Here is a 48,021-nt window from a genome sequence, read left to right as displayed (position 1 = left end):
ACCCAGTACCTGGAGGAAGCCGAACAACTGGCGGACCGTATCGCTATCCTGCATGGCGGAAAAATTATCACGACTGGTACCCTTACTGAACTCAAAGAGATGTTCCCGCCAGCAAAAGTGGAGTACATCGAGAAGCAGCCGACATTGGAGGAAATTTTCCTCGCGATTATCGGCAAAAAGGAGGAGATGTAAATGAAAAGCAAAACAGGGGTATTACTAGGGCGTTTAATGCGGAACATCATGCGCAGCCCGGATACGATTATCACGGTGGCGATTACGCCGATTATGATGCTGCTGCTGTTTGTCTACGTATTTGGCGGCGCCATAGAGACAGGCACGGACAACTACGTCAATTATTTATTGCCGGGAATCTTGCTGATGGCTATCGCATCCGGTGTCGCTTACACTTCACTGCGGCTGTTTACGGATGTAAAGAGTGGGCTGATGGCGCGTTTCATTACCATGCCCATCAAGCGCTCGTCGGTATTGTGGGCTCACGTGTTGACCTCACTTGTTTCCAATGCGCTTACTATTGTGGTGGTTATCCTCGTCGCCCTCTTGATGGGCTTCCGTTCCAGCGCTGATATCCTGGATTGGCTCGCGGTAGCTGGGATACTCGGGCTGTTTACGCTGGCGCTGACATGGCTGGCGGTCATTCCCGGATTGACAGCGAAGTCTATGGAAGGGGCGACAGCCTACTCGTACCCGCTGATTTTCCTGCCGTTTATCAGTTCGGCCTTTGTTCCCACTGAAACCATGCCTAAAATTGTCCGTGCGTTCGCTGAGAACCAGCCCGTGACTTCAATAGTGAATACGATTCGTGCCCTCTTGTATGAAGGGTCTGTTGGCAACGGTATCTGGATCGCGCTTGCCTGGTGTGTCGGCATCATGGTCATTGCTTACTTCTTCGCCAGTAAAGTATTTAAACGTCAGTTAGGGTAAGTACACCATTATGGGATTAGTCATATCAATAGTCAGCCACTGCGATGAATACATTTGCTATCACACTGATCATTTATAAACAACTTCTGATTTCGAAAATTATATAAAAGCTAGCATGAGTCTAGCTTTTTCTTTTTTGCCCATGATGCTCTAATCTCTTTATTTGTTATGTTTTGAATGTGTACTTTTGTTAGTGGTTTTGGAGGGGATGGGGGAATTGAAATAGAGTCAATAAAATCAAGGTAATGAATGTAAACTAATATTCAAAAGTTTATATTCATTTTGTATCAGTACATGAATGCGAAATGCTTAGAATAATAATGAGAATCCAACAAAACCTTCTCTTTTCGTTAGAATGAGAAGGTTTTTAAATTTCAATTTAATGGTTTGGGAAAATTTAATTCATGATGTTAAAACATGGGGGCAAGTATAGGTAGAACAATTTGGTTCTTGGTGATGGTAATCTACTAAATTATATAAAAGGTGGAAAGATTGAATGGGGAAAACAAAAAAAGAAGATTTAGGGTTATTTAAAATAACTGATAGAAATCGATTAAGTCCTGATAGTGCGGTAGGTCCAGTTCTTTTTAAATGTACACAACTTGAAGATGAGAATAAACTAACAGCGGGCATCATCGCGATGCCATTAAACGACCAAAGTGTCTTCAATATTAAATACATAAGCAACGAACCAGCTTTAGGAAAGGATGAAGTATACTATTGTGTAAAAGGAAATACAACTAAACTTAAAATGCTAAGAGTAACGAACGAGGTGACGGTATGAAATTGAAAAAGAAAGCTAAGGTGATGATTGTTATGACGATAGTTGCGAGTTTATTTAGTGGATGTAGTTTTTGGGAAACGAAAATAGAGTATGAACCATTTGTAAAGGCTTTGGATGAAGGGGATATGAAGACGGTTATGTCTGCGAGTGATGATGGGTATGCGCATGTGACACAAAGAGGTATATACAGTAGGTACGAAGAAAAAGAAGATGGGGAGCACAAGAAAACAATTTATCAAACTACGGAAGGTGTATATAATACGAAAGATAAAAGTTTATATGGAGAGACAACACAAGAAATCACCACTGACATAAAAAATGAGAAAAACATTGGTGATAATACAAATTATAAAGAGGAAGTTGTTTATAATACAAATATTAAGTATGAAAATGGACAGGTACAAAGGCCAGATTCTACTCTTGATGTTTCATACGTGAATTTAATTGTAGATCGTCTAAAAGGAATAGGGAAACTAAAGATGAAGCCAGGTGATGATATAAAAAAATTTGATCAGCCTAATACAGTTGTATATAGCTTAACTGAATCAGAATTTCAAAATATTATTAATGACAAGCTAAATATACAATATGATGAATATGGCGGGGCGTCAATTGTGCTTCATCTTGACTCCGCAAATGGTCCAATGCAGATATGGGAAGTAAGTATTGTTATGAATTATAAGAAGAATGATGAAGGAAAGTTAATAGAATATCTATCGCAGATACACACATATTTTGAGAGCAAAAAAAGTAATAATCAAGATGCAAAAAAAGAATATGTAGATTATAAAGCACAGTACAAAAAATAATAAATAATTAAGAAAGGAGCTAATCTGGTATGAAGAATAATGCCGGACAGGAACATGATAAAAACTTAAAGGCAGCCTCTGATTGGGGGGAATTGGAGCTGGCTGGTAAGGATATCTATGATTTTAAAGCGGGGAGATATCCGTATAGTAAAACAATCGAAGAAAATAAAGATAGATTACAAGCAAATTTTAATGCAGAGCTTATAGATCATGAAGTAGATGAAAATACAGGATTTGCATCATAAAAAAGAACGCCTTGTCCCAGTCTTTTACGCTTATTACCAGAGCAGATAACAAGTCTAGGAACTGGGTGCATGGCAAGGTGTTCTACTCTCGATATAAGAAAAAAGTAGCTGTACCTGTTTTGTTTTCCTCGGAAGATCGAATAGGTCGTCTTAGGGACACTACAGAACTTCTATATCGTTGTATCCTCTTTGTTGAACGAGAGGAACTGTTTTTGTCCTAGCAGAAACAGGAGAATCCCCTACCTCAAGTTCGTGTAGAGGTAGGGGGGAGTTCAATGAAATAGTTGGGGAAATTGCTTTATTATTCCTTCAGTAAGTGCATCCGCCATTTCTAAAGCTTCCTTCTCAATTTTGTCATACAATTGAACACCTGCTTGATAATCTTTACTTAGAATGGCTACTGCTTCAGATTTAGTCAATGCTAGGTGTTCATAAAACATTTTCCTAAATTCTTCTTTGGGTATATACGGATTTATACTACTTAAAAATTCAACAATGTCGTCTGCATTAGCGTACCATTTTTTCTCTGCAATTGATGCGGCGTTTTGATTACCAGCTTTTGCTGCTTTGACAAGATCGGCAGCAATCACTAAGTGATCTTTTATCAAATTACTGTATTTTTTTGCTGCATTGTCACCGTAGAAAGGTTTAAGAGAATTCCCCATATCTGGAGCGTTTTGAAGGAGACGTGTAATCGCAAAGTTAACATCAGGTAAATTAAAAATAATGCTAATGATAGCCATTCTTGTCCAAGCAACATGTTGTTCCCATAGTGAACGCATATAACTTTTTAAATCAACTTCATTTTTACTGACACGGTAATTCCGTACGGGTGAAAATGTAGCTGTTGAATTCCAATCTAAATAAGGGGTATCGTGTGTGAAATAATAGGATTGCCAATAAGGGTACATAATGAATACACTCCTTTTTTGAACACATATATATCACGGTATGAGAACATCTATTACTATGTGCTCATGTCCAAAGTATTTTTTTATACGTTTAGGGGAATTGTTAAGTTTTATATTCAAATTTTGAATATAAAATGAGGTTTGACTCAGATGAAAATCATCAATTGAGAGTCAGCACTTTTTTGTTTTAACCAATATTTTCTTAAAAAAGACTTCCGAAAGAACATAAGTTCGTATATAATAAGAACGAACGTTCTATCATAAAGGACGATTATCTTGTATGATTATTCTCTTTTACCTAATCGAATTATTTTGTGTGTAAATCTTCGTAGCTTTTATGCAAGTGTATCATGTATCAAAATGGGTCTGGCCCCTTTGCGTACGAAGCTAGCGGTAGTAGGGGACGTAAATCGTAATGGTTCAATTGTTCTGGCAGCGACGCCACTACTTAAGAAATTTCTCTTTTTGATAATGTAATACAGCGCGAAAAAGAAATGAAACTAACAAAAGTGATGGATGAAATACGCACTCGTTTCGGTAAAAATAGTATTTTGCGTGGCGTATCTTATACAAGTATCGCGACAGCAAGATATAGAAACACTTTATTAGGGGGACATAAATCATGAATAACGCAAACATGTCAAAAGAAAGAGGGATGGTAAAGTGGACACCATTTGCATCTATGCCGGAACAATTTGCTGGTATACGAAAGATTATTGAAGAAAAAACGAAAGTACCACGACCAATACTGACTCAAGATACGAAAGAAATGAACGAGAATAAGTTATTATTCTCGTTGTTATCCGAAGAGGAAATATTAATTACATATTATGAAGACGGTTATGTCCTTACTAGTTATATGACGGTTATTGATATCGATCCTAAAAGAAAGAATGTAATATGTACGGATGCATTTTATCACGAGAGCACTTTTAATTTTATCGATATAATTGCTGTTGAATAGAATGGAATAACAGGATAAATTTCATTATGTAGTCCAATTGGTGAGAGCTAATAATCAGTGGGGATCCCACTGATTAAAGTTTCACTTTATTAATAAATATCCAAATTTACCGATACATCGTCCACGTTCCAATGTCCTTAAAACCTAAGCGCTTATAAATCCGCCCAGCAGCTGGGTTATTATAAAATAAGCAAAGCGTTCTTCCTTCTTGAGTAAAATCCCAAATCATTTTTTGTAATATGAGTGAAGCGTATCCTCTGCCGCGATGGCTTGGATGAGTACATACTCCAACAACCATTGCAGATAAGGAATTTTCAGCTGATGTGGAAGCGGAAGCGATGATTTCTCCATTTTCTTCAATGTAGTAAGTGCGTCCTGTATTTGTTTCGAGTGATTGCCGCAAAATCTTTTCTGATTGTCCTGTTTGAGGGAATTCTTCAATGTTGCTTCGGAGCTTCATAATTCGCTCAACATCATCTATGGTTGCTAGTTTGATTGCAGTATGAAGCATTGTTTTAGGTAGTGCAGTATCATCTTTACATTCACAAAAGTACATTTTATTTTTTGTGCCAAGTTGTATGTCTTGTATGTCTTCAAATTTTTCTACAATGTCTGATTTACCCGAGATTTTTAATGGCTGATAAGTAGCAAGAATTGCCTCATAGTCAGCAGCAGAAAAATCATCTTTTCCATATGATATAAATGAATCATGAAAGCGTAGTAATACGGATTGTAATGCTCCGTTTTCTGTGGAAATGCCCCATAATTCTTGAAAGTCTGCATCGTATCCAAATGCTTCAATATCGCCAATGATAAATAGGTTAAGCGCTGCTTCTTCTTTTAGAAATGTAAGCACTTGTTCATGATCACTCTTTGTTAGTTTCCGTATCATTATAATCCCCTCTTTAGTTTGTTTTTTCTAAATATTATTACTTATCATTTTTGAAATCAATATAAAATTTTATGTTTAGTTCATAAGGTTTCGGAAAAACTAGGAAAGATATGACAAAGGAGGTTATGAACGGTGGATCATCCAATTCAAGGATTAATGAAAGCAGCAATGGAAAATTTAAAGGAAATGGTAGATGTTAATACGATTGTTGGAGAGCCTGTTCAGACGGCTGACGGCGGTGTAGTGTTAACTGTTTCCAAAGTAGCGTTTGGATTTGGAGCAGGTGGATCGGATTTTCAAACAAATGATGGTCAAAGAGCACAAGGTAATCCGGCATTTGGCGGAGGGAGCGCAGGTGGTGTTTCCATTACTCCAGTAGCTTTTCTTGTAGTGAATAAAGATGGAGTAAATATTCTTCACTTACAAAATGCCACACACCTAGCTGAAAAAATGATTGAGTTAGCGCCACAAACAATTGATAAGATTCAATCCATTTTTCAAAAAAACGAAAAGCATACTGAAAATCATCATCCGCAAAATCCAGACGAAATCGCGTAAAAAAGCCTGTTTTTCAACAGGCTTTTTTTCTTGTAATCAGTATGTAATAAAACTCATGAAATTGTAAATAGTTTTTGAAGTTTTTTCTATGTTTCTAAAATTTTTCATGTTAAAATATGCTATAGAATTGAAACATATAAAACGAAGGTGGCTAGGTGCTTTGTCTGGAGGATCTGACCAAGTAAAGAATATGATATATATTAATGGTAATCGTCGGGGTCATTGTTTTATTACATCTGGAATTACATTTGAAGAGTTTGCAAGTAATATCCCATCACCGCTTCATCAAGTGTTGCTTTTGAAACATAATTTTGAGTGGACTGATTTTCACTATCATACTTTATTTGAATATGTTGAAGAAGAAAACATACATAAATTAATTAAAGCAGAGATTGATGAATTTGATGAGTTCTGTTGGGTGGATTTTGATGACGCAAGCGATTTAGATGAATTGGAGCCAAAGGAAATTGCAGAATTGTTATATTTGGCTCACAAAAAAGAACCACTTGGGAGAGCGTTTTTCCCACTTTTGAAAAATAGATTTGTCTATTTTTCACATGATGACGGTTGGTACAACAAAGTGTATTACCGTAGAATCGCTGATTTTGTAGGAATGCTTAGCAAAGTAATTCCGTACAAACTCGGTTCATTTGGAAAAAAACGATTCTCTTTCTTTCAAAAATCAAAAATATTTCCAGCAATTTCAAAAGAAGTTATTCTTGGGCTTGTTCCATTAATGGAAGACGGGCTGTATATTGATTTAGCGGGGAAAATTGAGTCAAGAAGAGGTTTAGAGATTCCTGTATATGTAGTTGGTTCGTATGAAAGTACGGATGAAGTACTAGATAACATAGAGGAATTAAAAGAAGGTGCAACCGAAACTGGCTGGCTTATTTTTGATAAGAAAGAACAAGAGTGGCAATGGGTTGTGGACTAAGAGAACTTGACGAATTAGGTCAAGTTTTCTTGTTTTTTGAAAGGAGAAAAAATGAAGAAATATTATACAGCAGTAGGTATTGTCAGCATTATCCTTGTTGCAGTACTACTTTTAACTTGTCCGAAAGAGTCTGATTTCAGGTCTTACTTAGAGGATAAGTATGCAATGATTTGTAATCAAGATAGCTTTGAATGTACACAAAATGTAGGTAAGAAAGAACAAAAAATGAAGTTTGTAAGTACGAATACACGAAACGGTGTATTTTTTATAACAGTGAAACAAACTTTTGAAATGGAAAATGGTAAACAGAAAGAGTATAGCGGACTGGGTATATTTGGTGCATTTCTTTTTGTTACGGAAAAGACTTTCTAATTATAGAAGGTCTTTTTTTTATGCATATGTTCATATAGATGAAGTAAGACAAGCATAGGAGGGATGAGAATGAAAAAAATATGTGTAGTTTGTGGTGGAGAAGAATTTTTTTCATCTACATTATATGCACGTACGAAACAAGACTGGGCATATGCCCCTAACATGTATCGTTTTGAAAAGGTATTTATTGAACAGCGGGATGAAGAGAATTATCCAGTGTTTCAAGAAATTACAGCAAAACATTGTTGTGGATGCGGACATATTATGCTGTATCATGAGTGAACACACCAAGTAATACTTGGTGTGTTTTTATAATGCTGATAAAGCAAGTGGATACAATAACGTAAATAAAACAGAAAAGCTACCAAATCCAATGGCTGTATATCCGAGTGTTTTTGCTCCAAAATTAACAGCCAATAAGCCAATTAAAATGGAAAGGGAACCAAGGGTAACTGGATAAAAGGCAATTGAGAATAAAGAAAGAAATAGTGCTACATAACCGATAAGTGTACCAGCGTTTGTACCTTCTATTTCATGTGCAATTTCTTTACGTCTATGTCTAATTGGAAGATGCCCTGGCGAGATTTCAGCTGCATATTCTTCGTTTTTTTCACCACTCTTAAAATGATGTGTTCGCTTTTTCGGCATGTACATCCCTCTCTTTCAATTGGGTGTATCTTTATTATTTTTCATAAAGAAGAGAATATGAGTATGAGTTATATCCAAGTTAAGCAAAATTTGGAGAATGTATGAGTCTGTTGCTATCTTATCCATCTCTCCATGAGAATAAACAGGAATATAGGAAAATGATGTAGAATGGAATGAATGAAAACAAGTGAAAGTAGGGGGAAACATGACAAAGTTTAATTGGCATAAATCAGCAGAAAAAAAGTGGGACAACAATGCGGAATCTTGGAATCAAAATAGTCAAGAAATGTGGGATCATGGGAGTCGGAGTACAATCATTCCGTTTTTTGAAAAGTATGTAGAAAATGGTGTGGCAGTTTTAGATGTCGGATGTGGTGATGGATATGGTACATATAAATTAAGTCTCGCAGGATATAAGGCGTGTGGTATAGATTTATCCGAACAAATGATTCAAAAGGGAAAGAAACGCGGGGAAGGGCCTAATTTGTCATTTGTAAAGGGAGATCTTTCTTCATTGCCCTTTGAAAATGAGCAATTTCCAGCCATATTAGCAGTGAACTCGTTAGAATGGACAGAGCAGCCGCTACAGGCGTTACATGAGATAAAGCGTGTTTTGAGGTCTGACGGATATGCGTGTATTGCTATTTTAGGACCAACAGCAAAACCACGTGAAAATAGTTATCCTCGTTTATATGGAAAAGATGTCGTATGTAATACGATGATGCCTTGGGAATTTGAAAAGCTTGCAGAGGAGCAAGGGTTTCAAGTTGTGGATGGTATAGGCGTATATAAACGAGGGGTAAATGAAAAAATGCTTGGACAATTATCGGTAGAATTGCAACAAGCATTAACATTTTTGTGGGTATTTATGTTGAAAAAATAATGCCTGAAGAAATGCGCAAAATTTAGGAGGGAAATAAGTGCAGAAAATACAAAAAACTGATACAATATCAACAGAACCAATTAAAGGGGGACTAGGGTATATGACAACTACTACAACAGTTAAATCCGATATTGAAATTGCACAAGAAGCAAGTATGAAGAAAATTCAAGAGATTGCAGCGGAGTTAAACATTTTAGAAGAAGAACTAGAGCCTTATGGTCATTATAAAGGGAAGTTATCTCTTGATATTTTTAAGCGCTTACAAACCGAAAAGGACGGAAAAGTTGTTTTAGTAACAGCGATTAACCCGACTCCAGCAGGAGAAGGTAAATCAACAGTAACAGTTGGTTTAGGTCAAGCTTTTAATAAAATTGGTAAAAAAGCAGTAATTGCACTTCGTGAGCCATCACTTGGACCAACAATGGGACTAAAGGGCGGTGCAGCAGGTGGAGGTTATTCACAAGTTGTACCAATGGAAGATATCAATCTTCACTTTACTGGTGATATTCATGCCATTACAACTGCAAATAACGCATTAGCAGCGTTTATCGATAACCATATTCAACAAGGAAATACACTTAAAATTGATACGCGAAAAATCGTATGGAAGCGTTGTGTCGATTTAAATGACCGTGCACTGCGTAATGTGGTAATTGGTCTTGGTGGGCCAGTTCAAGGTGTACCGCGTGAAGACGGTTTTGATATTACAGTAGCATCTGAAATTATGGCTGTATTCTGCCTTGCGACAGATATTCAAGATTTAAAAGCACGTTTATCTCGCATTGTCGTTGCTTATAATATGGACAACGAGCCTGTAACAGTTAAAGATTTAGGCGTAGAAGGAGCGTTAACACTTTTATTAAAAGATGCGTTAAAACCAAACTTAGTACAAACATTAGAAAATACACCAGCAATCATTCATGGTGGACCATTCGCTAATATCGCTCACGGTTGTAACAGTGTTATCGCTACAACAATGGCAGCAAAATTAGGTGATTATGTAATCACGGAAGCTGGTTTCGGTGCGGACTTAGGTGCTGAAAAATTCTTAGATATTAAAGCGCGTGCAGCTGGTATTAAACCAGAAGCAGTCGTTATCGTTGCGACAATTCGTGCGCTTAAAATGCACGGCGGTGTGGCGAGAGATCAGCTGAAAGAAGAAAATGTAGATGCGCTAGCAAAAGGAATGGAAAACTTACAAAAACATGTTGAAACAATTCAAGCGTTCGGTGTTCCATTCGTAATCGCAATTAATAAATTCATTACAGATACAGATGCAGAAGTTGCATACTTACAAGAATGGTGCAACGAGCGTGGCTACGAAGTATCCTTAACAGAAGTTTGGGAAAAAGGTGGCCAAGGTGGTGTAGACCTTGCTGAGAAAGTATTAAAAGTAATTGAAAAAGGTGACAACAAATACGCACCACTTTATGATTTAGAATTACCATTAGAAGAAAAAATTCGTACAATTGCTCAAAAAGTATACGGCGCAAAAGATATTGAATTTGCTCCGAAAGCACGTAAGCAATTGGCTCAATTTACAGGGGAAGGTTGGAGTAACCTACCAGTATGTATGGCGAAAACACAATACTCTCTTTCTGACGATGCAACAAAATTAGGTCGACCATCTGACTTTATTGTTACAATTCGTGAACTGAAACCATCTATCGGTGCAGGATTTATTGTAGCGTTAACTGGAACAATGTTAACAATGCCAGGTCTTCCAAAACAACCAGCTGCTCTTCAAATGGACGTAAATGAAGATGGAAAAGCAGTAGGTTTATTCTAAAAGGTTGTAATTCATCTCGTTTATCTGTAAACTATATATACATCAAGTGGCGCCTTTCCATCGAAAGGCGCCTGTTTTTTGGAGGAAATTATGTTTGATCCAACTGCTTTTGACAACTTAAAAGTGATCGTTGAAGGAGCTGTCTATGATTTTGATTTACATGGCGATATTCTTGTAACGGATCGAAAAGATATGATGGACCTTGCATCGCTAAGCCGTATATATCATATTTCATTTCAATTAAATGAACAGTTTGAACAGCTAGTAGAAGCGACATTCTCACTGTCTGTAGATGCGAAGAATCTATCAGGTGAGATATTAGAGGTACCACAGTTTATACCAGGCTGTGAAATGAAATTACGCTTCGCGTTCCCGTTACAGCAACCAGAAGCAGAGTGTCAAGATATCGAAAACTTGTTACAATCTATCTGGGGAAAAGAGCGAATGATTACGCAACAAATTTCATACGAATATAATAAGCAAGCGATTTCATATCATAATAAGGTAGAAGTTCTATTTCAAAAAGCGATTACAGAAGACCATGTTGATGATTTAATAGCTGTTATTTCTCACATGATAGAAACAGTGCGAGCAATACAACATTTTCTTCAAAAATAGAGATAAAGGAGAAAAACAAATGATAAAAGACATGCAACCATTTTTGCAACAAGCTTGGGAGAAGGCTGGTTTTAAAGAATTTACTGAAATTCAAAAACAAGCAATTCCAATGATTTTAGAAGGACAAGACGTTATAGCTGAATCTCCAACTGGAACAGGAAAAACATTAGCGTACTTATTACCACTTTTACATAAAATTAATCCTGAAGTGAAACAACCACAGGTTGTCATTTTAGCTCCAACACGTGAACTTGTTATGCAAATTCATGAAGAAGTTCAAAAGTTTACAGCAGGAACTGATATTTCAGGTGCATCTTTAATTGGTGGTGCGGATATTAAGCGCCAAGTGGAAAGATTGAAGAAACATCCGAAGGTAATCGTTGGTTCACCAGGACGTATTTTAGAATTAATTCGCATGAAAAAATTAAAAATGCACGAAGTGAAAACAATTGTATTTGATGAATTTGATCAAATTGTAAAACAAAAGATGATGGAAGCTGTGTTTGATGTAATTAAATCCACAATGCGTGATCGTCAACTAGTATTCTTCTCTGCAACAATGACAAAAGACGCAGAAGAAGTAGCACGCGATTTTGCGGTTGAACCAGAATTAGTTCGCATTAAACGTACGGAAACAAAAAGTTTAGTTGAGCATACGTATATCGTTTGTGAGCGTCGTGAAAAAAATGATTACATTAGAAGAGTTATGCATACTGGCAATGTAAAAGCGGTAGCCTTTTTAAATGATCCATATCGTTTAGACGAGATTGCTGAAAAATTAAAGTATCGCAAAATGAAAGCAGCCGCACTTCATGCAGAAGCAAATAAACAAGAACGTGAAGCAACGATGCGCGCATTCCGTCAAGGGAAAATAGAAATCCTACTTGCCACTGATATTGCAGCGCGTGGGTTAGATATTGATGATTTAACGCACGTGATTCACTTAGAATTACCTGATACTTTAGACCAATATATTCACCGTTCAGGTCGTACCGGACGTATGGGGAAAGAGGGGACAGTTGTTTCCCTTGTTACTCCGCAAGAAGAGCGTAAACTACTCCAATTTGCGAAGAAATTAGGCATTCAGTTTAAGAAACAAGAAATGTTTAAAGGGACATTTGTAGAGTCTAAACCGAAAGCACCAAAGAAAAAGAAACCTGCATTTACTGGGAAGAAGAAGCCTAGATAAATAATGAAAAGACAGATGTAACTATGGATAGAACATAGTTACGTCTTTTTATTTTTTCAGAAGGAACAGCATAGAGAATGTCGAATGTTACTGTTAAATGGACTATATTGAAATAGCGATGCGATATAGTGGAATTACTAAGTAAATAAAATAGTAGAAGAAATGATAAAAAGCCCTCATATTAAAGAAATGAAGGCTTTAAAATTATTAAAAAATATTTGTAGTAGATCTATTGTTAGAGAGCTGTTCTAGATAGAATACTCCTTTCTCAATAGCAGTCTCTACATAACCGACGATTTGATCAAATGTGAATACTTGTAAGTTTGTATGCAAATCTTGCTTGGAATACAGCATATCATCAAAAATAAGCTTTTTAAAAGCTAGCACATTTTCTTCTGAAACTTCTTCAATATTTGCTATGGTTGCTTTTTGATTAAGGAAAGGAAATAATTGCTGATCTTTATCGTAGAGATGTAACAATTTTCCGTTTAATAATTTGAAATCATTATGGTACATAGATAAAATTGTTTGATCGTGCTCGATTCTATTTTTGAGCCAAGGAAGAAAAAAACCGTTGAGCCAATTATCATCAGCAATAAGGTGTGTATAATACCCTAAAATGAAAGAGGAATCCATGTACTTTTTATATTTTTGAAGAAATGTACCGTAATCAATTCTTCTGGTATAGTTTTTTGTTGTACCAGCATAAAAATGTGATACGTTTTTTTCCTCTTTTGAATGAACTGCATCAGGAGCTACTCCCCCAAGCAAGAAAGATGTTTTATCAGGGATGGATAATTTCTCTGCAATACCATTTGCGATAATCAAATGCATAATTCGTGACCCCATGAATGACACCTCTATTTAACAGTCAGAATGATTTTTCCTGTACTCTGTCTACTTTCGACCCATTCATGTGCTTTCCCTGCATCTCGAAGTGTAAAGCATTTACCAATTGCAATTTGTAGGCTTCCATCACGTAAATACTGAAAAACTTGGTTAGCGGTATGACAAAGTAAGTGAGGACGTTTCTTACGAGTTGTTCCAAAGCTAAAGCCAAGAATAGAACGACAGCTTGCATGTAAATCCTTTGTCCGAAATGTGCCAATTTCCCCGCTAGCATTACCAAAATGGACAAGGCGACCATAGTAAGCCAAACACTCCAAGCTATTTTCTGATACTGCCCCGGAAATGGAATCCAAAATAACATCGGCACCTTTACCACCCGTAAGTTCATTTGCCTTTTTACTAAAATCCTCATCTTGATAACAAATAACATGATCAGCCCCAGCTTCTAAAGCAACTTTCTTTTTCGCTTTATTTCCGACTGTTCCAATAATTTTTCCAGCCCCTAGTATTTTTGCTAATTGAATCGATGTTGTTCCGATACCACCAGCCGCAGCATGAATAAGAACGGTTTCACCTTGCTGTAATCTTGCTATATTCGCAAGCAGGTTGTAGCTCGTAAAAGATACAACAGGACAAGCAGCGGCGGTTGTGAAGTCAACTTCATCAGGTAACACAAACGTAAGGTTTTCATTGGCGACAACATATTCAGCATACGATCCATTAAGAGGAAAGGCGATTACACGCTGTCCTACGCGGATGTTTTTTACACTAGAACCTACCTGTTCTACAATACCTGCGGCGTCTATGCCAGGAATAAATGGGAGTTTTCGATTTCCCTTTTTACCGTAGCGAGATTTAATATCGGCAAAATTGACGCTTGTAGCAATAACGCGAATTAACACCTGCTTTTCATTAAAAGTCGGCATATCTACTTCTGTATACTTCATTGTTTCAGGTCCACCGAATGCAGTTACAACAATAGCTTTCATTTGTATATCCTCCTAAAAATACCTTCTACATATTATTTTAAATACCAATCATAAAATGGGAAATTATATAATTGTTATAAGAGGTCATAAGCTACCGTTATAAAGTAATAAGTTTTAAATCATTATATTAATTTATATCGAAAATAATTTTAAAAAAACGAACGAAATGTTTTTTACTTGCCAATATATAGTGTAAGACAAAGGAGGGAAGAGGCATGGATCAGGAAACAGACTATCACAATCTCATCGAGCGGACTTTATCAGGAAGTCAAGAGGCATACAGTGAACTGTATGATAAAACAATCCAAGATATCTATAGGACAGCACATTTCTTGATAGAGGAGAAAGTGGATGTAGACGATGTCGTTCAGGAAATATATATACAGCTTTATCAATCCCTTAGCAAGTATGATAGAGAACGACCTTTTCGGCCATGGTTAATGGGACTTGCGGTAAGGTAAATTCACTCATATAGGAGAAATAGGTGGATGCGTCTACGTATTGTAAAGAAAGCAGAAGAACAGAAGAAACCAATTGAATTTGACTTTTCTAGTGATGTTGTGAATAGAGTTTCACTTTATGCGGGACTATGTTGATTTTCTTGTCGTATGAAACTATCTAATAATGAGTAACCAGCTATTATATTTATTATTACGGGAAATGTTGTATTTAAAAGAGTTAGGGTAGCTAAGTAAGCTAAGTAAGGGGAAAATTGTGCGATAGGTGAGAATAATAGAATAGGTGAAAAGCCAATCAATGTTGAAGGTAACGCAATGCCTATAAATTTATCTAGTTGAAATTTCCATACATGTTGGTTCTTTTTGTTACTGATAAGTTGAAAGAAACGTAATACACCACCGATGAAAAAGGGGAAAAGCATAAAGAAAAATATTCGATGGTACATATGAAAGGATAGCTCAGCTTGTTTATCTAAATGAAATTGAATTTTCCCTCCACAAAATAGCAATATAACAATGAATAAAGTGAAGCATAAGTATTGAGTAACTTTTTTCATTGTGTCACTCCTTTTGTATGCATAGTATTAAAAAAGCATATTCAAAAAAAGAGGATATATGCTTGAAACAGAGCGTCATATCCTCGGATGTTTTTTCATTTAGTTAGTAGTTGTTTTGGCCTTTTCTTGCTTTGTAAGATAATCAATAATTCCCATCGCACTGATTTCCATATCTAGTTTTATCACATCGTAAACAGAATGAGTTGCTGGTACACCTTGCTGTGAAAGATGAGAAGAGACTTTTTCAAGTAATAAAGTATACAATTCATGGCTTGCTGCTTCAAAATCCTGGTTTTTTTCAAATACTTGTTTTCCTGCTTCAACAAAGATAGGGAGCCAGTCTTCAAGCTGTTTATACACTTCAGAAACATGGGAAGATGCACCGTAATGCCCGAAATAGATGAGGTCAACGTTCATATTTCGAATGCGGTCTTTTGCTGCCATCATCGCGTCGGGTTGAAACTGTGATGGAGATGTGGTTGGTAAATATAGTTCAACGCCAAGTTCAGTTAGTTCTCGATAATAAATACCAATCGTGTCACCTGTGAAAATGCCATTTGTTAAAGAATCATGGATACTAATATGGTGCTTGGCGTGCCCTGGTGTATCGTAAAATGAAAGCATCCGATTTTCTGAAATTTGTAGTATGTCACCATCTTGTACAATATGGACACGTTTTTCTGGAATAGGAAGGATCGGATTAAAGAGTTCATCAAAAGCATCGCCATAGACAGCTTTGGCACCTTGGATTAATTTTGTAGGATCAATCATATGGCGTGCGCCACGTGAATGGACAAATAAAGTAGCATTTGGACATTTTTCCATCATTAAACCAGCTCCGCCAGCATGATCAAGATGAACATGGGTAACGATAATGTTTTTAACATCTGCTAAGTCAATGCGTAATTGTTGTAAGCCATTTAGAATGTGCGGAAGAGAAGGGGCTGCACACGTTTCGATTAAAGTAATATCATCACCGAGTAATACGTATGTACCTGTACGCTCGTTATGTTGTAAATCGTAATCATCAATGAGATATAACTGAGAGGATAACTGTTCAACTTTTTTCATATGAGTCACTCCTTATAGTCTTATGTTCTTTTATTATAAAATAAAAGGCAGAAAACGAAAAATCGTTTTCTGCCTTTATGTAATGTTATTATTTTGTTTGTTCTTTACTAATTGACATAATAAAGAATCCGACAAGACCACCAACTAGTGGAAGAGAAATCATTCCTGCAAGTGTAAAGTACTTGCTTAAAAATAGTCCATTCACATCCATAAACCAACCGGCAACAAATAGTAACATCATGTATAATACGAAGTAAAACTCGCGATTTGAAATCATTTCACGTTGTGCAGTTTTCATTATCAACACCATCCTTTATTCATTATAATGGAATTGAAAATGTCACAATTTAGAAGGTAAACTGTCACATTTTGTTCACAATTTAATTGTAAAACTTTCCAAGCTATTTGTCTAGTAGTTTGTGTCGAATTTTTGAACAAAAATAAAGCGCTCTCATTAGACGGAGAAGTTAAATACATATATGATGAGAATAAGTATGAAATAATAGAGAGGGGCAGATATATATGACAGTTTATGATTTTTCTGCAAAAACAATTACAGGGGAAGAAAAATCGTTACGAGAGTATGAAGGTAAAGTTCTTCTCATTGTAAATGTTGCAAGTAAATGTGGATTTACACCGCAATATAAAGGATTACAAGCCATTTATGAAAAGTATAAAGAGCAAGGATTCGAAATCTTAGGTTTCCCATGTAACCAATTTGGAGGACAAGAACCAGGTACAGAAGAGGAGATTACAAGTTTTTGTGAATTAAATTACGGTGTATCCTTTCCGATGTTCACTAAAGTTGATGTAAAAGGTGATAACGTGCATCCACTATATACATATATGACGGATCAGGCACCGGGCATACTTGGTATGAAGGCAGTAAAGTGGAATTTTACGAAGTTTTTAATAGGGCGTGATGGGAAAGTGATTGATCGATTTGCGCCTCAGAAGAAGCCGGAAGAATTAGAGAAGGAGATTGAAAAGATATTATAAACTACTATTTTCTATAAAGAGTGGGAAGGAGTTTGTTCGAAAATAGCATGTTTTGTTTTTTCACCTTCCTAGAAAAAGTATTTGAAATAAAGAAAAACGTTGGGTGACAGATATAAATGACTCTGTCACCCAACGTTTTTAAATATGAAAAAAAGCTTACTTTTTTGATTTTACATAACCAGCTGCTTTGGCATCAACTTCTGAACAGAACCACACGATATTATCTTTTGTAGAATCATAATATTGACCTCCAGGAACATGATATTTTTTAGAATTGGCATTTCCTTTAATTTGACCTTTACAAGAAGTGTTTGTTTCTTTATCATCACTAGGATCGTTTTGGAAAGGTTGACCATTAGATCCACCATGATTGCTAGTAGCTGAGGACGCTACAGTACTTTTCTTTTGTGAAGCTTGTTCCTCAGCTTGACGTTTTTGCTCTTCTTGTTGCTTTTGTGCCTGTTCTTCAGCTTGACGTTTTTGCCCTTCTTGTTGTTTTTGAGCTTGTTCCTCAGCTTGACGTTTTTGCTCTTCTTGTTGTTTTTGAGCTTGTTCCTCCGCTTGACGTTTTTGCTCTTCTTGTTGTTTTTGAGCCTTTTCGTCGGCCTCTTTCTTTTTAGCATCTTTTTTATCTTCTAGTTCTTTTTTTCAGTTGCAACTTTTTTATCTTTTGCTGTTATTTTTTCAGCAGAAGGAGTTGCGACACTGGTTAATAGCCCGAAAGCTATAAATAAAACAGCTGTAATTAAAAACTGTTTCTTCGCCATACCAGTTTTCTTAATGATAGATAAGATTGCTAAGACAAGGAAGAAAATAAATAGGATTAAACATACATTAGCGAAAAAGTTAACAATAGGGTGCTTCGTTTCCGCGGTGCTTGTTGCTGATATTAAAAATGAAATAATAAAACAAATAACCGTAGGTCTACCATATCTCATTGCTTTACCATTTTTCTTAAAGAATGAAATGATACATAAGATGAGTAAAATAAGAGCTATTAAAAATAAAAATGTGCCAATATTACTCCAAAGTGCCATGTTGATACCTCCGTTTGTAAGATTTTCTCTATTGATTATATAGGAATATACTAGAAATTACATGGTTTCTAACCGAAATAAGAAAATTATATTTCTTTTTATTACATTTTTACAATGAATAATTCATAGATTATGAATGACTCGTCTGAAAAAGATGGTTGGTTAAATCTTGGGGGGGAATCAGTGGATTAAATACAATCCTTCTTACATCAAGTTTAAGAAGAAAGAGCCAGTTAATCCGATTGCAGGAAAACGTGTTGTGTCCAAAGTGGGCAACCTACGATTCTATGATTCTCCTTCTTGGCAGGATAAAGATGTTGCCGGAACTGTGGATGCAGGATTAGGATTTACAATCGATGCAAAAGTAACTGTCAATGGATCACCACAATACAAAATTCACAATAGCAAAGGCAAAGCATACTATGTTACTGCAAATGAAGCCTTTGTATATGTGAAGTATGAATTGTAAAAGAGCATTTTCTAATTAGAAAATGCTCTTTTTTATCTCCCATCATTTATTGTATATGCTAATGGGAGGTTATTATAAGGGGTCTCTCTTTTCATAAAACTACGTTATCGAACTGTAATCATTCAGATGAAACGAAAGTAATTACAATACTCCTATAAAAATCCCTTCAATTTATTAACATCACTAGTAAACTCTGCAATCTCATCTTTTAACTCTATTCTATGAACTTCCATCTTTTTGTTGTCAAGTAATTCATTTAAACGAGTTTTTATAAAATCAATATTTTTATTTTTTTCAATAAGTAACAATGCAAAGCTAACGTAGATACAGCATTCTTCCGTTTCAGTATATTCTTCTGAATGTTCATAATCATTTAGTAACGCATAAAAAGTATCCTTTATTTCATATTCTGCTCTAATATGAAGGCTACTATATGTATCAATAACATCTTCTTTAATCTCATCATACCTTAAATTCATTCTGTCTCCTCCAAATTTTAATTTTTTGTGTGTATATTAAGGTGAATATTAGGATATCTCTTCCTAAATTCTAAAATAATATTACTACAACTTTGACAAGCAGGTAGTTCTGTATATAAATCAATTTTTCCAGAAATATTTGGATTCTTAATTTGAGAAGCTATATCTTCTAGAATTTTTGCTTCTGTATCATGAAATTTATCAAATTTAGTCGCATCTGGTTTAGAAGCAGATGGCTCATAGCTTTTGAAAATACGTTCTGATTCCGGTTTCAACATTGAAAACTCTTCAACATCTGCACCTTTATCAAATTTTGAATTAATTTTACTATGGGCATTAAACTTATCTTTTAATCCAGGTATTTTTACATCTGCTGTAGCCATATTACCACGCTTTTTAAGAGTATTATTTGGCATACTATTACGTATGTTATCAATTCTATTTTGAAAACTTTTAACTTTATTAGTTTCACTAACACGCCCACCAGAAGACTCGAATTTTTGAAGAGTATCCTGAGCATTTTGAATTGATTTATTCAAAACAAACCCACCATGTCCAACAGCACCAAGCCCCGCCGCTATAGCAACTGCATCTAATGGAAGAACAATTGGTGATGCTAACCCACCACTTCCTACTTCTGCGACGAAGGTTAAGAAATTAGCCCCGCCTATGACTGAAATACCTTCGAAAATTTCTACAATAGATCCTACCGTTGATAAAACATGTCCAGTAAACCTTCCAGCTTGATAAGTTGCATTGCTTTCTAATTTATCATTATCAGGTGGTGTTAGTCCAATATAGTCTTCTGCTACTGCACTGCCAGCGCCTTGTATAAAGTCCGAAGCACTTTCATAAATATCTTCGACACCATGTTTAAACTTATCCAGTAAAGATTCATCTTTTTTCTCACTATTTAATGGACCACACATTGCTCCTTCTTCAATTGAACTACCATTTCTTAGCGGTCTTCAAGTTAGAACATCTAATACAAACAATTATGTGGGTTTAGATAATCAGTTTATACGTCTCATAGAAAGTGGTGTCGTTCGTCTGTATGTCGGTTATCATAGACGATCGGATGGAGATGTATAACCAACTATTGTTCTAGGAGGAGACAATACTCTTAGCGGTGTTCTAGGTGCTTTGCAAGTGACTCAAATGAGAGCAGGATTCTCTGATGCTAGTACAAATATCAGACTAGTAGATGAGGTAATAAATGGAGTAACCTATAAATCTGTATTTTTGGAAATGCAAAGAAGTGGAATCAGTGTATTACATGCTAACGATTTCCAAGTTCTCTACTCTGGAAATGGAAAATGGCATTTCAGACGCGGTAAAACTAGTTCATACAGTTCATCATTAACAATATCTGATAATGGTTCGGATGCTGATTTAGTAATGCCGAACGTAACAATGCGAAACAGTAGAGTTACGGGCTATACAGGAGTTGTTCAGTTTTTAACTCCGAATATTGTTGGTGATGGATGGGGAGGAGTGCAAGCTCATATAATAGCTCTATCTTTACGAGAATACAAATCAAATATTCGCGATGTACCGTTTTCTGCTTTAGAGAAAGTTAGAAATGCTAAGATTAGGGAGTTTAATTATAAGGGTGATACGAATTTACTTTATGAAATGAGGGAGAACAAAGATCCTAATGATCCTCCTTTAACAACGAAAGACATCAAACAATATTACGGTCTTATTGTTGATGAATCGGATGATGTCTTTGTTGATAAAGATAAAACAGGTACTCACTTGTATTCTATGACATCATTAACGATGAGAGCAGTTCAAGAACTAGATGAAAAACATGATCAAGATATAGCAGTATTAAAAGGACAATTAGAAGCAAAAGATGTAGAGATAGCAGCAATGAATAATCGAGTAGCATCTTTAGAAGCTTTAGTTCAAAGTTTAATCGATAAAGGAAGCCAAATAGAAGCGTCACCGACAACAGAGCAGCAATAGCTGGTCTTTTTTATTTTGTAAAGGAGTGAAACGATGCAAGAAATTATCGAGTTAAAGCAACAAATCCAACAAATTAAATCAGATCAAAAAGATATGCAACGTGATATCCGCAGCTTAGAAACTCGTACTACTGTCAATGAGAACGACATCGTGAATATAAACAAGCAGCTTGAAAAAATCAGTGCCAATACAACCTGGATTCTCCGCATCATAATCGGTGCGATTGTAACAGCACTTATTGGATTACTCTTGAAAGGAGGTGTATAAGATATGCCACTTACAAAAGAAAATATTTTAAAACGTTTGCGCAACTGGAAAACATGGGTTGCGCTTTTTTCATGCTTTGGATTAATTTTATCAGTCTTTGGAATGACCGGATTCGAAGGTAATTTGGATAAGGTTGAAAAGGCTGTTTATTTATTTGGGATTGCTTTGGGTATTTGGACAGACCACGAAGAAAAAGGAGAAGATGCTTAATGAAAAAATCAATTAAACTAGCTTCCTCTGTATTTATGACTCTATTGCTCCTGTTGAGTTTTGCTACAGGGGCTTTTGCTGATAGAACGCTTATTATTCCCGATTTACCGAAACAGCCGTACCGTTATGGAGTAGGGGCTTACGAGGGCGTTGTGGCGCATAGCACAGCGACTCCAGAAGCTCCGGCTATTAATATTCAAAAATATGAAACTCGTACATGGAGAAATGCCTTCGTACACTATGCAGTCGATTGGAACGAAACAATCCAAATTGCCGATACAAAATACATTGCTTATGGCGGTGGACCTGGTGCGAATAAACGTTTTGTACACGTAGAGTTATGCGAGACGGCAGATTATGATAAATTCAAACGCTCATATGATAAATATGTGAAGTTACTAGCTAAGATTTTACGTGACCGCGGTTTATCTGTAGAAAAAGGATTATGGACTCACTATGATGTGACGAAGTATTTGGGTGGTACTGACCACGAAGATACGCTTGATTACTTGCGCAGTCATGGTGTATCAGAAGCTCAATTCCGTGCAGATGTGAAGCGTGCATACAATAATGCTAATGTTGAAGTTTCTGTTCCTGAGCAACCATCTAAACCAGCAGAAGTACCAACTGCAAATGTTGAAGGAGTTGTATACATTCAAGGTAATAATATAAATCTGCGTAAAGGCCCAGATGCAAGCTATTCCGTTATTCGTCAACTAAACAAACCGGAAGCATACCAAGTTTGGGGCGAGAAAGATGGATGGCTAAACCTCGGTGGGAATCAATGGGTTTATAACAATCCTTCTTACATCAAATTTGAGAAGAAAGAGCTAGTTAATCCGGTTGTAGGTAAGCGCGTTGTCGCTAAAGTGGACAACCTACGTTTCTATGATTCTGCTTCATGGGCAGATAAAGATGTTGCTGGTACCTTAGATGCAGGATTAGGATTTGCAATTGATGCCAAAGTAACTGTAAATGGTTCAACTCAGTACAAAGTACACAACAGCAAAGGTAAAACATACTATATAACAGCAAATGAAGCTTATGTATATGTAAAGTAATATGAAAAGCCGGTCCCTATTAAAGGAGCCGGCTTATATATTTGTTCATTTCATTATGCTTCATATGCCATGCTATCAGGAAAGTCTTCGTTTTTTTAAGACAACGCACAATCCTAGTACATGCACAATTAAAATAATGTTCTCTCATTGTTTCTGAATCTACTAGAGCCTGCTCTAGGTCATAAAACATTCGTTCTTTTTTATTATAATACATTGGTATATGTAAAATAATAAATAGGACCGCTCTCAAATAGAGGCGGCCTTATTTACTTTCGTATTTTAAACTGTTGTTATTCCCCACATACTAAATTCATAATAATATTCCGTTCTCTCAATACATACACCGAATTCTAAATCATCACCAACTAATACAAAATCAGCATACCCAGTTAGAAATCTTGAAATGGTTGATAACTCTTCTAAATTATCAAATACTTCAGAGATGTTCAGCTTAACTGCTTCAATTTTACCACCTCTAGAGAAAAAGAGTCTTCCTTGATTAACTGGAAATTTAATACTTTTAGCTGTTTCTTTTAACAGTGCTATTGATAGTTTCCCATTTTCTTTATAATCAGTACTACCAAAATTTTTTATATTTGAATTTTGTTCTAGCTTATTAAATAATTCTTTACAAAGTAAATCATTAGATTCTGCATCCATAAATGAGTCCATAGAAACGGTAATAATATTAGAAAGTTCGTTTATAAGTTCCTTTCTACTAGCGTTTCTTTTTGCTTTCATTTTCAAAATTTCCATTCGACTTTTATTCGCATTACTCAAAACTTTTCACACCTTTAGTTTCTTATTTTTTGCCTTTTTTCTTGTAACCCTCAATATCTTCTGGATAATGTCCGGGATGTTGATTATATCTTCCTTTTTCCAGAGGACTCCCTTTTTCAGCGTCTGCAGTATGGAAATGGGGACCTCTTCCCATTTTATCTTCTCTATGTTCAATAATATATACTTTTTCATTTTTAATATTGGTGTATTCTTCTACCAATCTATGTTCACTAGTTCCATCATAAACAGGAGTAGGTTTTTGGCGTGGAGTAGAGTTGGGGATTCCAGCCTCACGTCTTGCCTTACGATATGCACCATTACTAGTTAACAATTTGTCTTGTCTCTCAAGATGATCTTTATAATTTTCGGCGGCTTTAGCAGCTTTTTTAGCAGCTTGGGCTGCATCTGCAGTCATTTTAACACCTTTCACCATTTTAGCAAGTTTTCCAACTGGTGTAACACCCAGAACCATCATTCCGCCAGCTGATACTCGATCCAACCATAAAAGTTTATCGCCTGTTGATGGATCTATACCTTCCCAAGCACGCCTTATATCATATTCCCCGGTCATCTCCCCATTTAATTTAAATTCACCATTCAATAATTTTAGGGGAGTAAAAACGTCCACCAACTTTGAAATTCGAATTTTTATGTATTATTTTATTAGATATAATAATCAGGATTTCCGTCCATTTTTATATAGTTTTTCTGATTTTATTTGATTTTTTTATGATAACCATTGAGTTCATGGTGCTTATATTTCAATTAAAGTAAATTAGGGCTTATAATAATTAATTAAACCAATAATCTATGTTATGTTTAATAAAAAGCAGCTGTATATGCTTCTAAGTGCATGATATAGCTGCTTTTTTTAAATACGACATCTATATATGTCGCAATATGAGATTGAATCTATTCATCTAAATTCGATTGTATTTAAAATATCATTTTTTCTACAACTTCAACAGATGGTCTTATTGTAGAGTTCGGAAATTTTTGTACTAAACGTTTTAAACACTCCACGTATTCTTTAGTTTTTTCGTCAAAATCTACATCCTCAAATACTTCACTAAGCCATTCTACTTCTTCTTCTGAAGCGGTATCTAAAAATTTAATAGTTTGTTCAATATCTTCGCTTAATAATTCTGCGAGTTCTTCCCAATATTTCTCAATTAAAAAAATATTTTCAGGATGAATTGCCTTTCGCTCCTCTATAATTTTTCTTACTTGTTCTTCAAACATAATTAATTCTCCTTTATTTGCATTTTTAAGGTTGTTTTGTTCCATCTGGGAATACAGTTCCAATCTTACCGTTTGTTTTTATTACTCCAACCCTTACGCCTTTATATTCACCAAATATCATATTTCCGTCTTTTACATTTATATTTTCTTGAAGGTTAGCAACATCACCAATGGGAACGCGATCAATATATGTCTCTTTACTAAGAGGCTTAAACCCTTGACACATAACGTGTTGAGGGTTTTTCTTCGTAAAGGGGCAGGTGCAAGTTACTCTGTTATTCGTCAGTTAAATAAACCAGAATCATACCAAGTATGGGGAGAAAAAGATGGTTGATTAAATCTTGGAGGAAATCAATGGGTATATAACAATCCTTCTTACATCAAGTTTGAGAAGAAAGGGCCAGTTAATCCGATTGCAGGAAAGCGTATTGTGTCCAAAGTGGACAACCTACGTTTCTATGATTCTCCATCTTGGCAGGATAAAGATGTTGCTGGTATATTAGATGCTGGATTAGGGTTTGCAATTGATGCGAAGATTATGGTGAATGGATCACCTCAGTATAAAGTGCAAAACGGCAGAGGTAATGTATATTACATTACAGCTAGTCCGTATTATGTACAAGTAAAATAAAAAAGCCGATTCCTATGTGAAATGCACTTCCAATTGTTAATTGTGTCTAACAATTGGGGGGCACTTCCCTATGAGTCGGCCTTTTTTATTTATGAAGCTTTATTCTCATTTAACATAGTTCCATACTGTACAGCTTTATTTGCATTCACTCTACCATTCTTCCAATAGGTTCCTGTTCCGGAGATTTTATCAGATGTGGCTTCAATAATTTGACGAATTTGTACGTTAGTGTAGCCTTGATTTGCTAATAATCCTGCAACTCCTGCCACCTGTGGGGTTGCCATAGATGTACCACTTAATGATCGGTACGTGCTGCCTTTATACGTAGAGTAGATACTCGAACCAGGAGCTGCTACATCCACCCAGCTTCCATAATTTGAGAAATAAGATTTTTGGTCATTTTGATCTGTAGATGCAACTGCAATTACTTCATTGTAATAAGCAGGATAATTTGGTCTTGTATTTCCATCATTTCCTGCAGCTGCAACTATCACAGCGCCTTTATTCCAAGCGTATTGAATGGCTTGTTGCAATGCAGTTCCTCCACTAGAAGCTCCTAAACTTAAGCTAATGACTTTTGCTCCAGCATCGGCAGATTCTCTGATACCTTTTGCTACAGCATCAAGAGTCCCACTTCCTTGACTATCAAGTACTCGGACTGCATATATAGAGGATTGTGGAGCAACTCCTGCAATTCCAATATTATTGTTTGTAAGAGCACCTGCAATACCCGCACAGTGTGTACCATGACCATTTCCATCATCTGATTGACTATCATTATCTACATAATCGTGGCCGTATATAACTTTAGAGGATAAATCAGGATGATTACCTTGTACACCGGTATCGACAATAGCGATTTTGACAGCAGGAGCACTTCTCTGTGCATCCCATGCCTGAGGTGCTTGGATTTTTAGTAGCCCATATTGATTACTAAAATAGGGATCATTAGGAGTCCAAAATGCATGAAAATAATAGTTTGGCTCTGCATATTCTACATCAGGATTATTCTTATAAATTTTTATTTTATCTTTGACAGTACCTTTAGTAAATTTAATAACTTCAAACTTCAAGACATCATCTTTTGATACAACGTCAGCTCCTACTGATTTATGAAATTCTTGAGTTTTACTAAGAGACGTATTGTCTTTAAATTTTACAATAATTTGGTTCGGAACATATTCCTTGGATAAGGAGTCTGCATTCGATACAGAGGGGTTATAAAGGATGCAACCAAAAACCAAAGATAACACAAGTAAAAAAACACCAATTTTACTTTTCAATAGAAAATTCCTCCCTATTATTTTATCTTTGTTGATGCACATTTCTTTTCAACTATATAGTTAGGTCAAGCGATGTATGATTAGTTTTGAAATTTCAGAAAATTCCCTCTAATAAAGCGAGCTATTAATGCAGAAGTTGTCCAAAGGATATTTCAATTACCAAGATGGTATTTTAAAGATAAATTTTAAAAGAAATCATGGTTTGGAATTATTTTCATTTCAAAAAGGTGTTTGGAAAAGTAAAGAAAGAATAAGAAAGTAACAGTGAACGGTTCGCCACAATACAAAGTACACAATAGCAAAGGACAGACATACTATGTAACTGCAAACGAAGCCTTTGTATATGTGAAGTAGGAGTTACAAAAGAGCACTCACTAATTCAGGTGTGCTCTTTTGTATAATATATTTTTTACTGCTTGCTCAATCACTTTACACAAGTTGCTATACTCATCTATTCAGAAAGTTTGAAAAACATTCAGCTAATCAAGGCTTAAATTCCTAATACTAATATTAATTTACAAATTAATTTTTTAAAGAGTCAATTAGGTCTGTGTTGCAGCGCTTAAAGTGAATTTCATAACATTCTTCTTCAGAAAATATTTGTGCAATTTGCCCTGTACTCTTATCAGCAATTATAAATTCATTAGTTTCAGAAATGTCCCAAAGTTCCTCGATAGATTTTGTGAAATTCAATATTCTAACATTTGCCCATACCGGCTCTAAACAATTAGGAACTAATATAAAATATTCTGTTTTATGATTTGAAAAACTTAAAGAACCTAAAGAACTTTCAATCCATAAAATATACTTACTTTTAACATCACCAATAGGAATGTGAAATGTTGGATTAGAGTCTATATTACGAAACTGTTTCAATGCTGTGTCGAACAGTTTTATCCATTCAGAATCCGGATTTTCAAATTCAATAAGTTCTAAATTTGAAAATTGGCTAAAGACTTTTTTGGCACTGATTAATGCTTTTTTTCTACGAATCTTCTCATTTTGATATATCATAATTTTCCTGCCTCTCATTTGTTATAATAAATGAAACATCACTTTTTGAAAACCTTAATAAATCAACGTTTTCAGTTTAATTTAAAACACGATGAATTCAGAGGATATGTTTCGCACACAAGTTCACAAATGGGAACGGCAATCCATATTTATTAAAGGGATTGTAATACAAAATTATTGCGGAAATTTATGTTAAATGAATTGTTTTTAAAATAAAAATTTATCTAATACAGTTTAATTAAAAGGCTATTTTTTGCTCACATTTTGCTCACAAATGATATAAAAACGTGTGAAAAAATATGAAATTCACTTTTGAAATAAAATAAAATATAACAAATAAAAAGTGCCATAAAAGCTTGTATAACAGGCTTTTATGGCACTTTTATAGTACTTGTATTACACAAAATGAACAAGCTTAAAACTGTTCATTCTTCTCCCAAGATTCCACAATATAATGAGCAATTGTCGGATTAAATCCTTTTCCAACTAAGAACATAATTGCAGCAACCTCTGTCATTGCGTGTTGTTGAGAGGTATGTTTTGCTTCATTCATACCGTACTCTACCCATGGTTTTACGAAATCTAATACAGGTTTCTTTAACGACAAATAGTGTGTACCAACAACTTGTTGAATTTGTTGTTGTGTTGGTTCAGTGGGAATAGCTGTAGTAGGCCCTGGTGGCAAGATATGTGGTTGAGTGGAATCTAATGTTGGTGCAGGTGGTGAAACACGTGTATCCTGGTATGGTTGATACATTTGTGGTTGCTGATATGGAGCTTGTTGAGCTACGTAAGGATTCTGTTGGTACTGAGTTTCCTGACCTGGTTGTGTTACGTAAGGATTTTGATGGTGTTGAGTTTCATGAGGTTGCTGAGCTGTATATGGATTTTGATGGTATTGAGCTTCTTGAGTTTGTTGTGCTAAGTATGAATTCTGTTGATATTGAAATTCTTGTTGCTCTGGTTCTTGTTCTTCAAACTGCTGCTCTGGATATCGTTGTTCTTGATTTTGAGGATAGTATGGTTGCTCTGGATAAGGGTATTTATTATTGTAGAACATTTTTATTTCCTCCTTCATGATCGTACGTACAAAACAGTCTATGGGCGGACAAGAAAATATGTGATGAAAAAATGAGAGCGTGTTACAATAAGAAATTGGGTGAAGATAAATGAAAAAACAAGAAAAAATACAAAAAACAGTTGCTTTTGTAAGGAATATTTTGGAAACAGATGCTAGTGGGCATGATTGGTATCATATTGAACGTGTACATAAATTGGCGCTTTCTTTGTCTGAAAAAGAAGGTGGGGATCGTTTTGTAATTGAGATGGCAGCTTTACTTCATGATGTAGCGGATGAGAAGTTAAATGAAAGTGAAGAAGCTGGTATGAAAAAAGTTTCTGATTGGCTAGAAGGATTGAATGTTACTGAAGAAGAAACTGAACATATCCTTCATATTATAATGAATATGTCATATAAAGGTGGGCATGGTGGCAAGGTAAGCACATTAGAAGGGAAAATCGTTCAAGATGCAGATCGTTTAGATGCACTTGGTGCAATTGGTATTGCCCGAACGTTTGCTTACGGCGGTGCAAAAGGACGTTTAATGTATGATCCGAACATTCCACCTCGAGAAGAGATGACAAAAGAAGAATATCGAAAAAATGATGATCCATCGTTAAATCATTTCTACGAAAAGCTTTTGAAGTTGAAAGATTTAATGAATACGGATGCTGCAAAACGAGAGGCTGAAATTCGCCATCGTTATATGGAAGAGTTTATAGAACAATTTATGAAAGAGTGGAATGCACAAATATGAAAATGCTAACAGTGGAAAACGTATCGAAATCATATGGAGATAAACCATTATTTGATGGACTATCATTTAGTATTGCAGAGGGTCAACGTGCAGGGATTATTGGAGTAAACGGTACAGGGAAATCTACATTATTAAAAATTATTGCAGGGGTAGAGATTCCAGATACAGGTGATATGACACATACGCGTGGTTATACAATTAGCTATTTATCACAGCAACCGGATTTTAATGAAAATTTAACAGTGCTTGAGCAAGTATTCCACGGTGATACGCCGCTAATTCGCCTTCTTCGTGAATACGAACAAGCGTTATTAAACATAGAAAAAGACCCGAGTAATGAAAAAGTGCAAGAACAATTATTTGCAGTGCAGCAACGTATGGATGCGATGAATGCATGGGAAGCAAATGCGAATGCAAAGTCGCTTTTAACGAAACTCGGAATTACAGATTTCACTGCAACTGTGGGGAACTTATCTGGTGGACAAAAAAAACGTATTGCAATGGCACAGTGCTTTATTGAAACACCTGATTTATTAATTTTAGATGAGCCAACAAACCATCTTGATCATGAAACAGTGGAATGGTTAGAAGAATATTTAGCACGGTATACTGGAGCAGTTTTACTTGTAACACATGATCGTTATTTTTTAGACCGTGTTACAAATCGTATTTTTGAGCTAGATAATGGTAATTTGTATAGCTATGAAGGAAACTATAGTACATTTTTAGAAGCGAAGGCACTTCGTGAGGAACAAGAGTTAGCACAAGAATCAAAGCGCCAAAATCTATATCGCCGTGAACTTGCTTGGATTCGCCGCGGTGCGAAAGCTCGTTCTACAAAACAAAAAGCACGTATTCAGCGGTTCGAAGAGTTGAAAGAACAAGAAGGTCCAGCAGCGAAGCAATCTGTTGATATTTCACTCAGCGGGAGTCGCTTAGGAAAGAAAGTGCTTGAGTTAAAAGATGTAACGAAGAAATTTGGTGAAAAAACGGTATTACATAATTTTAATCATATTGTGAAACCAGGCGATCGAATCGGTATTATTGGGGCTAATGGTAGCGGGAAATCATCTTTATTAAATATGCTTGCAGGCAAATTATCACCTGACAGTGGTGAAATTGAAGTTGGACAAACTGTGAAAGTTGCTTATTATACGCAAGAAAATGAAGAGATGAATTTAAATCAACGTATGATTGAATATATTAAAGAAATTGCAGAAGTCATTCATACAACAGACGGTAAAGTCATTGGAGTATCCCAAATGCTTGAGCGTTTCTTATTCCAACCGCATTCACATGGAACACCACTTGGTAAACTATCTGGTGGTGAAAGAAGACGTCTGTATTTATTACGTCTTTTAATGGGAGAGCCGAATGTACTTCTATTAGATGAGCCGACAAACGATTTAGATACACAAACGTTAACAGTACTAGAAGACTATTTAGAAGATTTCCCGGGTGTCGTTCTTACGGTATCGCATGATCGCTACTTCTTAGATAAAGTAGTAGATGAATTATTTATCTTTACTGGTGGCGGAGAAGTTCGTGAATTCCTAGGAAGCTATAGTGATTACCTAGATATACAAAAGGCCCAAGAACTATTAGAAAAAGTAGAAGTACAGAAAGAAAAGAAAGTGGAAGAAGCTCCAAAGCAACAACGTAAACGTAAACTTTCCTATCACGAACAACGTGAATGGGAAACCATTGAAGATACGATTGCTGGGCTTGAAGAGAAGCTTGAAACGATTGGAGAAGAACTTGCGAATGTAGGTTCTGATTTTACAAAAGCACAGGAGCTTTCTGAGGCGCAGCAGCAAACAGAAGAAGAACTGGAAAAAGCAATGGAACGCTGGAGCGAACTGTCTGACATCGTTGAAGGTTTAAAATAAAAACAAGCTGCATATATTGAAATGTAAAGAGAAAAACTTTACACTATTGGTAGAACATATTTTAGGAGGGAAAAAATGAGAACATCTAATCCAATGTTGAAAAAAGAAACCTTTCGTAAACAGGGAGCAAGTACGTCTGCGATGACAATTGGCGGAGCTGTAGGCAAAACATTAATTATGCTTGTCTTGCTTCTTGCAACGTCTGTCTATTCATACATACAGATGTATACGGGGAAAATGCAAATGCCAGTTTTAATTGGAGCATTAATTGTGGCTGCAATTATCGCATTTGCGGCTATCTTCTTCCCGAAAATGGCGCCTATTACAGCACCTATTTATGCAGCTGTTGAAGGGATTGTCTTAGGAAGCATTTCAGCGGTATATGCGATTCGTTTTGACAACTCTATTATTTTAAATGCTGTATTACTAACAATTTCAATTTTATTTGCAATGTTAGTTTTATATGCAACTCGTGTTGTAAAGGTAACGGATAAGTTCCGTACAGGTATAATGGCCGCAACGCTTGGGATTTTGGTTATGTACTTGATCGTTTTTCTATTAAACATGTTTGGTGTTACTGTTCCGTATATTCACCAAGGTGGAACAATTGGCATTATCATTAGTGCAGTTGTGATTATCGTTGCTGCATTAAATCTATTACTAGACTTCGATTTAATCGAAAATGGCGCACGTAGTGGAGCTCCAAAATATATGGAGTGGTACAGTGCGATGGGTCTAATGATGACATTAGTATGGTTGTACTTAGAAATTCTTCGTTTCGTTTCTTACTTTGCGAAAAATGACTAATTGAAAGAAATCCTGCATGATTGAAATATGCAGGATTTCTTTTTGTATTTTTTTAGATTTAAAGTGATGATTTCTTTTTAGAAATATATTATTTTGCATTTTTTACCTATCTTCTATTTTTTTCTACAATAAAGAAAAAATGTGAGGTGGTATAAATATGATGAATCGAGTTGTATTAATCGGAAGATTGACAAAAGATCCAGAACTATACTACACAAAGCAAGGAATTGCTTATGCACGTATATGCGTTGCGGTAAATAGAGGGTTTCGAAATAGCCTAGGAGAGCAGCAAGCAGATTACATTTACTGCGTCATAATATCTCCATGATCTCTAATGTACATAATTGTATTTTTTATCCCATCTATTAGCAGTATTAACGTTGAACTGAAATAGGTAGCTGTACAAAATTAATAACATGTACAAAAAGTACATGCCATCATGATATATAATTGCACATAATAAAATGAATCTATATATAATAAAGTGAATATATTTAAAGTAATGTAATTTGTGGTTTTATAAAAAAGAATGTTAATAGACCATTTGATATGTTTAAAAGTTTACTCCATCATACGAAAAGCAATAACAAAACAAAGCAATCCATTTTTAAAGTGAAGGAAAACAAAACTACTTTTCATCTTGTATCCAATGAAAATGTGCAAATAATATTAGATCATTTACCTACTTGAAGAGATAAACAAATCTTTAAAATCATGTGTCTAACAGGTGCAAGGATAGGAGAAGTCTTAGAACTGTAAATAGAAGACATTCCATATCCTGATTCATCTAAAGAACTTGGAGTGTTAGAAAATATTAAGTCAAAAGGTAAGACTAGAAATTTATACATTCCGATGTCATTACTTGATGAAATAGATGATTTTATTATGGAAGATAGAAATAAAATTGATACAGAACATGGAAATTTATTTGTATCACAGCAAAAATAAAATTTAGGGAAACCGTTAACGTATTTAGGGATATATTCCGTTTTTAATGTGGTGAAAAAGAAAGTTGGCATCGAGTTTAATTTCCATGATTTAAGACATACCTATATCACACAATTAATAGAGAATGGCATGGATATAAGTGTGGTTAGAATTATTGCGGGTCATGAATACGTTACTACCACCCAACAATATACGCATATTTCGAATCAACATCTTGAGAATAGTTTAAATAGATATTGGAGCAAGAGTGCTTTGATGTAGATTTGAAATAAAAACGTACCGTTTATAATAAAGATGTACTATTTAAAATAAAGTTATACTGGTTGTATAAAAATATCAAAAATGTCTAATGTTGAAGAAGTCCCCCCATAACCGGCGTCAAAACTTGTTCTTCTATCAGAATCTGTTCTAATACTTTTGAAATCGTAGGAATTAGATAAGTTACTACGGAATTAGAGGGAAAAAGATATAGGGTTCGTTCCCCTGATGATGGAGTAATACTTGTTGAAAAATTCATTGGTAAAATCGTTTAATTGTAATATCGTTAATCCACAATAAATATTTATATCATCAACTCTAAATAATAGTGAATCAATAATCGTGGCTCAAATAGGCAAGCATTATTTTGGGCGAAATGAAATTTTATTGCGAACTAGAGCTTTTTTTAATTTCGCCCAAAATTCTTTAGCAAAATTAAAAAGTATACATTTGTATACCATTCAATTAAACTTTAATATTAAATTCTTTGATTAATTCATTTAAAATAAAGTCTATTGATTGTATTTGTCCAATTAGATTTTCTCTTACACATGCTAATTCATTTTGTGTTAATTGCCTAATTAGAATATCTTTTCTTAATTTTAACCTGTAAATATAGTCCTCAATTTTACCACGTCGGAATGTCTCGGCCATTTTAATTACCCCTAATCTTATATGTATACGAATGTATACATATATTCCTTAAATTACTTTTATTGTGTTTTAATAATTATTAATTAAAATTTTTTATATTTCACCAATTTTCGATATTACAATTATATAGTGTGAAAAAACAATTAAAAAATAAGAAGTACTTTGGATAAAATTTTTCAAAATGCTTCTTTTTCAGGTGTTTTAGGAAAAATTTATTATAAAAATAAACTGCCTCTTTAGCTCAATATCAACATCTTATACTTTTATGTATGCTTTTATTCATTTTCATTTTAAACTTTATTTAAATTCAGTTTTTTAATAAAAAAGTCGTATCTTAAGAAATTAGATACGACTTTTTTGTTTTTCTAAGATATTTTGCGATTACTTAATGGTAAAATAAGAACGATTAATTAATTAATTAAATAAAGGAGCTTAACAATGGGAGCAGAATTAAACCAACGACTATTTAGTGCTGCAGACAATCTTCGTAGCAAAATGGACGCATCAGAATACAAAAACTATCTACTAGGATTGATTTTCTACAAATACTTATCCGATAAGTTACTAGAAAAAGTAGTTGAATTAGCAGATGAGTCATGTGAAGAATACAACACACCAAATAAACAAACTGAGTTGTACATGGAACTATTAGCAGATGATGATACAAAAAAAGATTTGATTGAAACGTTGATTGATACCTTAGGATACGATATTGAACCAGAGTATCTTTTCAACATTCTAACCATTCAAGCCAAACAAAATACATTTCAATTGAATGATTTGAATAAGGGTTTTATTCAATTATCAACAAAATATGATCAATTTAGTGGGTTGTTTGATGATGTCGATTTACAATCGAAAAAATTAGGAGCCGATGATCAACAACGTAATGTAACTATTACCGAAGTTTTGAAGAAGTTGGATGATGTAGATGTAATCGGTCATGATGGAGATGTGATTGGCGATGCCTACGAATTTCTTATTAGCCAATTCGCTTCAGAAGCTGGGAAAAAGGCTGGAGAATTCTATACTCCTCACATGGTATCAGACATGATGGCTCAAATTGTTGCTATTGGTCAAGAAGACAAGAAACTATTTAGCGTGTTTGATCCAACCATGGGATCGGGTTCTTTGATGTTGAATGTCAGAAACTACTTAAACTATCCTGATAGTGTTAAATATCATGGACAAGAGTTGAATACGACAACCTATAACTTAGCAAAAATGAATTTGATCTTGCATGGTGTAGATAAAGGAGATATGCGATTGCGAAATGGGGACACCTTGAATAAGGATTGGCCAACAAATGAACCTTATACGTTTGATTCAGTATTAATGAATCCACCATACTCTGCAAAATGGTCTTCAGATGATACGTTCTTAGATGATTCTCGTTTCAATCGTTACGGGAAGTTAGCACCAAAATCAAAAGCAGACTTTGCTTTTCTTTTACATGGGTTCTATCATTTGAAAGATTCCGGAACAATGGCAATCGCCTTACCGCATGGGGTACTGTTCCGTGGAGCTGCAGAAGGTGTGATTCGTAAGAAATTACTAGAAGATGGCAGTATTGATGCTGTAATTGGTATGCCAGCAAACTTATTCTTTGGGACATCAATTCCAACAACAGTCATCATCTTGAAGAAGAATCGTACCATTCGAGATGTGTTATTTATTGATGCAAGTAATGAGTTTACGAAAGAAAAGAATCAAAATAAACTTTCTAAAGAAAACATTGATAAGATTGTTGAAACATATAAGAAGCGAGAAGATGTTGAGAAATATGCTCATGTCGCTACCTTTGATGAAATCAAAGAGAATGATTTCAATTTGAATATCCCTCGATACGTAGATACCTTTGAAGAAGAGGAACCAGTGGATATGGCTTCAATTGGTGCAGGAATCAAAGAGATTCGCAAAGAAAAAGCAGCCTTAGAACAAAATCTATTTGAGACGATTTCTTCACTTCAATTTGGAGAAGAAGATGCTGAATGGATCAAAGGAGCATTAGAGGTGTTTAATCGTGAAAAATAATCATACACCAGAAATTCGATTTGCAGGATTTACTGGGGATTGGGAAAAGCGTAAGTTATCGGATATTAAAGATGTTCGTGATGGAACACATGATTCTCCAAAATATTACAATGAAGGATTTCCATTAGTTACTTCAAAAAATTTAACAGAAAATGGTTTGGACATGACTAATGTTTCACTTATTTCTGAAGAAGATTATCAATCGATTAATAAAAGATCCAAAGTTGATATTGGGGACATTATTTTTGGGATGATTGGTACAATAGGTAATCCAGTTATAGTTGATAGAGAAAATTTTGCAATTAAAAATGTAGCCCTTATTAAACATGGTGGTGAGGTTACAAATGAGTTTCTAATACAGTTATTGAAGTCAACAATATTTGGAAAATATATACGAAATGAGAACGCAGGAAATACTCAAAAGTTCTTAGGATTAAGTAAGATAAGAGATTATCAATTTCTATCACCCTCTTATCAAGAACAAAAGGAAATAGGAAACTTTTTTAAACAATTAGACGATACAATCGTTCTTCAGCAGCAAGAACTAACCACCCTCAAACAAACAAAACAGGGCATCTTGCAAAAAATGTTTCCAAAAGAAGGGGAGTCCGTACCAGAAGTTCGTTTCCCACGATTTACTGGTGATTGGGAACAGTGTAAATTATCAGAAGCTGTTAACGTGTTGGATGGGGATCGAGGTAAAAATTACCCATCAAATGGTGATCTATTAGAAGCAGGACACACATTGTTTCTTAGTGCATCAAACATAACTAAGAATGGATTCTCTTTTGAATCTAACCAATATATAACAGAAGAAAAGTCAAGTTCACTTGGGAATGGCAAGTTAGAACTGAATGACATAGTAGTAACTTCACGTGGTTCATTGGGACATATCGCTTGGTATAATGCTGATGTACAGAAGCATATACCTTATGCCCGAATTAACTCTGGGATGTTGCTACTTCGTTCAAAAGAAAAAGTTAATCCAAGTTTCTTAACACAATTTCTTAAATCTCCACTAGGAAAAAAGCAGATTGATCTAATTAGCTTCGGAAGCGCCCAACCACAATTGACTAAGAAAGATGTCTCAAATTATAAGATATCTATTCCAAGTTTCGATGAACAATCTATTATTGGAGTGTTTTTTGATGATATGGACACCCTCATCACACTTCATCAGCGTGAATTAGATGCCCTAAAAGAAACGAAAAAAGCATTCCTGCAAAAGATGTTTGTCTAAGTGAAAAGAAGAGAGGGAGAAACATGACAAAGATATCACATAATGATGAAGCTGAAGTGGAATGTCGCCTGATTGAGGTTCTAGGGGAAGGACATAATCAGTGGAGTTATCGCCCAGATTTAAAATCTGAAGAAGACTTGTGGAAGAACTTGCGTCAAAAGATTACGCAAAATAACTTATCAGAAATTGGAGATCATCCAATTTCTGATAAAGAATTTGACACTATTAAAACAGAATTACTATTGAGAACACAGACACCTTTTGATGCTGCGAGATGGCTTAAAGGGGAAAATGGAATCTCTAGAATTACGATTGAACGTGAAGATGTTTCCCTAGGTTCAATGTCGTTAGTGTTGTATTCCAACCAAGACATTGGTGGTGGGATATCTACATACGAAGTCGTTAATCAGATTGCGAAACAAAAAGCAAACATAGATGGTCGTAATCGTCGATTTGACGTGACACTTTTAATCAATGGGCTACCGATTGTTCAAATTGAATTGAAACAGGTTCGTGCCAAAGACGGCGTATTCCAAGCCTATAATCAAGTCAAGAAATATGCAGAAGAAGGGATGTTTAGAAATAATATCTTTTCTACTCTTCAGTTATTTGTTATTTCTAACGAACAGACGACTCGCTACTTTGCCAATGCGATGCCAAAAGACATGCATCGAAAATTTATCTTTAGTTGGCGAACCAAAGACAATCGAAAAGTTGAAAATCTCTATGAGTTTTGTAAACAAGTTTTGAATATACCTGATGCTCATCGGTTAATTGCCAACTATACAATTGTCAGTGAGGATCAAGATAACAAGACATTGATGGTATTACATCCTTACCAAGTCCATGCGATTGAAGCACTATTTACTGCTGCGAACAAGCATCAATCAGGGTATGTCTGGCATGCAACAGGTTCTGGCAAGACCTTAACTAGTTTTGTCTCTACCAAACTATTAGCACGAAAGTCTGGAATAGATCGTACGATTATGCTAGTAGATAGAAAAGATCTGGATAATCAGACAACAACTGAATTTACGAAGTTTGCTTCAGAATTCAATACCGGTCTTTCTTCTGGAAATGCTAAAGCTAATAGTTTGATTGTAGGAACAGGCAGTGCCAAAGAACTTAGTAATACATTACTAGCAGATGCCAATTCAAATGTAGTGATTGTCACTACACGACAAAAATTGGATGCCGCGTTGCGCTATGCCAAAAAGCAAGAAGAACAAAAAGGAACTAATCGCTTCAAGAAACTTTTAGGTCAACATATTGTCTTTGTCGTTGACGAATGTCATCGTGCTTTGAGTGCAGAAGGTCTGGAAGAAATCAAAGGCTTCTTTCCAAACTCGACGTGGTTTGGCTTTACAGGTACACCAATCTTCGAAGAAAACAAAAAACAAGCCAAAGGACAATTGGCGCGTACGACTCACGATCAATATGGGGAAGTCTTGCATACCTATACCATTAAAAATGCTTTAGAAGATGGATCGGTCTTAGGTTTCCAAGTCGAACACGAAGATACGATTGAACCGACGTCACTCAATAATCAAATCTATCAGCAATTACGACAAGTAGAAAAGTACGCGACTTATAATCCTGATCATATTAATCAACTAATTGATGAAATGAATGGTGTGAAAAAAGAAGAATACTTGGATAATAGTGTTTATGAAAGTGATGAGCATACTCAAAAAGTATTGCGTAAGATTTTCCGCCCAGATAATGCTTATATGAAGTTTGATTTTAAAAATGGCCGACCACAAAAATCAGCAATCTTAACAACCAGTTCCATTGACATGGCAAAACGCTATTATCAGGCGATTAAAGAAATGACTAAAGATCGCAATTGGATAGAAAAAGAATTTACCAATCATCCGATTCGTGCTGGAAGAACGATTGATGATCCGGATTTTCCACGCATTGCAATCACTTATTCACTAGATGAAAATACAGAGGATTCTAAAGATAAACAAACCGAAATGCAAGAAATTATAAAGGAATACAATGCTTATTATGGTACGGCGTGGTCTTTAACGGACATCGAACGCTATAACGGTGATATCAACAACCGATTAGCGCGTAAGAAAGCAGAATTTAAAGAGTTTGGGAAACAAATTGACCTGGTCATTGTTGTGGATCGCTTATTGACAGGATTTGATGCACCAACGATTCAAACGCTATTTGTGGATCGAAACCTGAGTTATGCGAACTTGATTCAAGCTTTTTCTCGCACCAATCGTACCTATCCAGAAAAAACAAAAGGTTTAATCGCTACTTTCCGTAAGCCACACACGATGGAGAAGAATGTTGTAGATGCTACTAAGCTATATTCAGAAGCCAAAGAAGAATCTGGTTTAGTATATCCAACATACGAAGAATCCAAGAAACGATTCGAAAAAGCCTACAAGAAAATCAAAGAGTTTGTGATTGTACCAGGTGACTTAGATGAACACACCCCAATGGAAACAAGAATTGACTACGTGAAGGCTTTCCAAGAACTAAATAATTCCTATGAAGCATTGGTAACCTATGATGACTACAACGACGATATGGAAAGTTCGAAGTCATTGCAAGAACAAGTACATATTCTAGAAGAACAAGTGGGTGTGTACAATACCATCAAAGGATCACTAGTAGAAAAAGAGGAGAAAGATTTAGAATCAACGGCCGACTTTTCAGGTATTGAATTCTATGGGGAAAATAGTATCAAACTATATGATATCGATTCTACTTATATTGACCGTTTGTTGGGAACGTATTCTGCTAATAACCAAGATATTCGGGCTGAAATTGAAAAAGCCTTACAAAAATTGAATAAGACCGAATGTGTAAAAGAAGTCTATTATGCTATTTTAAATGCAATGGATGCCGAAGAATTGGATGAAAATGAAGACATCTTTATGGTCAAAAGACACTACTTCACGCAAGCAAGAGATAAGACAATCAAGGAGTTTGCCAAAGGATGGTTTGTCTCAGAAAATGAATTACATTCTTCTGCCATTCAATACATGATTGGTACAGATCCGATACCGAATATTGGTGGGATTATTGATAGCAAGGACTATGAAGGCTACAAGACGGTTCATCCAGAAGCAAAACCATTCAAGTATGCTCAGGTAATGAAACGTGATTGGCGGAAAGTCTTGGATGAAATTATTGTACCGTTGGATGATGAGTTGAGATAGTAGATGGGACAAAAATGAAGATAAAGAGTGCTTTGGTTTTTACCATATTTAATAGTATTTTATTATTTTTATCTATTTTACTTACACAAGTTCTTGCATTAAACTAAAAAAAGCACGAGTTAAGAAAGGAGAAAGACATGGGGGTACCAGTAAGATGCATTTCAAATCTACCGTCCCTACGTGGGGCGATGGTTCTAAGTGGCAAAGAAATTCTCGGATGTGAATAATGAATATGTTAAAGAACTCTACGCCTTTCAGGCCGAAAAAGGCTTGGAGACAGGTCATACTAAGAATGAAGTAAGTGAAGGTCAAGCGATGGTTCTCTTTTATAAGAATAATTTAGGTGAAGAGGAAACCTCTATCTTTTTTAGATCTGAATTTATTTTTGGATTGTATCTTGCAGAAGAGTTAAAGGATGAAAATAAAGACAATATCACTATGCTATTTAATAATTTCTTTCATGAGTTTTGTCATATAAACGATGATTATCACACAAGAGAATTATTTTGGTGTTTTATAAAAGAATCCATTTTAAAAAATGGATTCTTTTTGTTTGGTACATGTTTTCTATTATTTTTCATTGAAAAAATCAGGAAACATCTCTTGTAGTTTATTGAAAGGTTCCTCTAAATCACTTTTTTCTGAGGGTTCTATTGAATCTTTAGAAGTTTTGAATAGAGTTTTAAAGTTTGTTAAACTACTGTTTTTATCAACGCTAGCGTTGAAATCTAAAAGATTGTCTTTGAGTCCTGTTTTTTCTTGTAAGTGAGGGAAGGAACTAGAAATAGTTAATTGATCGTAAAGGTTTTTATAATGTTCAACTTGTACTTTAAGCTTTTTAATTTGTAAATCTTTTTCAGCAGTAATTTGCTTTATATGGATAATTTTTTGTTCATCTTTTTTTAAGGTATGGAGTTCTTCATACAATTTAATAAACATTGTTTCAAATCCATGAAGTGCATTAATAATTTTAGGGGTATTCCCCTTATAAATTTCAAAAATTTGTTCAATGTTTGGAAAATATACCTCATCATCATCGTTTACACTAATTGTTCGATAAATAGGTTTATTTAATTCAGCTATAGTTTTTTCTAATCTTCTCTTCCAGGTGTTTCTTCCAATGCCGGTCTCTTTTTCAAGAAGGGAATAAGTTAAATGTACGTGCCCTAATCTGTTTTTAACTTCTAATGCAAGTTCTTTTAATTCCTGATCAGTAAAAATTCTAGGTCGCCCTGAGTTTTTTTGTCTTCCTTTTAGCATCAGTTCTTTCACTCCTCTATAAACTTTGCATCAACAATAGCCTTGTGGTCCATATACTTTAATAGTTGTCTAGAATGTTTAGTTAGAAGAGACTCGTGATAGTTCACTCGTTCATGTGACTTCGATAAACTAAATTCTTTAATATATTCAAGATGATTATTGATTCTATTTTCTAAATCCCTTGAGTATGATTCTAACCACTTAATCGCCTTGTCATATTCATCGATAGATGGATTGAAAAAGTAATGATTAACACATATTCTACAGTCCTCAACGCAATTATTAGGAAAATTTTTATCAGTGCAGTAGCCATAATCAACTTTCTGGTACTGGTCTGAGTTTTTAGGTGAATATAATATTCTATTATCAAAAATTTTTCTTTTAGTTCCCAAAAAGCCACCAGACATTTTGTTTTGAGCTTGTTTCTCAACTATAGTTTGAGTAAGTCTGTATACATATGATTGAGCAAATAATTTGGCGTGAGAATAATAGTTTGACGCATGTTGTATAGTTGTTTGTCCAGCTAATCTGGCGATGGATAAAACATTAAATCCTTGTAAAAACATATTAATGATTGCAAAATGCCTTGTATCACCTGGAGAAATCTTATCTAAAGAGTGCTGTGAATACATCTGTTCAACAATTTCTGTATAAAAGTTATTTAGTAAAGTTTGAAATTGATGTTTTAAAATTCTATTTGTGGATTTCTTAATACTTCTAGAAAAAAACTGACAATAAAATTCTTGTGGAAATAGATTATCTGTATGAATGTTATACGTATCCAACACATATTGAAAATCTTTAATCGCCTTAGATATATCATCAGTAACAAGAATATGTTGAAAATATTCTTCTTGTTTGGGGCTATCGAACTTTTGTTTCGATCTCGGAATAATAATCCATGTTTTACCATCGTTTTTTTCATGTAGACAATTATATTTCATTCTTAAAAATTCATTGGGTCTCATGGGAATAATATTTGTAATAGTCCACCATAAAATTACAGGATAATATTTATGGTATTTAGGTAGGACCACCTTATATTTAAAATCATTAATGATTTCATCAAAAAGCAGGACATGATAAAAATTGGGTAGATCTCTATTTTTCCATTTAGGTGAAGGGAATGAGTCGCATATTTCTATGTATTTTTCATGTCCTGGCAACCGTGAAAATTCTAAGAATTCTTTAAATACAAGTGCTAATGTTGAAGCCCAAGGTTTGCTGAGACTAGAAAGTAATTTTTCGAATTGATCTGTGGAGGTTACTCCCTCGGTTGCTAAAATTATTTTCTTGAGTATATTGAATTCGGTTTCTATAGTTGAAGGTGAGATACCTGAAGCACGCCGTAATAAAAGATAGTATTTAATAATGGTGCATAATTTTTTATGTGAAAACAATTTATGAAACGGCAGCTTAAAAGGTGTATTTTGGATGTTACATGGAATAAGCCATTCATCATCATCAAAAGATTTTGCCATTATATATCCATTGATAAGTAAATCGTTAAATATATTTTCGAATTTGGATACATTAAGATCGTTATAAGTTATAGATTCAGTAACGGCTATTGGCGTGTTTCCCATATTTATTATCTTTTTTAATTGCATTATATATATCCTTTACATAGTATTTTTTTTATAAAAGTAAACGTTGTTTAACTTTCTCTAATATTTTTGTTTTTTCTTTTAAAGGAAGAAAAGAATTGACGACATCAATACCAAAAGCTTTAATTGCTTCGTCAATTAACAAAATAATATTGAGAAGAAAAAACGAATCCCTTTTTCTAATAGCATCATATTTGGTGTTCTCTAATGAACTTGTTAATCTTTTAAGTTCACTAATTGCTTCAATTAACACCATTTTTTCAGGGATAAAATACTCACAAGAATAACATGTTTTTAGATTTTTTCTTTTACAATTAGGGTATACAAGACATTGGCCCGTTTTTTCTTTTGAAGGCATTTGATTTGTAAATAATTTTATTGCAAGTGTTTTCAGTTCTTCAATTGGAAGATGCTTGAATTCATCTATAACACGGTTTTTATTAGTATAAAGATTTTGCAAAAGGATTGCCCATTTTTCTAGTTCCATAGGTGAAATAGAATTACGTAGTTCTTTTATAGTATCGGTTCGTTCTTCAATTGTTTGTCCATTTTGTATATCTTCTTTTAATCTAAGTAAAATATAGTTGTATAACCACCCAAACATACCACGATTTAACAAGTTAACCGAGACTCTATTTATGCTGCCGTCTTTATTTTTTGCTTGAATGTAAATAGCAGTTGTATCTGAATTTTTGTGTGATCGGGTGTTTTTTGTAATTTCTAGGGCTAAATCAGCATCTTCACCATCATCTTCTAAGATTGAATAAAAAAGATAAGTCATGGTACTTCTATTCATGACCAAACAGTCAAAATCTTTTAATTGAGGAGAGGGATTAAAAAAGTTTAAATGCTGATCCTTTCCAGATACTTTGGCTGATACAATTTTTTTGCCAAAAAAGAAAGTACCAAGTATACGAGAGTTTTCTGGAAGGGCAGTGTAATTTTGTATATTTCTTTTATGAAGTTCAGAAATGACAAGTGAATGCGCTAAGCTCTCTATTAAGTTTGGAGATACATAGAAGTTATAAAGTACAGAAACTTTATTTGCTACTGCATTTCGAAGTTTAATATAAAGCTGATTAATAATACTTTGTGATTCTTCCATGGTTAATTTATTGGTTTTGAACCAAGATAACTTGTCCGCTCTTATAAAATCCAGTTCTATAGAAGGGAATTCATGAACGATATCTATTCCTCTCCAATTATTGGTGAGAAGAATTATTGTGTATGCCCACATATTGGCGTAGTATCTACATGTAGTAGCGTTAGTAATATGTATTTCAATGTTTTGAACATGAGAATAATATTGGTGATAAATTTCAAATGAGTACATATTTTTTTCTGAATAAGTATCATCTTTTTTTGTGTAGTAGTACAAGTATTTTTTTTCTCTATTTATTCCATTTTGAGTATCACAATATGACAAAAACTGAACGAAAATTTTTTTAAGTTCATTAGATAAGGTTCTATTGGAAAGAAAAAGCTCTATTTTAGCATTCGAAGTAGTCCATATTTCACCTTGGAAATAAGAAAGCATTTTGTCATATAAGTTAATAAATTTTAAGATATTGCCTCTTAAGGAGGGTGGTCTTGCATTACTGGAATTAATCTTGATTTCCACCCATTTTTTATAAAAAGACGATGTTTTTATTAAACCATTGGGAGGGGGATGGTTATTAAAATGTTCTAATAAGTCTTCTAAAGCTGTATGTGTATCATAAATAGTATCTAATACATATTGTAGACTTTCTAAATACCTATTTGCATTTGGGATAGGGATAAAGTACTTTTTATTTTTTAGTATAGCACCTGTCAGTAGTCCTTTTTTTATATCTAAACGTAGTTTATCAAATGTAAATCCTGAAATAGAGCGTAAGGTATCCAAATCGTAGTGGTCTATTAAATGCAGCCTCCCTGTATTATGATTATAGTAGTATTCTTTTTGGAAATTCTCTATATCATTTTTTGATATTAGCCAATGATATCCACCAGATGCAGGCACTTTTTTTGAATTAGGGAAGTAGTCTTTTAACAGCCCTCTTAGCCAAATTGGTGGAGCTTGTAGTTTTTCTGATGCTTGTTTAACAGTTAAGAAATTTGTCATAGGTTTGTTTTTTTCTTGTTTCTGTGTTTCTGTATGGATATGTTCATAATATCCTTCTTCAGCAAAATAATTTAATAACTGGCTGAGTTCGTTTTTATGAAAATAGTATTTATTTAGATGCATTACATAATTTAGTATTCGCTTTGTATATATTAGCTGTCGGATTGATCTATCAGTCACATAAATTTTATGTTTTTCAAGTTGACTTATTAGTTCTTGGATGGAAAGAAATTCTTTAGGGTTATATTTATCTATATAGCCAATCTTTTCTTTTATTAGTGACAGATGAGACTTTAGAAAAAATATATTTCCTTTAGCATGAGGGAGTTTAAAAGTGTTGATTTTATTTTCATATATGTATTTGTGAATTTGATTTTTGGATATTCCTAGTTCTAGGCTAAGTTCATTAATTGTATAGTAATCCTCAATTTTTTGTGACGGAATATTTGCATTATAATGTTCGAAATAGTAAAGTTTTAGTGTTTTTATTTCTTCTTTATGAATATAAAGTTTATTTTTGAATTTCATGTATCTTTTTATTAATCCAGTGGAAACCTTTTTGTGAATCCATGATGTTCCTCGTATACACAAACCGTCTTTTTTTAAAACTTCAAATACTTCATACGTTGTTAGGTAGGAGTTTCTATCGTCAACAGGATTTAGGTTAGCTTTTTCTTTTGTTTTTTCTATCTCGTCTATATGGATATGTATACGTCCTTTAATGTTTTTTATATTTGAAATAAGCCCTCTTTTAATATATTTATAAGCTGTAGTTTCGTGAATTCCTAGTGACCTACTAAATTCCAGTACAGTTATGTATTGGAGTTCACTATTATTTTCAGTAGACATTTGTTCACCTCTTTTTTGAAGGGAATATGGTATTAATCAAATTTATTTCTATCAATAAGGCGGGGGAGATAATTTTCATGCATATTATCGAATTTATCTTCGATTTTTTTTCTCATTCTATCTGTCTTAACCATATATGTTAAAGATGATAATAAATTATCATCACCACGATGAAAAGCTATTTCTAGAGGATTATCTGTATTTTCGGCAATAAGATTAGTGAAAGTTCCCCGTCCTATATGAGTAGACCAATCTGCAAGGAGTAAATGATTCGCAAGAATTTTTTCTTCTGAGTTACCGTATGTTTTTAAGAAATTTATAAAATCATGTTTTAGTTTATTAAAATATTGACTGTAGCTTTTTCCTGACATAGCTTTTCCATCCCTATTTATAAAAAGAGCACCTGAGTCAGTATGATCTTTATATAAATTAATATGATCTGCCAAAAGAACTTTTCCCCAATCAAATATTTGTAGGACGGCTTGATTTCTAGGCTTTTTTACGCTACTGGATCCAGAATGATCTTTAATATCCTTTCTGAAATTTTGATTTTTTAGAGTGAGTAGAAAATCTCCAGTATTTAATTTTCTCTTTAAGTTTGAACGTTTCAAATTGACGACCTCACCTCTTCTTAAGCCACCAAATATTTGTAGATAGACTCCTAATGCAATTGGCTTTGTTTTTAGGGTAGCAATTTCTAATAATAGAGGAATGTATTTTGCTGGTAACATATGTTCTTGCTTTGAGACTTTTTTGGTGGGATAGATGACTTCAAAAGGGGATTGGAAATAATATTTTCCTTGATAAGTCTCTTTTTTTATAAAAAGGGTTTCATTTACCATTGGTAAGCATCCTTTTTTTTGAAGCCATATATAAAATAATGTTAATGTTCTTTCAACATCTTTAACAGTACCTACTGTTCTTTCATTACGAGATAGATTATTAAGAAAATCATTTCCATGTACTAGTTTTAATTCTTTTAGATTATTAATCCCTAACTGTTTCTTGTTAGTTAATAAGTAATTTAGAAAAGAAACCGTATTATTACAATGTTTTCTTTGGGTATTGTAAGCATTATATTTCCAATTGCTTAGTATAAAGTCGCTTAATGGATGTACAATGTGTATGTCATTTGAAGTTTCTTTAAGTCCAATAATTGAGAATTTCTTATTTGTTATATCACCTTTACTTGAAGTATTCCATTCTAGCCAAACAGGAATAGAGAAAAACTTATAATTTTTTAGTTGTAGAGTAATCATTTTTTACTGTCCCCCCAATCACATAATTTTGTACATTATCTTTAGGGATTTGGTCGAAAGATATGTGTATAAATCTATAATATATTGTCGCTTTTTTTTGTACAACAGTAAATTCCTAAAATTCAGAATCCACTTGTTTTTAGAGTGTTGGATAAGGATAAATATGTACATGAAGTTTATGTACATATTTATGGAGATATGT

Annotated in this window: 46 protein-coding genes and 12 pseudogenes; 35 read left to right on the top strand and 23 right to left on the bottom strand. The window is 34.4% G+C overall.

The annotated features are described in order from the left end of the window. From C568_RS34900 to C568_RS0124680, 5 genes and pseudogenes are all read left to right on the top strand, one after another. Positions 1-192, top strand: a pseudogene (locus tag C568_RS34900) (ABC transporter ATP-binding protein); the annotation flags it as partial. Then, complete coding sequence (locus tag C568_RS0124695) at positions 193-942, top strand: ABC transporter permease (protein ID WP_006094654.1); 750 nt, start codon at positions 193-195, stop codon at positions 940-942. It begins immediately after the preceding pseudogene. Positions 943-1,438: 496 nt separating this feature from the next. After that, positions 1,439-1,726, top strand: a complete 288-nt coding sequence (locus C568_RS0124690) for a hypothetical protein (RefSeq protein ID WP_006094655.1) — start codon at positions 1,439-1,441, stop codon at positions 1,724-1,726. Continuing rightward, positions 1,723-2,535 (top strand): DUF3952 domain-containing protein, encoded by an 813-nt coding sequence (locus tag C568_RS0124685; RefSeq protein WP_018783027.1) that lies wholly within the window; start codon positions 1,723-1,725, stop codon positions 2,533-2,535. Before C568_RS0124690 ends, C568_RS0124685 begins: the two co-directional genes overlap by 4 nt. Before the next feature lie 29 nt (positions 2,536-2,564). Further along, positions 2,565-2,777, top strand: a pseudogene (locus C568_RS0124680) (lipase); the annotation flags it as partial. A 275-nt stretch (positions 2,778-3,052) separates the two neighbouring features. On the opposite strand, the gene C568_RS0124675 reads toward C568_RS0124680, so the two are convergent. Then, positions 3,053-3,691: a hypothetical protein gene (locus tag C568_RS0124675; RefSeq protein WP_018783026.1), complete on the bottom strand. Its 639-nt coding sequence runs from the start codon at positions 3,689-3,691 to the stop codon at positions 3,053-3,055. A 276-nt stretch (positions 3,692-3,967) separates the two neighbouring features. Between C568_RS0124675 and C568_RS33650 the strand changes: the two are divergent. The 3 genes and pseudogenes from C568_RS33650 to C568_RS0124670 form a co-directional block, all read left to right on the top strand. Further along, positions 3,968-4,144: pseudogene (locus C568_RS33650) on the top strand (DNA repair protein); the annotation flags it as partial. After that, a pseudogene (locus C568_RS33645) lies at positions 4,144-4,317 on the top strand (DNA repair protein); the annotation flags it as partial. The pseudogenes C568_RS33650 and C568_RS33645, both read left to right, overlap by 1 nt. Then, positions 4,314-4,655, top strand: a complete 342-nt coding sequence (locus tag C568_RS0124670; RefSeq protein WP_018783025.1) for a YolD-like family protein — start codon at positions 4,314-4,316, stop codon at positions 4,653-4,655. The pseudogene C568_RS33645 and the gene C568_RS0124670, both read left to right, overlap by 4 nt. Before the next feature lie 106 nt (positions 4,656-4,761). Here C568_RS0124670 and C568_RS0124665 read toward each other — a convergent pair whose 3' ends face one another. Beyond that, positions 4,762-5,547 (bottom strand): GNAT family N-acetyltransferase, encoded by a 786-nt coding sequence (locus tag C568_RS0124665; RefSeq protein WP_018783024.1) that lies wholly within the window; start codon positions 5,545-5,547, stop codon positions 4,762-4,764. A gap of 132 nt (positions 5,548-5,679) precedes the next feature. Here C568_RS0124665 and ytfJ point away from each other — a divergent pair, with 132 nt between their 5' ends. The 4 genes from ytfJ to C568_RS0124645 all read left to right on the top strand — a co-directional run bounded on the left by ytfJ (position 5,680) and on the right by C568_RS0124645 (position 7,696). Next, a complete protein-coding gene (ytfJ, locus tag C568_RS0124660) occupies positions 5,680-6,105 on the top strand; it encodes a GerW family sporulation protein (protein ID WP_000349994.1) in 426 nt (141 codons plus the stop codon). Positions 6,106-6,265: 160 nt separating this feature from the next. Then, positions 6,266-7,042: a hypothetical protein gene (locus C568_RS0124655; RefSeq protein ID WP_016114639.1), complete on the top strand. Its 777-nt coding sequence runs from the start codon at positions 6,266-6,268 to the stop codon at positions 7,040-7,042. A 51-nt stretch (positions 7,043-7,093) separates the two neighbouring features. Further along, positions 7,094-7,414: a hypothetical protein gene (locus tag C568_RS0124650; RefSeq protein WP_018783023.1), complete on the top strand. Its 321-nt coding sequence runs from the start codon at positions 7,094-7,096 to the stop codon at positions 7,412-7,414. Between the two features lie 69 nt (positions 7,415-7,483). Beyond that, the gene (locus C568_RS0124645; protein WP_018783022.1) at positions 7,484-7,696 is read left to right on the top strand and encodes a hypothetical protein; all 213 of its coding nucleotides are present in this window, start codon (positions 7,484-7,486) and stop codon (positions 7,694-7,696) included. A gap of 27 nt (positions 7,697-7,723) precedes the next feature. On the opposite strand, the gene C568_RS0124640 is transcribed toward C568_RS0124645, so the two are convergent. Then, on the bottom strand, positions 7,724-8,062 hold the full coding sequence (locus tag C568_RS0124640; protein WP_006094661.1) for a hypothetical protein: 339 nt from the start codon (positions 8,060-8,062) through the stop codon (positions 7,724-7,726). A 205-nt stretch (positions 8,063-8,267) separates the two neighbouring features. Between C568_RS0124640 and C568_RS0124635 the strand changes: the two genes are divergently transcribed. The 4 genes from C568_RS0124635 to C568_RS0124620 all read left to right on the top strand — a co-directional run bounded on the left by C568_RS0124635 (position 8,268) and on the right by C568_RS0124620 (position 12,541). Further along, positions 8,268-8,945 carry a class I SAM-dependent methyltransferase gene (locus C568_RS0124635; protein ID WP_018783021.1) on the top strand — a complete coding sequence of 226 codons (678 nt, stop codon included), beginning with the start codon at positions 8,268-8,270 and terminating at the stop codon, positions 8,943-8,945. A gap of 100 nt (positions 8,946-9,045) precedes the next feature. Next, entirely contained in the window at positions 9,046-10,734 is a 1,689-nt protein-coding gene (locus C568_RS0124630; RefSeq protein WP_029427715.1) for a formate--tetrahydrofolate ligase, read from the top strand. Between the two features lie 90 nt (positions 10,735-10,824). After that, positions 10,825-11,352, top strand: coding sequence for a hypothetical protein (locus C568_RS0124625; protein WP_006094663.1), 528 nt, complete (start codon positions 10,825-10,827; stop codon positions 11,350-11,352). Positions 11,353-11,371: 19 nt separating this feature from the next. Further along, positions 11,372-12,541: a DEAD/DEAH box helicase gene (locus tag C568_RS0124620; protein WP_018783020.1), complete on the top strand. Its 1,170-nt coding sequence runs from the start codon at positions 11,372-11,374 to the stop codon at positions 12,539-12,541. Between the two features lie 207 nt (positions 12,542-12,748). Here the strand turns inward: C568_RS0124620 and C568_RS0124615 are convergent, their stop codons facing one another. Together C568_RS0124615 and C568_RS0124610 are read right to left on the bottom strand one after the other, a co-directional pair. After that, on the bottom strand, positions 12,749-13,390 hold the full coding sequence (locus tag C568_RS0124615; RefSeq protein WP_018783019.1) for a zinc dependent phospholipase C family protein: 642 nt from the start codon (positions 13,388-13,390) through the stop codon (positions 12,749-12,751). An 11-nt stretch (positions 13,391-13,401) separates the two neighbouring features. Then, positions 13,402-14,379, bottom strand: a complete 978-nt coding sequence (locus C568_RS0124610) for a quinone oxidoreductase family protein (RefSeq protein WP_018783018.1) — start codon at positions 14,377-14,379, stop codon at positions 13,402-13,404. Between the two features lie 215 nt (positions 14,380-14,594). Between C568_RS0124610 and C568_RS31215 the strand changes: the two are divergent. Next, a pseudogene (locus C568_RS31215) lies at positions 14,595-14,954 on the top strand (sigma-70 family RNA polymerase sigma factor); the annotation flags it as partial. 2 nt (positions 14,955-14,956) lie between these two features. Here the strand turns inward: C568_RS31215 and C568_RS0124600 are convergent. From C568_RS0124600 to C568_RS0124590, 3 genes are all read right to left on the bottom strand, one after another. Next, positions 14,957-15,394 (bottom strand): hypothetical protein, encoded by a 438-nt coding sequence (locus tag C568_RS0124600; RefSeq protein ID WP_006094668.1) that lies wholly within the window; start codon positions 15,392-15,394, stop codon positions 14,957-14,959. A 99-nt stretch (positions 15,395-15,493) separates the two neighbouring features. Next, complete coding sequence (locus C568_RS0124595; RefSeq protein WP_018783016.1) at positions 15,494-16,465, bottom strand: MBL fold metallo-hydrolase; 972 nt, start codon at positions 16,463-16,465, stop codon at positions 15,494-15,496. A gap of 88 nt (positions 16,466-16,553) precedes the next feature. Next, entirely contained in the window at positions 16,554-16,763 is a 210-nt protein-coding gene (locus C568_RS0124590; RefSeq protein ID WP_006094670.1) for a DUF3925 family protein, read from the bottom strand. A 224-nt stretch (positions 16,764-16,987) separates the two neighbouring features. Between C568_RS0124590 and C568_RS0124585 the strand changes: the two genes are divergently transcribed. Next, positions 16,988-17,464: a glutathione peroxidase gene (locus tag C568_RS0124585; RefSeq protein ID WP_006094671.1), complete on the top strand. Its 477-nt coding sequence runs from the start codon at positions 16,988-16,990 to the stop codon at positions 17,462-17,464. Between the two features lie 156 nt (positions 17,465-17,620). Here C568_RS0124585 and C568_RS32100 read toward each other — a convergent pair. Further along, a pseudogene (locus C568_RS32100) lies at positions 17,621-18,501 on the bottom strand (sunset domain-containing protein). Positions 18,502-18,670: 169 nt separating this feature from the next. Between C568_RS32100 and C568_RS0124575 the strand changes: the two are divergent. Continuing rightward, the gene (locus C568_RS0124575; RefSeq protein WP_018783012.1) at positions 18,671-18,970 is read left to right on the top strand and encodes a hypothetical protein; all 300 of its coding nucleotides are present in this window, start codon (positions 18,671-18,673) and stop codon (positions 18,968-18,970) included. Between the two features lie 152 nt (positions 18,971-19,122). On the opposite strand, the gene C568_RS0124570 is transcribed toward C568_RS0124575, so the two are convergent. Together C568_RS0124570 and C568_RS36160 are read right to left on the bottom strand one after the other, a co-directional pair. Then, a complete protein-coding gene (locus tag C568_RS0124570) occupies positions 19,123-19,449 on the bottom strand; it encodes a hypothetical protein (protein WP_006094674.1) in 327 nt (108 codons plus the stop codon). A 17-nt stretch (positions 19,450-19,466) separates the two neighbouring features. Continuing rightward, a pseudogene (locus C568_RS36160) lies at positions 19,467-20,411 on the bottom strand (deaminase domain-containing protein); the annotation flags it as partial. A 196-nt stretch (positions 20,412-20,607) separates the two neighbouring features. Here C568_RS36160 and C568_RS0124560 point away from each other — a divergent pair. Genes C568_RS0124560 through C568_RS0124545 form a run of 4 tightly spaced genes read left to right on the top strand, consistent with a single transcriptional unit; the run spans position 20,608 to position 22,958 of the window. Next, positions 20,608-21,420 carry a tail fiber domain-containing protein gene (locus C568_RS0124560; RefSeq protein ID WP_006094676.1) on the top strand — a complete coding sequence of 271 codons (813 nt, stop codon included), beginning with the start codon at positions 20,608-20,610 and terminating at the stop codon, positions 21,418-21,420. Positions 21,421-21,453: 33 nt separating this feature from the next. Beyond that, positions 21,454-21,687 carry a hemolysin XhlA family protein gene (locus C568_RS0124555; protein WP_018783009.1) on the top strand — a complete coding sequence of 78 codons (234 nt, stop codon included), beginning with the start codon at positions 21,454-21,456 and terminating at the stop codon, positions 21,685-21,687. A 3-nt stretch (positions 21,688-21,690) separates the two neighbouring features. Next, positions 21,691-21,897, top strand: a complete 207-nt coding sequence (locus C568_RS0124550; RefSeq protein ID WP_003205225.1) for a hypothetical protein — start codon at positions 21,691-21,693, stop codon at positions 21,895-21,897. Next, complete coding sequence (locus C568_RS0124545; protein ID WP_018783008.1) at positions 21,897-22,958, top strand: N-acetylmuramoyl-L-alanine amidase; 1,062 nt, start codon at positions 21,897-21,899, stop codon at positions 22,956-22,958. Before C568_RS0124550 ends, C568_RS0124545 begins: the two co-directional genes overlap by 1 nt. Before the next feature lie 279 nt (positions 22,959-23,237). Here C568_RS0124545 and C568_RS0124540 read toward each other — a convergent pair whose 3' ends face one another. The 4 genes and pseudogenes from C568_RS0124540 to C568_RS35735 all read right to left on the bottom strand — a co-directional run bounded on the left by C568_RS0124540 (position 23,238) and on the right by C568_RS35735 (position 25,206). Then, complete coding sequence (locus C568_RS0124540; protein ID WP_018783007.1) at positions 23,238-23,738, bottom strand: YxiF family protein; 501 nt, start codon at positions 23,736-23,738, stop codon at positions 23,238-23,240. 22 nt (positions 23,739-23,760) lie between these two features. Continuing rightward, a pseudogene (locus C568_RS31205) lies at positions 23,761-24,315 on the bottom strand (HNH/endonuclease VII fold putative polymorphic toxin); the annotation flags it as partial. 359 nt (positions 24,316-24,674) lie between these two features. Beyond that, positions 24,675-24,980 (bottom strand): hypothetical protein, encoded by a 306-nt coding sequence (locus tag C568_RS0124530; protein ID WP_018783005.1) that lies wholly within the window; start codon positions 24,978-24,980, stop codon positions 24,675-24,677. Positions 24,981-25,005: 25 nt separating this feature from the next. Then, entirely contained in the window at positions 25,006-25,206 is a 201-nt protein-coding gene (locus C568_RS35735; RefSeq protein WP_018783004.1) for an EndoU domain-containing protein, read from the bottom strand. A 12-nt stretch (positions 25,207-25,218) separates the two neighbouring features. Here C568_RS35735 and C568_RS32095 point away from each other — a divergent pair. Beyond that, a pseudogene (locus C568_RS32095) lies at positions 25,219-25,611 on the top strand (N-acetylmuramoyl-L-alanine amidase); the annotation flags it as partial. Between the two features lie 89 nt (positions 25,612-25,700). Here the strand turns inward: C568_RS32095 and C568_RS0124510 are convergent. Beyond that, positions 25,701-26,894, bottom strand: coding sequence for a S8 family peptidase (locus tag C568_RS0124510; protein ID WP_018783002.1), 1,194 nt, complete (start codon positions 26,892-26,894; stop codon positions 25,701-25,703). A 255-nt stretch (positions 26,895-27,149) separates the two neighbouring features. Between C568_RS0124510 and C568_RS36565 the strand changes: the two are divergent. Then, positions 27,150-27,248, top strand: a pseudogene (locus C568_RS36565) (N-acetylmuramoyl-L-alanine amidase); the annotation flags it as partial. Positions 27,249-27,416: 168 nt separating this feature from the next. Here C568_RS36565 and C568_RS0124505 read toward each other — a convergent pair. Together C568_RS0124505 and C568_RS0124500 are read right to left on the bottom strand one after the other, a co-directional pair. Next, on the bottom strand, positions 27,417-27,908 hold the full coding sequence (locus C568_RS0124505; RefSeq protein ID WP_018783001.1) for a hypothetical protein: 492 nt from the start codon (positions 27,906-27,908) through the stop codon (positions 27,417-27,419). 415 nt (positions 27,909-28,323) lie between these two features. Continuing rightward, complete coding sequence (locus C568_RS0124500) at positions 28,324-28,968, bottom strand: hypothetical protein (protein ID WP_018783000.1); 645 nt, start codon at positions 28,966-28,968, stop codon at positions 28,324-28,326. A gap of 109 nt (positions 28,969-29,077) precedes the next feature. On the opposite strand from C568_RS0124500, the gene C568_RS0124495 reads away from it, so the two are divergent. The 6 genes and pseudogenes from C568_RS0124495 to C568_RS36560 form a co-directional block, all read left to right on the top strand. Further along, positions 29,078-29,725 (top strand): HD domain-containing protein, encoded by a 648-nt coding sequence (locus tag C568_RS0124495; protein ID WP_018782999.1) that lies wholly within the window; start codon positions 29,078-29,080, stop codon positions 29,723-29,725. Next, positions 29,722-31,614 (top strand): ABC-F family ATP-binding cassette domain-containing protein, encoded by a 1,893-nt coding sequence (locus C568_RS0124490; RefSeq protein ID WP_018782998.1) that lies wholly within the window; start codon positions 29,722-29,724, stop codon positions 31,612-31,614. The genes C568_RS0124495 and C568_RS0124490 overlap by 4 nt, the downstream gene beginning before the upstream one ends. Before the next feature lie 75 nt (positions 31,615-31,689). Then, positions 31,690-32,421, top strand: coding sequence for a Bax inhibitor-1/YccA family protein (locus C568_RS0124485; RefSeq protein WP_018782997.1), 732 nt, complete (start codon positions 31,690-31,692; stop codon positions 32,419-32,421). Positions 32,422-32,578: 157 nt separating this feature from the next. Beyond that, positions 32,579-32,737, top strand: a pseudogene (locus tag C568_RS31190) (single-stranded DNA-binding protein); the annotation flags it as partial. A 485-nt stretch (positions 32,738-33,222) separates the two neighbouring features. Further along, a complete protein-coding gene (locus C568_RS35730; protein ID WP_018782091.1) occupies positions 33,223-33,369 on the top strand; it encodes a hypothetical protein in 147 nt (48 codons plus the stop codon). 18 nt (positions 33,370-33,387) lie between these two features. After that, a pseudogene (locus C568_RS36560) lies at positions 33,388-33,630 on the top strand (tyrosine-type recombinase/integrase); the annotation flags it as partial. Between the two features lie 462 nt (positions 33,631-34,092). Here the strand turns inward: C568_RS36560 and C568_RS0124470 are convergent. Beyond that, positions 34,093-34,281: a hypothetical protein gene (locus C568_RS0124470; protein ID WP_018782092.1), complete on the bottom strand. Its 189-nt coding sequence runs from the start codon at positions 34,279-34,281 to the stop codon at positions 34,093-34,095. Between the two features lie 438 nt (positions 34,282-34,719). Between C568_RS0124470 and C568_RS0124465 the strand changes: the two genes are divergently transcribed. The 4 genes from C568_RS0124465 to C568_RS0124450 all read left to right on the top strand — a co-directional run bounded on the left by C568_RS0124465 (position 34,720) and on the right by C568_RS0124450 (position 41,349). Then, complete coding sequence (locus C568_RS0124465) at positions 34,720-36,315, top strand: type I restriction-modification system subunit M (protein WP_018782093.1); 1,596 nt, start codon at positions 34,720-34,722, stop codon at positions 36,313-36,315. Next, on the top strand, positions 36,305-37,555 hold the full coding sequence (locus C568_RS0124460; protein WP_018782094.1) for a restriction endonuclease subunit S: 1,251 nt from the start codon (positions 36,305-36,307) through the stop codon (positions 37,553-37,555). Before C568_RS0124465 ends, C568_RS0124460 begins: the two co-directional genes overlap by 11 nt. Before the next feature lie 23 nt (positions 37,556-37,578). Further along, the gene (locus tag C568_RS0124455; RefSeq protein ID WP_018782095.1) at positions 37,579-40,740 is read left to right on the top strand and encodes a type I restriction endonuclease subunit R; all 3,162 of its coding nucleotides are present in this window, start codon (positions 37,579-37,581) and stop codon (positions 40,738-40,740) included. A gap of 198 nt (positions 40,741-40,938) precedes the next feature. After that, positions 40,939-41,349: a hypothetical protein gene (locus C568_RS0124450; protein ID WP_018782096.1), complete on the top strand. Its 411-nt coding sequence runs from the start codon at positions 40,939-40,941 to the stop codon at positions 41,347-41,349. Here the strand turns inward: C568_RS0124450 and C568_RS0124445 are convergent. From C568_RS0124445 to C568_RS0124430, 4 genes are read right to left on the bottom strand one after another with little or no spacing between them, the layout of a single operon-like run. After that, positions 41,311-42,000 carry a hypothetical protein gene (locus C568_RS0124445; RefSeq protein ID WP_018782097.1) on the bottom strand — a complete coding sequence of 230 codons (690 nt, stop codon included), beginning with the start codon at positions 41,998-42,000 and terminating at the stop codon, positions 41,311-41,313. The genes C568_RS0124450 and C568_RS0124445 overlap by 39 nt on opposite strands. Positions 42,001-42,008: 8 nt before the next feature. Continuing rightward, positions 42,009-43,610, bottom strand: a complete 1,602-nt coding sequence (locus tag C568_RS0124440) for a site-specific integrase (protein WP_018782098.1) — start codon at positions 43,608-43,610, stop codon at positions 42,009-42,011. 28 nt (positions 43,611-43,638) lie between these two features. After that, entirely contained in the window at positions 43,639-46,560 is a 2,922-nt protein-coding gene (locus C568_RS0124435; protein ID WP_018782099.1) for a helix-turn-helix domain-containing protein, read from the bottom strand. Between the two features lie 32 nt (positions 46,561-46,592). Next, positions 46,593-47,819, bottom strand: coding sequence for a hypothetical protein (locus C568_RS0124430; RefSeq protein ID WP_018782100.1), 1,227 nt, complete (start codon positions 47,817-47,819; stop codon positions 46,593-46,595). Positions 47,820-48,021 lie beyond the last annotated feature (202 nt).

Source organism: Bacillus sp. 95MFCvi2.1 (assembly GCF_000374965.1).
Taxonomy (GTDB): domain Bacteria; phylum Bacillota; class Bacilli; order Bacillales; family Bacillaceae_G; genus Bacillus_A; species Bacillus_A pseudomycoides.
Note: the sequence above shows the minus strand (reverse complement) of the source record. Positions and strands in the feature narration are given on the sequence as shown.

Excerpts from the sequence above, each read along its gene's own strand:
- C568_RS0124695 (WP_006094654.1), top strand. The coding sequence starts at position 193 with ATGAAAAGCAAAACAGGGGTATTACTAGGGCGTTTAATGCGGAACATC.
- C568_RS0124690 (WP_006094655.1), top strand. The coding sequence starts at position 1,439 with ATGGGGAAAACAAAAAAAGAAGATTTAGGGTTATTTAAAATAACTGAT.
- C568_RS0124685 (WP_018783027.1), top strand. The coding sequence starts at position 1,723 with ATGAAATTGAAAAAGAAAGCTAAGGTGATGATTGTTATGACGATAGTT.
- C568_RS0124675 (WP_018783026.1), bottom strand. The coding sequence starts at position 3,691 with ATGTACCCTTATTGGCAATCCTATTATTTCACACACGATACCCCTTAT.
- C568_RS0124670 (WP_018783025.1), top strand. The coding sequence starts at position 4,314 with ATGAATAACGCAAACATGTCAAAAGAAAGAGGGATGGTAAAGTGGACA.
- C568_RS0124665 (WP_018783024.1), bottom strand. The coding sequence starts at position 5,547 with ATGATACGGAAACTAACAAAGAGTGATCATGAACAAGTGCTTACATTT.
- C568_RS0124650 (WP_018783023.1), top strand. The coding sequence starts at position 7,094 with ATGAAGAAATATTATACAGCAGTAGGTATTGTCAGCATTATCCTTGTT.
- C568_RS0124645 (WP_018783022.1), top strand. The coding sequence starts at position 7,484 with ATGAAAAAAATATGTGTAGTTTGTGGTGGAGAAGAATTTTTTTCATCT.
- C568_RS0124640 (WP_006094661.1), bottom strand. The coding sequence starts at position 8,062 with ATGCCGAAAAAGCGAACACATCATTTTAAGAGTGGTGAAAAAAACGAA.
- C568_RS0124635 (WP_018783021.1), top strand. The coding sequence starts at position 8,268 with ATGACAAAGTTTAATTGGCATAAATCAGCAGAAAAAAAGTGGGACAAC.
- C568_RS0124630 (WP_029427715.1), top strand. The coding sequence starts at position 9,046 with ATGACAACTACTACAACAGTTAAATCCGATATTGAAATTGCACAAGAA.
- C568_RS0124625 (WP_006094663.1), top strand. The coding sequence starts at position 10,825 with ATGTTTGATCCAACTGCTTTTGACAACTTAAAAGTGATCGTTGAAGGA.
- C568_RS0124620 (WP_018783020.1), top strand. The coding sequence starts at position 11,372 with ATGATAAAAGACATGCAACCATTTTTGCAACAAGCTTGGGAGAAGGCT.
- C568_RS0124615 (WP_018783019.1), bottom strand. The coding sequence starts at position 13,390 with ATGGGGTCACGAATTATGCATTTGATTATCGCAAATGGTATTGCAGAG.
- C568_RS0124610 (WP_018783018.1), bottom strand. The coding sequence starts at position 14,379 with ATGAAAGCTATTGTTGTAACTGCATTCGGTGGACCTGAAACAATGAAG.
- C568_RS0124600 (WP_006094668.1), bottom strand. The coding sequence starts at position 15,394 with ATGAAAAAAGTTACTCAATACTTATGCTTCACTTTATTCATTGTTATA.
- C568_RS0124595 (WP_018783016.1), bottom strand. The coding sequence starts at position 16,465 with ATGAAAAAAGTTGAACAGTTATCCTCTCAGTTATATCTCATTGATGAT.
- C568_RS0124590 (WP_006094670.1), bottom strand. The coding sequence starts at position 16,763 with ATGAAAACTGCACAACGTGAAATGATTTCAAATCGCGAGTTTTACTTC.
- C568_RS0124585 (WP_006094671.1), top strand. The coding sequence starts at position 16,988 with ATGACAGTTTATGATTTTTCTGCAAAAACAATTACAGGGGAAGAAAAA.
- C568_RS0124570 (WP_006094674.1), bottom strand. The coding sequence starts at position 19,449 with ATGAATTTAAGGTATGATGAGATTAAAGAAGATGTTATTGATACATAT.
- C568_RS0124560 (WP_006094676.1), top strand. The coding sequence starts at position 20,608 with ATGAGAGCAGGATTCTCTGATGCTAGTACAAATATCAGACTAGTAGAT.
- C568_RS0124555 (WP_018783009.1), top strand. The coding sequence starts at position 21,454 with ATGCAAGAAATTATCGAGTTAAAGCAACAAATCCAACAAATTAAATCA.
- C568_RS0124550 (WP_003205225.1), top strand. The coding sequence starts at position 21,691 with ATGCCACTTACAAAAGAAAATATTTTAAAACGTTTGCGCAACTGGAAA.
- C568_RS0124545 (WP_018783008.1), top strand. The coding sequence starts at position 21,897 with ATGAAAAAATCAATTAAACTAGCTTCCTCTGTATTTATGACTCTATTG.
- C568_RS0124530 (WP_018783005.1), bottom strand. The coding sequence starts at position 24,980 with ATGTTTGAAGAACAAGTAAGAAAAATTATAGAGGAGCGAAAGGCAATT.
- C568_RS35735 (WP_018783004.1), bottom strand. The coding sequence starts at position 25,206 with ATGTGTCAAGGGTTTAAGCCTCTTAGTAAAGAGACATATATTGATCGC.
- C568_RS0124505 (WP_018783001.1), bottom strand. The coding sequence starts at position 27,908 with ATGATATATCAAAATGAGAAGATTCGTAGAAAAAAAGCATTAATCAGT.
- C568_RS0124500 (WP_018783000.1), bottom strand. The coding sequence starts at position 28,968 with ATGTTCTACAATAATAAATACCCTTATCCAGAGCAACCATACTATCCT.
- C568_RS0124495 (WP_018782999.1), top strand. The coding sequence starts at position 29,078 with ATGAAAAAACAAGAAAAAATACAAAAAACAGTTGCTTTTGTAAGGAAT.
- C568_RS0124490 (WP_018782998.1), top strand. The coding sequence starts at position 29,722 with ATGAAAATGCTAACAGTGGAAAACGTATCGAAATCATATGGAGATAAA.
- C568_RS0124485 (WP_018782997.1), top strand. The coding sequence starts at position 31,690 with ATGAGAACATCTAATCCAATGTTGAAAAAAGAAACCTTTCGTAAACAG.
- C568_RS0124470 (WP_018782092.1), bottom strand. The coding sequence starts at position 34,281 with ATGGCCGAGACATTCCGACGTGGTAAAATTGAGGACTATATTTACAGG.
- C568_RS0124465 (WP_018782093.1), top strand. The coding sequence starts at position 34,720 with ATGGGAGCAGAATTAAACCAACGACTATTTAGTGCTGCAGACAATCTT.
- C568_RS0124455 (WP_018782095.1), top strand. The coding sequence starts at position 37,579 with ATGACAAAGATATCACATAATGATGAAGCTGAAGTGGAATGTCGCCTG.
- C568_RS0124445 (WP_018782097.1), bottom strand. The coding sequence starts at position 42,000 with ATGCTAAAAGGAAGACAAAAAAACTCAGGGCGACCTAGAATTTTTACT.
- C568_RS0124440 (WP_018782098.1), bottom strand. The coding sequence starts at position 43,610 with ATGCAATTAAAAAAGATAATAAATATGGGAAACACGCCAATAGCCGTT.
- C568_RS0124435 (WP_018782099.1), bottom strand. The coding sequence starts at position 46,560 with ATGTCTACTGAAAATAATAGTGAACTCCAATACATAACTGTACTGGAA.
- C568_RS0124430 (WP_018782100.1), bottom strand. The coding sequence starts at position 47,819 with ATGATTACTCTACAACTAAAAAATTATAAGTTTTTCTCTATTCCTGTT.